General features: G+C 55.3%; 49 protein-coding genes and 1 pseudogene (1 of these 50 only partly in view). 18 read left to right on the top strand and 32 right to left on the bottom strand.

Translation table 11 applies throughout. The annotated features are described in order from the left end of the window. Positions 1-11 precede the first annotated feature (11 nt). On the bottom strand, positions 12-1808 hold the full coding sequence (gene infB / locus PFER_RS09885; protein ID WP_048151669.1) for a translation initiation factor IF-2: 1797 nt from the start codon (positions 1806-1808) through the stop codon (positions 12-14). A 110-nt stretch (positions 1809-1918) separates the two neighbouring features. On the opposite strand from infB, the gene PFER_RS09880 reads away from it, so the two are divergent. Then, complete coding sequence (locus PFER_RS09880; protein ID WP_048151666.1) at positions 1919-2386, top strand: hypothetical protein; 468 nt, start codon at positions 1919-1921, stop codon at positions 2384-2386. Positions 2387-2423: 37 nt separating this feature from the next. After that, positions 2424-2747, top strand: a complete 324-nt coding sequence (locus PFER_RS09875; protein ID WP_157255204.1) for a hypothetical protein — start codon at positions 2424-2426, stop codon at positions 2745-2747. Here the strand turns inward: PFER_RS09875 and ndk are convergent. Next, positions 2744-3268, bottom strand: a complete 525-nt coding sequence (ndk, locus tag PFER_RS09870) for a nucleoside-diphosphate kinase (protein ID WP_048151660.1) — start codon at positions 3266-3268, stop codon at positions 2744-2746. The two genes, PFER_RS09875 and ndk, sit on opposite strands and share 4 nt — an antisense overlap. Positions 3269-3314: 46 nt before the next feature. Then, positions 3315-3842, bottom strand: coding sequence for a cob(I)yrinic acid a,c-diamide adenosyltransferase (gene cobO, locus PFER_RS09865; protein ID WP_048151658.1), 528 nt, complete (start codon positions 3840-3842; stop codon positions 3315-3317). A 112-nt stretch (positions 3843-3954) separates the two neighbouring features. Here cobO and PFER_RS09860 point away from each other — a divergent pair, with 112 nt between their 5' ends. Continuing rightward, positions 3955-4911, top strand: a complete 957-nt coding sequence (locus PFER_RS09860; RefSeq protein ID WP_048151655.1) for a DNA methyltransferase — start codon at positions 3955-3957, stop codon at positions 4909-4911. On the opposite strand, the gene PFER_RS09855 is transcribed toward PFER_RS09860, so the two are convergent. From PFER_RS09855 to rpl7ae, 6 genes are all read right to left on the bottom strand, one after another. Next, entirely contained in the window at positions 4908-5531 is a 624-nt protein-coding gene (locus tag PFER_RS09855) for a hypothetical protein (protein WP_157255202.1), read from the bottom strand. The genes PFER_RS09860 and PFER_RS09855 overlap by 4 nt on opposite strands. A 26-nt stretch (positions 5532-5557) precedes the next feature. Further along, a complete protein-coding gene (locus PFER_RS09850) occupies positions 5558-6508 on the bottom strand; it encodes a DNA adenine methylase (RefSeq protein ID WP_084593955.1) in 951 nt (316 codons plus the stop codon). A 99-nt stretch (positions 6509-6607) separates the two neighbouring features. Continuing rightward, positions 6608-7054 carry a plasmid mobilization protein gene (locus tag PFER_RS09845; protein ID WP_048151650.1) on the bottom strand — a complete coding sequence of 149 codons (447 nt, stop codon included), beginning with the start codon at positions 7052-7054 and terminating at the stop codon, positions 6608-6610. Positions 7055-7196: 142 nt separating this feature from the next. Next, positions 7197-7400, bottom strand: coding sequence for a 50S ribosomal protein L24e (locus tag PFER_RS09840; RefSeq protein ID WP_048151647.1), 204 nt, complete (start codon positions 7398-7400; stop codon positions 7197-7199). A 2-nt stretch (positions 7401-7402) separates the two neighbouring features. Then, a complete protein-coding gene (locus PFER_RS09835) occupies positions 7403-7612 on the bottom strand; it encodes a 30S ribosomal protein S28e (protein ID WP_048151644.1) in 210 nt (69 codons plus the stop codon). A 58-nt stretch (positions 7613-7670) separates the two neighbouring features. After that, positions 7671-8042 (bottom strand): 50S ribosomal protein L7Ae, encoded by a 372-nt coding sequence (rpl7ae, locus tag PFER_RS09830; protein ID WP_048151641.1) that lies wholly within the window; start codon positions 8040-8042, stop codon positions 7671-7673. A gap of 108 nt (positions 8043-8150) precedes the next feature. Between rpl7ae and PFER_RS09825 the strand changes: the two genes are divergently transcribed. After that, a complete protein-coding gene (locus tag PFER_RS09825; RefSeq protein ID WP_048151640.1) occupies positions 8151-8690 on the top strand; it encodes a Maf family nucleotide pyrophosphatase in 540 nt (179 codons plus the stop codon). Here PFER_RS09825 and PFER_RS09820 read toward each other — a convergent pair. The 6 genes and pseudogenes from PFER_RS09820 to PFER_RS09795 form a co-directional block, all read right to left on the bottom strand. Beyond that, complete coding sequence (locus PFER_RS09820) at positions 8687-10198, bottom strand: AMP phosphorylase (RefSeq protein ID WP_048151637.1); 1512 nt, start codon at positions 10196-10198, stop codon at positions 8687-8689. The genes PFER_RS09825 and PFER_RS09820 overlap by 4 nt on opposite strands. Positions 10199-10294: 96 nt before the next feature. Then, positions 10295-10534: a hypothetical protein gene (locus PFER_RS09815; RefSeq protein ID WP_048151634.1), complete on the bottom strand. Its 240-nt coding sequence runs from the start codon at positions 10532-10534 to the stop codon at positions 10295-10297. Positions 10535-10619: 85 nt separating this feature from the next. Then, positions 10620-10871, bottom strand: a complete 252-nt coding sequence (locus PFER_RS09810; RefSeq protein WP_048151631.1) for a hypothetical protein — start codon at positions 10869-10871, stop codon at positions 10620-10622. Then, positions 10871-11650 carry a cell division ATPase MinD gene (gene minD / locus PFER_RS09805; RefSeq protein WP_048151627.1) on the bottom strand — a complete coding sequence of 260 codons (780 nt, stop codon included), beginning with the start codon at positions 11648-11650 and terminating at the stop codon, positions 10871-10873. The genes PFER_RS09810 and minD overlap by 1 nt, the downstream gene beginning before the upstream one ends. A gap of 284 nt (positions 11651-11934) precedes the next feature. Beyond that, positions 11935-12744, bottom strand: a complete 810-nt coding sequence (locus PFER_RS09800) for a slipin family protein (RefSeq protein WP_048151624.1) — start codon at positions 12742-12744, stop codon at positions 11935-11937. Position 12745: 1 nt separating this feature from the next. After that, a pseudogene (locus PFER_RS09795) lies at positions 12746-14066 on the bottom strand (NfeD family protein). Positions 14067-14191: 125 nt separating this feature from the next. On the opposite strand from PFER_RS09795, the gene PFER_RS09790 reads away from it, so the two are divergent. Genes PFER_RS09790 through PFER_RS09765 form a run of 6 tightly spaced genes read left to right on the top strand, consistent with a single transcriptional unit; the run spans position 14192 to position 17062 of the window. After that, positions 14192-14479, top strand: a complete 288-nt coding sequence (locus PFER_RS09790) for a hypothetical protein (RefSeq protein ID WP_048151621.1) — start codon at positions 14192-14194, stop codon at positions 14477-14479. Further along, positions 14476-15315: a DNA-3-methyladenine glycosylase family protein gene (locus tag PFER_RS09785; protein ID WP_048151617.1), complete on the top strand. Its 840-nt coding sequence runs from the start codon at positions 14476-14478 to the stop codon at positions 15313-15315. Before PFER_RS09790 ends, PFER_RS09785 begins: the two co-directional genes overlap by 4 nt. Beyond that, positions 15312-15647: a hypothetical protein gene (locus tag PFER_RS09780; RefSeq protein WP_048151614.1), complete on the top strand. Its 336-nt coding sequence runs from the start codon at positions 15312-15314 to the stop codon at positions 15645-15647. The genes PFER_RS09785 and PFER_RS09780 overlap by 4 nt, the downstream gene beginning before the upstream one ends. A 59-nt stretch (positions 15648-15706) precedes the next feature. After that, positions 15707-16315, top strand: a complete 609-nt coding sequence (locus PFER_RS09775; RefSeq protein ID WP_048151613.1) for a nucleotidyltransferase domain-containing protein — start codon at positions 15707-15709, stop codon at positions 16313-16315. Continuing rightward, a complete protein-coding gene (locus PFER_RS09770; protein WP_245612534.1) occupies positions 16233-16670 on the top strand; it encodes a HEPN domain-containing protein in 438 nt (145 codons plus the stop codon). Before PFER_RS09775 ends, PFER_RS09770 begins: the two co-directional genes overlap by 83 nt. Further along, entirely contained in the window at positions 16667-17062 is a 396-nt protein-coding gene (locus PFER_RS09765; protein ID WP_048151612.1) for a hypothetical protein, read from the top strand. Before PFER_RS09770 ends, PFER_RS09765 begins: the two co-directional genes overlap by 4 nt. Positions 17063-17114: 52 nt before the next feature. Here the strand turns inward: PFER_RS09765 and PFER_RS09760 are convergent, their stop codons facing one another. Then, positions 17115-17606, bottom strand: coding sequence for a type II toxin-antitoxin system VapC family toxin (locus PFER_RS09760; protein ID WP_048151610.1), 492 nt, complete (start codon positions 17604-17606; stop codon positions 17115-17117). Between the two features lie 24 nt (positions 17607-17630). Continuing rightward, positions 17631-18860: a phosphoglycerate kinase gene (locus PFER_RS09755; RefSeq protein WP_048151607.1), complete on the bottom strand. Its 1230-nt coding sequence runs from the start codon at positions 18858-18860 to the stop codon at positions 17631-17633. A 222-nt stretch (positions 18861-19082) separates the two neighbouring features. On the opposite strand from PFER_RS09755, the gene PFER_RS09750 reads away from it, so the two are divergent. Further along, positions 19083-21236 (top strand): restriction endonuclease, encoded by a 2154-nt coding sequence (locus PFER_RS09750; protein WP_048151605.1) that lies wholly within the window; start codon positions 19083-19085, stop codon positions 21234-21236. Here PFER_RS09750 and PFER_RS09745 read toward each other — a convergent pair whose 3' ends face one another. Continuing rightward, positions 21237-21848, bottom strand: coding sequence for a hypothetical protein (locus PFER_RS09745; protein WP_048151601.1), 612 nt, complete (start codon positions 21846-21848; stop codon positions 21237-21239). It lies immediately after the preceding gene. 63 nt (positions 21849-21911) lie between these two features. On the opposite strand from PFER_RS09745, the gene PFER_RS09740 reads away from it, so the two are divergent. Both PFER_RS09740 and PFER_RS09735 read left to right on the top strand, forming a co-directional pair. Continuing rightward, positions 21912-22481 carry a CAP domain-containing protein gene (locus tag PFER_RS09740; RefSeq protein ID WP_052696226.1) on the top strand — a complete coding sequence of 190 codons (570 nt, stop codon included), beginning with the start codon at positions 21912-21914 and terminating at the stop codon, positions 22479-22481. Between the two features lie 240 nt (positions 22482-22721). Continuing rightward, on the top strand, positions 22722-24107 hold the full coding sequence (locus tag PFER_RS09735; RefSeq protein WP_084593954.1) for an ATP-binding protein: 1386 nt from the start codon (positions 22722-22724) through the stop codon (positions 24105-24107). Here the strand turns inward: PFER_RS09735 and PFER_RS09730 are convergent. Both PFER_RS09730 and PFER_RS09725 read right to left on the bottom strand, forming a co-directional pair. Then, entirely contained in the window at positions 24089-25630 is a 1542-nt protein-coding gene (locus tag PFER_RS09730; RefSeq protein ID WP_048151595.1) for a dihydropteroate synthase-like protein, read from the bottom strand. The two genes, PFER_RS09735 and PFER_RS09730, sit on opposite strands and share 19 nt — an antisense overlap. A 68-nt stretch (positions 25631-25698) precedes the next feature. Beyond that, complete coding sequence (locus tag PFER_RS09725) at positions 25699-38172, bottom strand: right-handed parallel beta-helix repeat-containing protein (RefSeq protein WP_048151593.1); 12474 nt, start codon at positions 38170-38172, stop codon at positions 25699-25701. A 372-nt stretch (positions 38173-38544) separates the two neighbouring features. Here PFER_RS09725 and PFER_RS09720 point away from each other — a divergent pair, with 372 nt between their 5' ends. From PFER_RS09720 to PFER_RS09710, 3 genes are all read left to right on the top strand, one after another. Beyond that, on the top strand, positions 38545-39288 hold the full coding sequence (locus PFER_RS09720; protein ID WP_048151591.1) for an ATP/GTP-binding protein: 744 nt from the start codon (positions 38545-38547) through the stop codon (positions 39286-39288). A 118-nt stretch (positions 39289-39406) separates the two neighbouring features. Further along, positions 39407-40555, top strand: a complete 1149-nt coding sequence (locus PFER_RS09715; protein WP_048151590.1) for an inositol-3-phosphate synthase — start codon at positions 39407-39409, stop codon at positions 40553-40555. Positions 40556-40651: 96 nt separating this feature from the next. Further along, the gene (locus PFER_RS09710) at positions 40652-40903 is read left to right on the top strand and encodes a UPF0147 family protein (RefSeq protein WP_048151589.1); all 252 of its coding nucleotides are present in this window, start codon (positions 40652-40654) and stop codon (positions 40901-40903) included. Positions 40904-40912: 9 nt separating this feature from the next. Here PFER_RS09710 and PFER_RS09705 read toward each other — a convergent pair whose 3' ends face one another. Genes PFER_RS09705 through PFER_RS09690 form a run of 4 tightly spaced genes read right to left on the bottom strand, consistent with a single transcriptional unit; the run spans position 40913 to position 43454 of the window. After that, complete coding sequence (locus tag PFER_RS09705) at positions 40913-41467, bottom strand: aldolase (RefSeq protein WP_048151588.1); 555 nt, start codon at positions 41465-41467, stop codon at positions 40913-40915. After that, positions 41464-42048, bottom strand: a complete 585-nt coding sequence (locus tag PFER_RS09700) for a membrane protein (RefSeq protein WP_048151586.1) — start codon at positions 42046-42048, stop codon at positions 41464-41466. Before PFER_RS09700 ends, PFER_RS09705 begins: the two co-directional genes overlap by 4 nt. Positions 42049-42087: 39 nt before the next feature. Next, positions 42088-42612, bottom strand: coding sequence for a FumA C-terminus/TtdB family hydratase beta subunit (locus PFER_RS09695; protein WP_048151585.1), 525 nt, complete (start codon positions 42610-42612; stop codon positions 42088-42090). Further along, positions 42603-43454 carry a fumarate hydratase gene (locus PFER_RS09690; RefSeq protein ID WP_048151580.1) on the bottom strand — a complete coding sequence of 284 codons (852 nt, stop codon included), beginning with the start codon at positions 43452-43454 and terminating at the stop codon, positions 42603-42605. The genes PFER_RS09695 and PFER_RS09690 overlap by 10 nt, the downstream gene beginning before the upstream one ends. A gap of 196 nt (positions 43455-43650) precedes the next feature. Between PFER_RS09690 and PFER_RS09685 the strand changes: the two genes are divergently transcribed. Both PFER_RS09685 and PFER_RS09680 read left to right on the top strand, forming a co-directional pair. After that, positions 43651-45069: an acetate--CoA ligase family protein gene (locus PFER_RS09685; RefSeq protein WP_048151578.1), complete on the top strand. Its 1419-nt coding sequence runs from the start codon at positions 43651-43653 to the stop codon at positions 45067-45069. A gap of 18 nt (positions 45070-45087) precedes the next feature. Then, positions 45088-45795, top strand: coding sequence for an acetate--CoA ligase family protein (locus PFER_RS09680; protein WP_048151575.1), 708 nt, complete (start codon positions 45088-45090; stop codon positions 45793-45795). Positions 45796-45804: 9 nt separating this feature from the next. Here the strand turns inward: PFER_RS09680 and PFER_RS09675 are convergent, their stop codons facing one another. From PFER_RS09675 to PFER_RS09640, 8 genes are all read right to left on the bottom strand, one after another. After that, positions 45805-46191, bottom strand: a complete 387-nt coding sequence (locus PFER_RS09675; RefSeq protein WP_048151573.1) for a hypothetical protein — start codon at positions 46189-46191, stop codon at positions 45805-45807. Continuing rightward, positions 46181-47296 carry an MFS transporter gene (locus PFER_RS09670; protein WP_048151570.1) on the bottom strand — a complete coding sequence of 372 codons (1116 nt, stop codon included), beginning with the start codon at positions 47294-47296 and terminating at the stop codon, positions 46181-46183. Before PFER_RS09670 ends, PFER_RS09675 begins: the two co-directional genes overlap by 11 nt. After that, entirely contained in the window at positions 47280-47603 is a 324-nt protein-coding gene (locus PFER_RS09665; protein ID WP_048151569.1) for a hypothetical protein, read from the bottom strand. Before PFER_RS09665 ends, PFER_RS09670 begins: the two co-directional genes overlap by 17 nt. Continuing rightward, positions 47600-48415 carry a cysteine synthase family protein gene (locus PFER_RS09660; RefSeq protein ID WP_048151567.1) on the bottom strand — a complete coding sequence of 272 codons (816 nt, stop codon included), beginning with the start codon at positions 48413-48415 and terminating at the stop codon, positions 47600-47602. The genes PFER_RS09665 and PFER_RS09660 overlap by 4 nt, the downstream gene beginning before the upstream one ends. A 158-nt stretch (positions 48416-48573) precedes the next feature. Then, the gene (locus PFER_RS09655) at positions 48574-48894 is read right to left on the bottom strand and encodes a hypothetical protein (protein WP_048151565.1); all 321 of its coding nucleotides are present in this window, start codon (positions 48892-48894) and stop codon (positions 48574-48576) included. Continuing rightward, a complete protein-coding gene (locus tag PFER_RS09650; RefSeq protein ID WP_048151563.1) occupies positions 48884-50083 on the bottom strand; it encodes an MFS transporter in 1200 nt (399 codons plus the stop codon). Before PFER_RS09650 ends, PFER_RS09655 begins: the two co-directional genes overlap by 11 nt. A gap of 9 nt (positions 50084-50092) precedes the next feature. Further along, complete coding sequence (locus PFER_RS09645; protein WP_048151561.1) at positions 50093-50356, bottom strand: TMEM165/GDT1 family protein; 264 nt, start codon at positions 50354-50356, stop codon at positions 50093-50095. A gap of 24 nt (positions 50357-50380) precedes the next feature. After that, positions 50381-51141 carry the 3' portion of an aminotransferase class I/II-fold pyridoxal phosphate-dependent enzyme gene (locus PFER_RS09640; protein WP_048151559.1) on the bottom strand. 415 nt of this gene lie beyond the right edge of the window, so 761 of the gene's 1176 nt are visible here — the last part of the coding sequence; its start codon lies off the right edge, out of view; it ends in the stop codon at positions 50381-50383.

The following is a 51141-nucleotide window of genomic DNA, read 5'->3' as shown; positions in this document are numbered from 1 at the left end:
GGGACCACCCGTCAGCCGAGGGAGGCCCAGAACGGGTCCTTGACCTTTTTGACCCTCGCTATCTCCCTGAGGGCCCTTATGTCCGTCTCGTCAAGCTCGTTCTTGAGCTCCTTCACGAGCCTTATCGCGTCGTCCCTGCTGAGGTCAACGTAGAGGGTCTCCCCGGGGTGTATGTGCCTTCCAACAGTCGGCCCCTCTATGGCCACCGCGACGGCGTCCCCCTTCTTTGCCTCGTTGATGAAGTCGTCCTTGTTCTTGATGGACTTTATGACGCCTATCTTTTCACCGTTCTGCTTCATGAGCGGATAGCCCGGCCTTATCCTGCCCTCGATGACCTCTATACCGACTATCGCGGGGTTGCGCCTCCTGAAGACGTAGCGCTCATCTGGATAGAGCCTTATGACTCCGGGGAAGCGAGTCTGGGCGAGGATCTCCCTCTTCTTGGCCTCTTCCTTCTCCTTCCGCCAGGCCTCGTAGTCCTCTATGAGCTTGTAGATGATGTTGCCCGAGAATATCGGAATCCCCTTGGTCTTGGCTATCTCCCCCGCTTCCTCGAGCACCTTGACGTTGAAGCCGAATATGACGCCGAGGTACTCGTCCTCATCCCTTATACTCAGCGCCTCCATGACGTCCATCTTGGTTATGTCCCCAACGTCGGCCTTCCTTATGGGGATGTCCTTCTCCTGGAGCTCCTTACTGAGGGCCTCAAGAGAACCAAGTGTGTCAGCCTTGACTATGACACCGATTTCACCGCTCTCTATCTTTATGCGCTCGATCTGGCTCAGTATCTCCTCCTTGGCCCTCTCAATCTCCTCGGGCGTGTTGGCGGCGAGAACTGGGGAGCCGGCGAGGGCCTCGTCAAGCCCCGGAGCGGCTATCTTTATACCCGCGGCGGCGCTAACCTCGTCCACCTGGTCGAAGCGGAAGCGGGGATCCCTTATTTCATCCAGGGGCTTGGGCTTGAGGAGGGCGCGGATTTTGGTCACTATGGCCCTGTCCTTGCCGCCAACGACTATGGTGTCGTCCTTCCTGAGCGTTCCGTCGTAGACTATGACGTCTATGGTTGTGCCGAGACCGAGCTCCTCCCTCACCTCGAGGATCGTCCCCCTGGCGGGTCCTTCCACCTCTATCTTGAGCTTCTCCTCCAGGTACTTCTGGGAGAGACCGGCTATGAGGACGAGGAGTTCCGCCACGCCTATGCCGTGCTTGGCCGAGATGGGCACTATAGCGAGCTCCTTCGTGAAGTCCTTGACGCGATCGAAGCGGTTGGCCTGGAAGCCGAGCTCGTAGAACTTGCCTATGACCTCCCAGAGCTTCGTTTCAAGCTCGCCCTGCGCCCTCTGGTCCTGCTTCTTGAAGTTAACGAGGAAGGGCTCGTTCTCCACCACCTTCCATCCCTTTATGCGGTCTATCTTGTTGGCAGCCACTATGAAGGGCGTCCTGTACTTCTTGAGTATCTCTATGCTCTCAAGGGTCTGGGGCTGGAAGCCCTCGTTTATGTCTATGATGAGTATCGCCAGGTCGGCAAGACTTCCTCCCCTCGCACGAAGACTTGTGAAGGCCTCATGACCCGGAGTATCGATGAAGAGCAGACCCGGAAGCTTAATCTCACCCTTCCACAGGCTGAGAAGGGGGCCCGCTATCTCCCTCACGACCTCTATGGGCACCTCGGTGGCGCCTATGTGCTGGGTTATTCCTCCCGCTTCCTTTCCGGCCACGTTCGTGTGCCTTATCCTGTCAAGCAAAGTGGTTTTGCCGTGATCAACGTGGCCGAGAACCGCTATGATTGGCTGACGAATCCTCTTCATGAGCATCACCCTCTTACATTTTCTCAAGCTGGAACACCCTCTCAGGATGGGCTTTTAAGGGTTCCGCGCAAGGATTAAAAAGCATCATGGTAATTTTCATCGGTGGTGGCATGATAGAATTTGCACTCGGGACGGTTATTGGAATCGCCTCCGCTCTCGCCCTCGGGAGGTGGAAGGGGAAGGTGGTGGAACTGCAATCGGCTTTACTCATAATCCCCACAGTCACTTATTCCCTAACAAACACATGGGCGGTGGAGCTTGAGGAGAAGGGCTACGCGATCAGCGTAGAGGTCTTCTCACCGAGCTTCTTCTTTGGCCTTGAGCTCTTCGCGGCGTTCCTCATAGCGATTGCCTACGTGGAGCTCCGTTCGCGAAAGGGCCTGACGATAGACGAGTTCGTCCAGAGCGGCATCGTGCTCCTGCCAACACAGGCGTTTGCCCTCGCCCTCGCGGTGCAGTTCTCACCCCTTCTGTTGATTCCGGGGCTACTCGTGACTCCTGGAGCTGGCGCTCTCGCTCAAAAACCCCTTCAGGAACCTCAAGGCAAGGCCCTTCGAGGGGTTAAACTGGGACGGTGAGTGCCTGACGGATGATGAAAGCAGGATGGTGGCGCGGGTGGGGGAGGTTATCCTCGTTGGCGGTTTCACGAGGAAGAACTTTCCCAGGCTGGGAGAGCTCATGGAGTGCCTGAAGAACTCAAAGCCACCGGGAAAAGGAAGGAGAGCGCTTGCAACGCTTATTGGACTGTTTCCCCTCACCACTGCCCTCGCACCAACGGGCGTACCCACCATAGCCCTAGGAGGCATCCTCGCGTTCCTCTCAACCATCCTCTCGGCGATGGCGCTCACAATAAGGAGACCGGGATGCGGGGAGGTGGAGAGGGAGTTCAGGGAGTTCCTAAGGAAGAACAAAAGGGATAAGCTGGAGATTCACGTTTAGCGCTTAAGGCAGTCCATGCTGTCGAGGTACTCCTTCTTTCCCTTTGCGTGGGTGTGGTAGAACCAGTCGGCGGCCTTGCAGTACTCGAAGAGCTCTTCCGGCTTGAAGTAGAGGTTTATCTCTCTCTCCGCGCTCTCCGGGCTGTCGGAGGCGTGGACTATGTTGTAGATCGAGTCGCCTATATCGAGGCCGTAGTCGCCCCTTATGCTTCCCGGTTCGGCGTCCTTCGGGTCTGTGGCTCCAGCCATCTTCCTGACGACGCTTATGGCGTATCTCCCCTCAACGACCATGACGACGCTCGGGGCCTTGGTGATGTAATCAACCAGCGGCTCGAAGAAGGGCTTTCCCCTGTGCTCCTCGTAGTGTTTCTCGGCGAGCTCCCTATCAATCCATATCATCTTCATCCCGATGATTTTGAGGCCCCTCTTCTCGAAACGGCTGATGATTTCGCCCATGAGGCCCCTAACGACGGCATCGGGCTTAAGTATAACGAGTGTTCTTTCTATCTTCCTCTCGGCCATCGGCAACACCTGCGGGAATAGGGAAAGGATGTAAAAAAGGTTTGCCCTAATACTCCACGCCCCTCCTGGCCATGATGCCCTTCTGGTAGGGGTGCTTCACCTCGCGCATCTCAGTCACGTAGTCGGCGACCTCAAAAAGCTCCTCCGGACAGTAGCGACCCGTTAAAACCAGCTCCGTATGGGGGGCTTTGGCCTCTATGAGCTCCTTAACCTCCCCAACGTCAAGCATCCCGAAGCCGAGGGCGACGCAGATTTCGTCGAGGATAACCAGATCCCACTCGCCGCTTGAGACGACTTCTTTGGCCCTCCGGAGCGCCTTTCGGGCGGCCTCAATGTCATCCGGTTCTGGTTTCCCATGGACGAACTTCGGAAGACCAAGGGATTCTATTAGGGCTCCACACTTCTCTATCTGTATCTGCTCGCCGTAGACCCTGGGCGACTTCATGAACTGGATTATCATCACCCTCCCGCCCGAGCCGAGCATCCTCACAGCGAGGCCGAAAGCGGCGGTGGTCTTTCCCTTCCCGTTGCCCGTGTAGATGTGCACCAATCCGAGCTTCTCCTTCCATGCCATAGGGTTCACCCGCTGGATATTATTGCCAGGGTTTTTAAGGGGTTCGGGAAGAAAGTTAAAGTTATTAGTAAGAAGAATCGTTAAGAAAACTATAGTCAGGGGGAGATCTTTAATGAGAGAGGTTTTGTTTGAAGAATACCTAAAATTCATAAAAAAGCATGATCACGTCGTTATCGAAGACCAAAAGATTGAAATCGGCAAACCCCTTCCCATTAGAACATTCCATCCTCAGAACTTCAAATTAGAAACAACAACAGTATGGAGCTTCCCCGAGAGGGGGAAATGGGCCACACACTATGCAAATGCAAAATATCGAGGCAACTGGGCACCTCAGGTTCCTAGGAACTTGATCCTTCAATACACAAAACCCGGAGATGTTGTTCTAGACGCATTCCTTGGAAGCGGGACAACCTTGATCGAATGCAAGCTACTTGGAAGACATGGAATAGGTGTGGACATAAACTACGAAGCGCTTATGGTGGCATGGGATCGGTTAAACTTTGAGTATAACCCCTTTTCTGACAAAGCATCCACTTTGGGTCCTTATTTGGGATTAAAGGAAGAGATAACATGGGTTGAGCCAGAAATACGCCTCTACCAAGGAGACGCACGGAATTTGGATAAAATTGAAGATGAAAGTATAGACCTGATAGCAACTCACCCCCCTTATGCAAACATTATTGGATACACAAAAAAGGCTCGGTCTTCCGTGGAAGGGGATTTATCTAAGGTGAGGTCTATAGATGAGTTCATCCAAGAGATGAAAAAAGTTGCCGAGGAGTTTTACAGGGTACTTAAACCTGGAAAATATGCTGCAATTTTAATGGGGGACACTAGGAGACACAGACACTATGTTCCAATAGCATTCAGAGTTATGAAAGCGTTCTTAGAAGCAGGGTTCATAGTAAAGGAGGACATAATCAAAGTTCAGCACCACATGAGAGGTACCGAACCATGGAAGACTCGGAAAAGGGACTTCTACTTGATAGCACATGAGCACTTGTTTGTGTTTAGGAAACCCAGCAGTGAGGAAAACGTAAAAAGATTCAAAGAGAGTATGAAAGTTTAGTCCTTCCAGATCTCGAACATAGACTTTCCGTACTTTGCTGGTGCCGGTCTGTTTCGGACTGCCGTCGTTATTATTCTGTCTATATCACCATACTCACACTGAGCAAGCCAGCGGATAAATCGCATCAAGAATTCCCTAGGAGGATCAAGTTTGCTTTCTCTACAACCCCGTGGTCCGTAGTTCCAATCTTGCTCCGCCATTAATAATGATCCATAAAACACGGTTACATCTGCTGGATCCAGCTCCATTTCAAATGCTAAACCGCTCAAAGAGCTAACGACTTTGCTAATGTCTTCGCCATTGTTTATTCTTTCGAATGCAAGGAATACCTTCTTTGCCAACTCTTCGTTGCTGATCCGCTTTAGATAAAGGTCAAAGAACAGCCGAACATGAGTTGGGGCGAACTCCTTCTGGTTTTTTGGTTTCAAGACTACCTTAAAGTCTCCGGGGCATAATTTATCTGTTCTAACAATAATGACCTCAGTACCATTGGACCCGTGGTATAGAACTGTTCTTCCACCTTCTTTGGCCACTTTCCTTGTTTTTTGAGTTTCTTTGATCTCTGCTGGTTCCAACTTCTCAACTATTTTGAAGATGTCCCCTAACTCCACAGGCTTCACCAATTTAGAAAAACAGAGAGAATGTTTTAAATCGATCGTTCCGCAACGGGCACAAAATTGAGTATTGACTTAATGTTGCCAGAAGCTTTGTTTTTCCCATTATATACTAGCAACCGTACTTTATTCCTCCCTACTCGAAGTTCTTTGGGGACATTAGTAACCAGCATCTCCGGAACCGCCCCTCTGCGGTCGGCTTTTGAGTTTATAGCCCTCTTTGCGTAGATTTTGAACACCTCGATCCCATCAATCCCCTCGTACAATTCGCGAATTGGTTCTACATACGAATTGCTCAAAATAAAGTAAACCCCCTTTTCGTGAAGCTTAAGGCAAACATCACGGAGGCGCTCTTGATCTCCCCTACTGAAATCCTCCTTGGAGTAGCTAGTAAAACTGGCAGTCTCGGAAACGGGGTGATAGGGCGGATCGAAATAGACCAGATCACCGGGTTCAGCAACTTTTAGTATATATGTAAAATCCTCATTGTGGATCTCCAGCTTTTTGAGAACTTCGCTGGCTTTTCTAAGGCGCTCTTCGTCAACTATTTTTGGATTTTTATATCTTCCAAAGGGGACGTTAAACTCGCCTTTTCTATTTTCGCGATATAATCCGTTAAATGCAGTTTTATTGAGGTACAAAAGGAGGCTAGCAAGCCGGATATTTGGTATCTCAAACCCGCTTCTGACTATCTCATTGAACTCGGAACGGGCCTTGTAGAAGTACTCCTTCTCGTTTTTATGTTTCTTCGCATCCTCAATAAGCTCATCAACGTGGTCTCTGACTACAACATAGAAATTCATCAGCTTGGGGTTTATGTCATTTATAGTCCCTCTCTCTGGTTCCATCCAGAAAGTTACGGCACCTCCACCAAAAAAGGGTTCATGGAATGTTCTATTTCTGAAGTCTTTAGGCATTAAAGTGACAATTTCGTGTAATATCTGCCGTTTTCCCCCAGCCCATTTTAGGATAGGTTCTGCCATAATTATATCCTCCTATGAAGTCTTTGTGGGATACCTTAATAAGGCATTCGACAAAATTATGTGCAACATGATTATAAAATTTTTGGTGCAACATAATATTCACGGCTTGTACTCCAATCCCAGTTTTTTTCGGATATAGTTCGATAAATCTAGCCCCTCCTGTTGGGCTTGTTTAACAACTAACTCATACTCCCCCTCTGTGACTCGAATTGACAACCATTTATTTCTCCTGTTCTGAACGGCCAGTGTCCTAGCCTCCGCCTCCCATATTTCTCTGAGAGCTCTGACTTTTTTCTTAATTAACCTCCGGTCCCTCAATCCAGAGAGTTCCCTAAGTAGGATTTCTCTAAACTTGGAAACCAATTGGTGGTCTCCTCTAGAATATTTAGCAAACTCACTCACCGCGAGATCAACCACATTCCCTTCCAAAATTTTTTCAGAGTCTAAAATTGCATCAAATGCTTTAGTGCCCGCCAATGGGATTTTAAGCTTACGGGTTGCTGGAGCATGTAGCTCTAAAAGCCTCTTTATAATCTCTTCAAACATTGCTCCCACCGGATAACATGTTCACGCAAAACATTATAAATTTTTAAAGCATTATCTTTAACCTCTGAGGCAGATAACATACCCAGAGAGACACTAGAATAGGCATTTATTGAATCCCAAAACAAAATTAATGAAAAGGGAGTCACTTCCTCTTGGCCCTCTGCTGGCGGGCCTCGAGGAAAGCCTTCGTCCACTTGAGCTTCCTGGGGTTCCTGCCCATGAGGAAGTACTTCTCGCACTTGCTGGAGCAGAAGAAGAACACCCTGCCGTCGTTCCTGACGTACATCTTGCCAGTTCCCGGCTCGAACTCCTTTCCGCAGTAGGAGCAGACGTTCCACCTCGCCATTTTCATCTCCTCCTAATCTCCCTTGCTTCCCTCTCTGTCTCCCTGAGTATCACTATGTCCCCGACGCGAACGGGGCCCTTGATGTTTCTCCTTATGACCCTTCCCTTGTCAGGGCCTTCGAGAACCCTGACCTTCACTTGGGTGACGCCACCCGTAACACCGGCCCTGCCGATGATTTCGATAACCTCGGACGGGAATCCATCGTCTGCCATTTCTCACACCTCTCATAAATTGAATCTCGCCCTCAACATGATAGTGAGGGGAAGGAGCTCACTTGGCGAGCTCCTTAACCTTCGCGGCGATATCCTCGACAAGCTCCCTACCCTTGCCGGGCTCAACTATGGCAACGCTTGCGGATGAGACCTCGAGACCAGCGGCAGCACCGAGCTCCTTCTTGCTCGGCACGTAGATGTAGGGTATCTCCTTCTCCTCACACAGGGGCGGAAGGTGAGCAACAATCTCCTCAGGGTCAACGTCCTCGGCGATGACCACGAGCTTGGCGATGCCCCTTTCAATAGCCTTGGTCGTCTCGTTGGTACCCTTCCTTATCCTACCGGTGTCGCGAGCAAGCTCGACGGCCTCGAGAGCCTTGTTAGCGAGCTCAGCTGGAACCTCAAACTTGACGTAGCTTGGCTTAGCCATCTACCATCCCTCCATTTCTTTCATCGTTCATCTGGAGCTCAAGCTCCAATGGGGCAAAGGCCGAAAGCATATTTAAAGTTTTCCGTCAACACCGTGGAGGGTGGTAGAATGATAGTGCTGGCCTCGAAGAGCCCGAGGAGACGGGAGATACTCGGCAGGTTTTTCGAGGAGTTTGAGGTGGTTCCAAGCAACGCCGACGAGAGCAGCGAGCTTCCCCCAAGGGAGCACGTCGTTGAGGTGGCAAGGAGAAAGGCGTGGGAAGTCTACAGAAAAACCGGGGGAGTGGTCATAGGGGCCGACACGGTGGTGGTGCTCGAGGGGAGGATACTCGGAAAGCCCGGGGATGCGGACGAAGCGAGGGAGATGCTCCGCTCTCTGAGCGCGAGGGTTCACAGGGTCATAACGGGCTACTGCATAGTGAAGGACGGGAAGGAAGTTAAAGGGGCCGTCGAGACGGAGGTTGAGTTCTACGAGCTGAGCGATGAGGATATAGAGTGGTATGTCTCCACCGGGGAGCCAATGGACAAGGCCGGCGCCTACGGGATTCAGGGAAAGGGAGGCCTCTTCGTGAAGGGAATCAGGGGTGACTACTACAACGTGGTCGGGCTTCCGATAGAGGTAATAAGAAAAGTGAGGGAAATGCTTTAGATGTTCCCGACCCTCTGGAGCACCATTCCCTCTATCCTTATGGGGTCCATCCTCCTGGCGAGCACTATGGCCTGATCAAGCCTCGCTTCGCTCTCCGCGTGGATGGTGAAGAGCGGATCGCCTTCCTTGACCTTCTCGCCCACCTTGACGTAGAGCCTCAGGCCGGCCCCCTTGTCCTCCGGCGCCCCTGCCTGCCTCGCTATGGCAGTTATGGCGCGGTTGTTGATTCCGGTGACGTAGCCGCTCGCTGGGGCGTGGAAGGTGTAGGTCTTGTCGCCTATGGGGATGTCCTCGGGTTTGACCTCGGGGTTTCCTCCCTGGGCCTCTATTATCTCCTTCATCTTCTCGTAGGCCCTTCCGCTCTCGAGGATTTCGCGCGCCATCTTCTTGCCCATTCCGGCCGGTGCAACGCCGCCCATCTCGAGGAGGATTCCAGCTAAGCCGGTGGCCTTCTCCACGAGGCTACCCGGACCTTTGCCGCTTATGAGAGTCTCCATGAGCTCCCTTGCCTCAAGGGCCGGGCCGACAGTGTGGCCGACCGGCTGACCGCCGTAGGTTATCGCCACCTCCACGTACTGGCCGAGCCTCTTTCCGAGCTCTATGAAGGACTTCGCAAGGAACCTCGCCTCCTCCATGGTCTCGACCTTAACACCCTTGCCCGTGGGGATGTCAATGAGCACGTACTGGGCCCCCATAGCGTACTTCTTGGACATTATGCTCGCGAGCATCAGCCCCGTGGGGTCAACGCTGAGGGCCCTCTCCACGTGGATCGTGAGGTCGTCCGCGGGAGCTAAATTCAGGGCCCCTCCCCACACGAGGCAGCCCCCGACCTTCTCCACTATGCGCTTTATCTCGTCGAGGGAGAAGCTGACGTTGGCGAGGACTTCCATAACGTCCGCCGTTCCGGCGGCACTGGTTATTGCCCTCGAGCTAGTCTTGGGAATGGTTAACCCGGCGGCGGCAACTATTGGGACGACTATCATGTTGGTCTTGTTGCCCGGGACGCCGCCAATGCTGTGGACGTCCATGATGGGCTTCCTGTCAATGTCGAGCATATCACCCGTTTCCGCCATCGCCATGGTTAGGGAGGCGGTCTCATCCATATCCAGGTCGTGAATCTCAAGTGCCGTTACGAAGGCGCTTATCTCAACGTCCCTGAGCTTTCTGTCAACGATGTCCTTAATTATGCTCTCTATCTCCACCTTCTTGAGCTTCTCGCCGTGCATCTTCTTCTTGATGTAGCGCACGCTCTCGGGGGTTGGCGCGGGGAGTACCTCAATGAGCTCGCCCTGCGAGAGGTTTGTCCCGTAGAACTCCCTGCTCAGGCCAACCTCCCCGGGCTGGACGTTGATGCTGTCTATCGCGGCCTCACCGTAGAGAACCCTCTTACCTATCTCGAGCTTGACAAGGTCGGTCGGGTGTATTTTCGCCTTTTCGGCATCCTCCGGATTCACAAAAACGAGCCTCTTCCCGGGGCTAACGTCAAGTATCTTCCCCTTAAGCTTCATACTTCCACCTCCTCTCTGACACTCCGTTAACTATGCTACTACTAAAAACTGGTACTTAAAACTTTTGGAGAAAAGGGCGTTGAGAGGGGAACGGAGTTACGCGGCCCGTATGCCGTGCGGTGCCGTGTAGTATCCCCTTCCCATATTAAGATGGTCGAGCACGCTCACGATATCGCGGGCCTTTCGTTTTATGGGCTCGGGAAGGATGCTGTCCCTCCCCTCCACGTAGGCCCTGATCTCGCTGAGGGATGCCCTGAAGAGACGTCCACAGAAGGTGTACACTTCCTCACCGTTCACCTCAACGAGGCAATCGGGATACGCCAACTTAAGCCTCATACCCCGATCACCCCGTTAGCATTATGGTAAAAGAGATTTTTAAGTTTAACGCTCTATAAAAGTTTAGTAACAAGAGGATGGAAAATTAAAGGTCCCTTATCTCCTCCTCTATGGACTCCTCGAGGGTCTTCTCCCATTCTGTAACGTCGAACTCGTTGAGCTCTGACTCAAGGTCCTCCTTGAGGTTGAGCACACGTCTCTTGAGTGCGCTCTTGGTTTCCTCGTCGTAGACCACGTAGTACGGCGTCCTCCTGGCGGAGAGGTACAGCAAGAGGAGGATTATGTTGAGCACCACCAGGATTAAAAGCACCATAATGATTACAGTCCCCGCGGCCATCACCTCTTCCCTCCGAAGAGTGCTTTGAAGACCCTCTTGATCGGGCTCTCCGGCTCGGGCGGGGTGTACTTGATTCCCGCAAGCTTCGCGGCCAGCTGCTTGATGGCTATTGCCGCCGGGCTGGTGGGGTTCTTGATAACGAGCGGAACACCGTAGGCCGAAGCGCGCTTGACCTCCGGGTCCTCGGGGACCATTCCAAGGACCGGCACCTCAAGTATGGCCTCTATCTCATCCTTCGTGAGCTCCGTCTTCTCGTTGGTCACCCTGTTGAGGATAACCCCAAGCGGGAGGGTTCCGAGCTTCTCAGCGACGAGCTTGGTCTTAAGGGAGTCGGTGATTGCCGAGATTTCCGGGTTGGTGACCACTATGAGCTCCTTTCCAATGAGGAGGGCCGTAACGGAGGTAAGTTCAAGACCCGCCGGGGCGTCAATGAGTATGAAATCACCCATCTGGCCGATTTCCCTGATTAAATCCCTTAGTCTCTCCGGCTTGGCCTTCTTTATCTTCTCGAGGCTGAGGCCACCGGGAATAACCTTAACACCCGCAGGCCCCTCGTATATGGCGTCCCTGATGTCTGCCTCCCTCGCAAGGACGTCGTGGAGCGTCACCGGGATGTCCTCCATGCCGAGTATGAGGCTCAGGTTTGCCATGGTGATATCGGCATCTATCAAAATGACCTCCTTGCCAAACTGCGCTAAAGCAACGCCAAGGTTGGCAACGGTTGTGGTTTTACCCGTACCACCCTTACCGGATGCAAAAACAATTGACCTTCCTTCCAAGGGGCACACCTCCATCTTCAGCTGATGTTTTTAGTACTTCATGTGTTAAAACACTTTCCCTGATCACACTGATACACTGCTGTGTATATTTTCGCACATCGTTGTATTTATAAGTCACAGCTTCTGATGTTCGAATGAAATATATTAATTTAACGGTTGTGCAGGGGTGGCATTAAATTTCCTGCCATAAAAGAACAGTCTCGAAAGAAAAGCTGGATGTAAGTACACAACATATTTCTAATTCTTTCCAAGAATCCACAGAAAATGTAAAAATAGGAAAAAGCTCACTCACCCTCCTCCTTCTCCAGCTTCCTCTTCGCTTCGCCCGCGAGTTCGGCGAAGCCCTTGAAGAGCTTCAGCATCTCCATGGGGAGCGGGAGGATTATGGTGTTGCTCTTGTCGTTGGCCACGTCGCTTATGGTCTGAAGCGTCCTGAGCTGGAGGGCCATTGGATCCTGGGAGATTATGCGCGCCGCCTCGGCGAGCTTTTCAGCGGCTTGCCTCTCGGCCTCGGCAAGGGTAATCCTCGCCCTCCTCTCACGCTCAGCCTCTGCCTGCCTCGCCATTGCCCTCTGCATTCCAGACGGGAGCTCAACGTCCTTAATCTCCACCGTTGAGACCTTTATACCCCAGGGGTCGGTTGCCTCGTCAATTATCTTCTGGAGCTCCATGTTTAGCTTGTCCCTTGCGCTGAGGAGCTCATCGAGGTGTGCCTGTCCTATGACGCTCCTCAGGGTTGTCTGCGATATCTGGGAGGTTGCCATTATGTAGTTCTTGACCTGCGTAACGGCCTTAACTGGGTCTATAACGCGGAAGTAGACCACCGCGTTGACCCTAACCGGCACGTTGTCCTTGGTGATGGTCTCCTGCACAGGCACATCGAGCACCTGCGTTCTGAGGTCAACGATGTAGGCCTTTTCGAATATTGGAATTATGAAGAACAGTCCGGGCCCTCTGGCTCCCACAACCCTTCCAAGCCTGAATATCACTGCCCTCTCGTACTCCTTCACTATCTTAATCGCCGAGGCCAGAAATATCAAAACAAAGAGTACAACGATGGCCCCGGCAATTCCACCGAAACCCAACAACGCCATCTCATTCACCACCCTTCTCCTTTTCTTCAACCCGGGTATCCCTAAGGCGAACAACTATGAGCTTAAGCCCCTCGGTCTTCACAACCCTGACTTTCTCCCCCACGCCTATATCGTCGCCGTACTTGCTCTCCGCCTTCCAGAGCTCCCCGCGCACCTTTATGAGGCCCTCGGGGGTTAGAGGCTCGACGACAGTACCCACCTGGTTCACCATCTCCTCCTTGCCCGTCTGGGCCCTCCGCCCTGTGTGCCCTGATCACCGCCGCCATTCCGAAGGCAAAGAACACCGCTAGGAGAAGGCCGACGGTAACTATGATAACCCTAAGCTGCTCGTAGGTAGATCTGCTTACCAGATAGTCCACTCCACCACCCCCGCTGAAGAGCAGTATGCTACCAAGGACAAACGTTATGAAGCCCGCGACCGTGAAGAGGCCGAACGTCGGGGTCAAAGCCTCCGCGATGAAGAAGACCACCGCCAGGAGGATGAGCAGAAGCCCCGCACTCCTGTAGCCAAAGTAACCGAGGCCGATTACTGCGAGCACGAGCATTATGGCCCCCACCGTTTCAGGAACGTGCCACCCGGGGCTGAGGAAGCCCAGAATGAGCGCCCATATTCCAAGCGTGAGGAGGATGTAGCTCACATTTGGGTCGGTTATGTATGAGATGAGTTCGTCCTTGAAAGTCGGCTCCAGGTAGCGTATCTCCGCCCCCCTGAGGCTCAGGGTAACGTTTTTCCCGTTCACGGGCCTCTTGGTCGTCATGCCATCCGCCTTGCTGAGCAGGTCTTCAACATCGTACGCTATCACATCGGCCATGCCGTACTTCACGGCCTCCTCGGGGGTTAAGCTAAGGTCCTCCGTAACGAAGCGCTCTGCGATGGTGGCGTTTCTACCGCTAGACTCGGCCAGGGAACGCATGTAAGCGATGTAAAAGTTCCGCACCTTTTCGGGGGCTCTTATTATGCTCCCGTTCTGAGAGTAGCCGAGTATGGGCTCGGCGGCACCTATGCTCGTCCCAGGCGCCATGGCTATGAGATGCGACCCAAGGGCTATGTACGTCCCCGCGGAGGCCGCTATGGCACCCTGCGGATAAACGTATATTATCACGGGGACTTTAGCGCTGTTTATCCTCTGGATAATCTCCTGCATGGCATCGCCTCTTCCACCGGGGGTGTCGAGCTCTATCACTATCGCCTCCGCCCCGGCCCGCTCCGCCTCGCTTATGTACCTGTCAAACTGGTCATAGGTGTAGGGAGTTATCGTCCCCGTGACCTGTGCCACGTAAACGGTTTTAGCCTGTGCGAGCGCCGGCGTAAGGAGGAGCATGAGCCCCAGGACGAGAAGGAGCTTTTTCACAATCACCACCACAAATAATAATCGCTTTAACCTTAATTAAGGTTTTCGGAGGAGTCCCAAACATTAATAAGAGCCAAAGCCGGAAGTTAAAGCGTATGAAGGGGGCCATAAAGAGGTTTAAGCTTGCCCGCGGCGACGAGAGGGTTAGGTACGCTTGGGAAGTCGTGAGGGAAGTTTCCCGCCACTCCCTCAACGAGCCCTTCTGGAAAACTCTTAAGGACACCTTCGGGGTCAGAGAGGGGGACGTTAAGGAAATCATGCGCTTTCTGGAGGAGAGAAACGAGCTCCAAATCCTCCGCTCATCGGACGGAAAGAGGCTCTACGTCTCGACGCTCAAAAAGATACGGAACGCACCAAAAACGCTCGACGAGTGGTTGAAATGATGGACCTCCGAAAGACCTCGCACGAGATGATAAGGAACGGCACGTGGAAGTTCGAGGGAGGGGTTTTCTACCAGGCACTCCGTCTTCCGGATGGAAAGGCGGTAGTGGGGGGCTACGATGGAGGGGACTTCATCCTGCCAGAGGGACTATCGTCCGCGGAGAGGAAGTTCGTAAAGGAGAAGCTCTCGTTCATCCTCGGCCTCGATACGGACTTGGACTCATTCTACGCGGAGATAAGTGACTCCCCCTTCGCTTTCCTTGCCGAAGAGTTCCAGGGCCTCACGGTTCCCGCCGCGCCAAGCTCCTACCAGGCCCTCGTGGAGGTAATAGCGCAGCAGCAGGTTAATTTTGACTTCGCCCAGAGGACTATAGCGAACCTCGTGAGACTCGCGGGGAAGCGTGTAAACGACCTCTACGCCTTCCCCACTGCCGAAGAGATAGCGGGACTTGGAGATGAGAGGTTAAAGGAGGCGAAGCTCGGCTACCGCGCCGGCTACATAAAGTCGCTCACGGAGCTTTATCTTAGAGGTGAGCTGAACCTCGAACTCCGGGAATGGGACGTTAATGAAGCGATAAAATACCTCACGAAGTTCCGGGGAGTTGGAAAGTGGACGGCGGAGCTGTTCCTCGCCTACGGCCTGAGGAAGAACGTCTATCCCGCGGGAGACCTCGGGCTGAGGAGGGGAATATCGAAGATTTTCGGTAAGAGCGTGAAGGAAGTGGGGGAGAGGGACGTGAGGGATGTAATCGAGCCCTACGGGAAGTGGAAGGGACTGCTGGCCTTCTACATCACCTGCTACGACAGGAAGACCGAGCTGGAGAGGAAGAGGAGATGAGCGAGATACGAATAGTAATTCCAAAGGAGAGATTCAGGGTCCTGAAGGGGCGGGATGTAAGCGAACTGCTCAGGGCGAACCTTCCCACGGTAGAGGAGACCCTCAAAGCCGAGCGCGAAGAGTTCCTCCGAGAGAAGGCGGAGAAACTGAAGGAAAAGCTCGGGGAGATGGAGGAGGAGCTTGAGAGGCTCAGGGGGTTCTACGAGAAGGCCCTGAGGGATAAGGAGCTGATGACGGCCGAGAGGGACAGGCTCAGGGAGGAAAACGCCGAGTTGAGGGAGAGGTTTGAGGAGAAGAGACGCGAGCTTGAGAGAAAAGTTCACGAATCGTGAACGACTTGTTCACGGAGTGTGAACGAAAAGTTCATAAATCATGAACGAAAGTGAATACCATGCACGAGCTGCTGTCCACAGAAGAGAGGATCAAGATTCTCAGACACGTACTGGAGCAACCCTTAGTGGGTGTGGAGGAGACGGCAAAAGCTACGGGAGTCAGTAAGGGACTGGTATCAAAGACCCTCTCTCTTCTCGTAAAGTATGGAATTGCGGAAAAGAGGGGAAGGAAGTTTAGAATTCTAAACAATCCCAAGAAGAGGGAGCTGAAACGGTTCCTGAACTTTACATACCTATATCCGAAGCTCGAGGGGTTACGGGAGGGGTGGACGCTGGGTCTTGGGGTGTATGGAAGCTTCGCCAGGGGGGAGAACACCCCAGAAAGCGACCTTGACGTGTGGGTTCTCACAGAGAGGCCGAGCATCCAAAAGTCAGCTTCGCTGAAGCGCAAGATTGAAGCCGTGGTAGGGAGAGAGGTAAACCTCCTCGTGCTGACGCCGGGAAGGCTCAGGAACCTGAGGGAGAACGACCCGGTTTTCTACTATTCGCTCGTCTACGGCTCAATGCTCGTATGGGGTGAGGCGCTTGACAGGGTTTCAGACCTGCGTGGAGAGGGGACTGCTGCGAAGGGTAGTTCCCTCAAGGGAGAAAGGACTGTTAAGCATTAAGCGGGCTGAGGAGTGGCTTTCCGAGGCAAGGAAGACCCTCGAATTTGGCTCTTACAGAAGCTCCCTGATAGCATCCTACATGGCTATGTTCCACGCCGCCAGGGCCCTCCTCTTTAAGGACGGCTGGAGGGAGAAGAGTCACTACTGCATAGCGCGCTACCTTGAGGAACTCTACGTCAAAACAGGGAAACTCGACGGGAAGTGGGTCGAACTCCTCGATAGAATGCGCGAGCTCAGGCATGAGGACCAGTACGATGTGGTTTACACACCCGAAAGAGAGGAGGCCGAGGAAGCCCTCAAAATAGCGGAGGAGTTCACCGGGATTATGAAGGCACTGCTGGAGGAAGGTCCATGAAGCTCATCATAAAACCGGAGAGGGGGTTTGGAAAGGTCGAGGTCGAGCTCGATGACGAGCTTGTAAGCGAGATAAACCTGTTGAGCGAGCGCTACGGCGTTCCCGTGGAGAGGATAGTCGAGATGGCACTTACGGGCGAGTTTAAGGAGAGCTCCGGCGAACTCGAGGGGCTGGAGAGAAGGGTAAGGGAGCTGGAGGAAAAGGTCTGGAGGCTGGAGATGGAGTACGCATCCCTCCGCTTCAAGGCCTACGGGGTGAGCGAGGACAACAAGCTCCTCGCCATCGAATTATCTGGCCTCATAGCGGAGAACAGCCAGCTGAGAAGGTTCTTAAGGATGAGGGTTGAGAGGAAGCCGGAGATTATGGAGCTCGTCTCCTACTACATGCGGTGAACAAGCGGGCCATGACGAGAGCGTAATCCCTGAGCGTGGGTAATGATGAGCCCTATGAGCGCCGAGCCCGTCTTTTTTTCCCCCTTTTCTTCGGAAGCAGCCTTACCGGGCTTCCACAGTCGGGACATGTCCCACCGGAGAGTTCTTCCTCAAACCTCCTGCCGCAGCCAACACACACGTAGCGCCACTTCAGAACCCTCGAGATTCCCCTCTTGAGCGTTTTGAACTCTATTCCCAGTGTCCTGGCAATGTTCTGGAGGTTGTAGTCGTCCGTGAAGAGAACCCCTTTGAGCTCGTAGGCCAGCGCGAGAACCTCAACGTCTACCTCACTCAGCTCCCCAAGCTCGCCCGTTGCCTTCGCCGCCTTTTTAACGGCTTCAATGCTTTCTCGGGAGGGGAGGAGCACCTTAACCTTGCCGGCGCTTATGAGGCTCTCCAGAAAAAGCCTGGATTCCGGGTCCCTCACCTCATCAACGACGCCGGGAGTGGTAACCCCCTCGACGTCAACCCCCTGTATGAATATGGCTGCGTCTATAACGAACATGGAAGGGGGTAGGGGTGAGGAGATTTAAGCTTTGCCTCCGAAGTGCTCCGCACTCACCTCGAAGGCCCTGAGGAGCGGAAGCTCCTTTCCGGCAAAGAACTCAAGCATCGCCCCTCCACCCGTGCTTATGTGGCTTATCCCCTCGATGCCGTAGAGGTAGATTCCAGCGATGCTGTGGCCACCGCCGACGATGCTGAAGGCCCTGCTCTCCCCGATGGCCCTGAAAACGCCGATGGTTCCAAGGGCGAACTCCTCCCTCTCGAAGACCCCCATGGGGCCGTTCGCCACTATTATGCTGGCATTACCGAGTATCTCCGCGTACTTCTCAACCGTCCTCGAGCCTATGTCGAGGATTGGGTACCTGTCAAAGAGGGCCTTCTCGTCGCTGAGGAGGTCAACCTCCACCCTTTCCCCATCCAGTTCAACGGCAAAATCCACGGGAGTTCTGACGTAGGGGTAGAACTCGTCCAGAATCTTCTCGGCGTGGTCAACGAGCTCTATGAGTCCCCTCTTTGAGAGGAACTCTATGTTCGCATCGCCCAGGTCGTAGCCCTTGGCGAGCGTGAACACATGGCCAACGAGGCCGCCCGTGAGTATCACGTCCGCCCTTCCGCTTTTAAGCACGTTCTCCGCGACCCTGAGGGAGTCGTCAACCTTCGCCCCCCCGAGCACGTAGACCCTCGGTTTTTCGGTACTCTCGTATGCTTTCTTGAGCGCCCCTATCTCCCTGCCCATCAAAAAGCCGGGTATGAGAGGCTTCACCCTCGCGAAACCCACCAGGGAAGCCGCCGACCTGTGGGCGGTTGCGAAGGCGTCGTTTACCACGAGGTCAATGACCTCCGCCAGCTTTCTGACAAGGAATGAGCGCTCCGACTTCTCAAGGGGGACGTACTTCACCTCCTCTGAGGCAAAGCGGAGGTTCTCGAGCATAAGCACCTCTCCGGGTTCCATCGCCCTTATCCTCTCCCTCGCGTACTTGCCGAATATGTCCTCAACGTACTCCACTTCCCTGCCTATGAGCTCTCCGAGAACCCTTGCGTGCTCCTCCGTCGTCGAAAAATCGCCCGAGTAGGGCCTCCCCTGATGGGTTGCCACCACAACCTTGGCGCCGTGCTCAAGGAGGTACTCAAGCGTGGGGAGAATTGCCCGAAAGCGGGCATCGCTGGTTATGCGCCCGTTTTCCATGGGGGAGTTAAGGTCGGCCCTGAAAAGAACAGTTTTTCCATGATAGTCAAAATCGGTGAGCTTCAGCATCCCATCACCATGAGAGCATCAAAAATGATGAATTAAAAGTTTATTTTATACACCCCCGGTGATAACGGTAAAAATGCGCGTTAATCCCCGTAACGCTGTTGCGGAATTTCTAACGCGTCCACGCCGATTTTGGAGTTTTTGGAGAAACACTCCCTGCAAAACAAATTTATATCATGATTACCAAGTAGTGCATAGGTTTATCCTCAACGGCTGGTGAGAGTTATGAAGTGGACCCCGGAGCTTGTTCGTAGGGTTGATCACGATTATCTTGTTGAGCAGGCACTGGAACTCCTGAAACGGGCAGGGTTCAGGGAGGCGGAGAAGGTCGCCAACAGGGAGCTTGAGGGAATTGATATCGTTGCCACGAGGGACGACCCTATAAGCGGTTTTGAGAAGTACCTGATAAGCGTAAAAACCGGTGCCCTCGTTTCTTCGGATGATGTTAAGCGGTTTATTGAGTACCTGGACAGGTTTAAAGCTGACAGGGGGATAATAGTAACCAACGTTGACTTCACCAAAGACGCGAAGCTCCTTGTCCAGCGTGAGCAGAGGGGTAGAATCATCCTGTGGGGCGGGGAGCGCGTGGCCGGGATGCTCAACGAGTACGGCATAGAGCCGCCGAAGGAGCTCCTCAAGGAGATAGAGTCAAAGAGGGAAGAGGAGCGGAAGAGGAGGGACGTATTCAGGATCATGAAGCTAGATTCACCGCTGCTATTTGATTTCAACCACGAGAAGACCATCGAGGCGGTGATTAAGAAGCTCTCCAGCGAATACTCCATAAGGCGCTCCCTCATAGAGGTGGAGCACCTCTCGGTCTCCCTCACTCCGGCGTACATAGTCACGTGGTCGGCGAAGGTGGAGGAGGAGACAGAGAGGAACAGGGCCGTTGTGTTCAGCGACGGAAGCATCGTTGTGAAGGGGGAGGAGGATCCAGAGCTCAAGGTTCCGCTCTCCAAGGCGGTTCTCAACGACTCGTCCATCCTCAAGGCGACGGAGGTCGAGGTGAAGGAGGGAATCCAGCCCAGTGAGGCAACCCTCATAGCCAAGTCCGGGATAGGGAGAGAGCTCGGGGTTCCACAGTCCCACGTTGAGATAGTGGACAAGAAAATGGTCTACGTTCCAGTGGAGGCCCATCTGAGGCTGAAGCTCCTCAACAACAGTGCAACAGCGACGGTTGACCTGCGGAGGAAGGCGATTGAGATTTCGATAGAGCCCCTCGATAGGGAAAAGCTCCTGGACTACGTTAGGGAGGCCTGCGCCTCCGCGGTTGGGGAAGAACCTCTCAAGATGGCTCCGGAGGAGAAGAAGGACCGGCTCGTGGTCAAGGGCGAAACCGAGCGCTTCGTCTTCATCATGGAGGTCGCGAGGTACACGGGCGAGATAACCTCGAGGAAGATCAAGATGAAGAAGGCCGCCATGGAGAACCTGATAAGGGAGCTCTACCCCAGAGGAGAGATAATCAACCTCGACGAGACGGAAGGGGAGGCCATAGCTGACATACTCCTGAAGGGCGAGGATAAAATCGTCGTCCTCTCCATAAAACTGCATAACGGCAGGTACGCAGTGGTCAGGGAGCTCCACGGACCGGGTGAAGTTTTCAGGGCCGCAAAGGAGCTCATAGAGAAGAACTTCCCAATAGCAAACCTCGAGGCGAGGAGCTTCAGGCTGACCCAGCACAGGGTGTTCGAGGTCTCCCTCGAGAGCCCCGATGGAAAGACAACCGTCAAGGTGGACGGCTCCAACCTCGATATAATTGACTACACGGTCGAGATAAGCAGGGAGAAGGCCGAGAGCCTCGTACTCGAGAAGTACAGCGGCTGGAACGTGGAGTCCGTTGAGGAGACGGAGGATTCGTTTGTCTTCAAAATCAGTAATCCAGAGTACGTTGTGGAGGTGGCGGTGAGCAAGGACGGGAAGGCTATAGAGGAGAAGGACAGGGTGCTCAGGGAGGACGTGGCCACCAGGAAGGCTGAGGAGTACCTCAAGGGGGAGGGAATCGAGGCCAGGGTTAAGGAGGCTCGCCTTGAGGGCCACTGGGTCGTGGAGTTCCTCGGGGAGGAGAAGTTCGGGACGCTGAAGCTCGACAGGGGAAGCGGCAAACTCTTGGAAAAGGAAATCTACTACACGGAGCGGGCCCTTGAAAACCTCTTCCATGAGCATGTCAAGAGTAAATACGGCGAGAAGGAGCTGAACACAGAGAAGATGGTTCACTACAGGGACAGGGGCTACCTCATAATAAAGGCCTCATCCGGCAACAGGCTCTACTACGCCAAGATTGACGTCAAGGACGGTAAGATACTGGAAGAGGACGCCCTCGTGGATAAAGGCATAACCGCAAAATTGAAGAAGATGCAGCTGGAGAGCAAATACAAGTGATCAGACCATCAGGAGGTTCTCTATTATCTTTATTGCCTCCACAATTTTGTTCTCCGGCTTCTCGTCGTCCTCTGGAATCTCAATGTTTATAACGAGCCTCTCCTGGGGCTCCTCCTCAAACTCGTAGGTCTCGAGCTCCTCGACGTCAACCTCCTCGAAGAGCGTCTCTATCTCGGGCGTTATGACCTTCTTCTCGCCGCCGTATATCTCCATCCTGACCCCGCTCGTCCTTGTGGAGACCATAACAACGAGCTCGTACTTGCCGACCTTTTTCGAGAACTTCAGGTAGCTGCCGTAGTCCACGACCTCCTCCCTGAAACCAAGGCTGTGGAGTATCCCCCTCAGCTTCTCCACGCGGGAGCGCATCCTGTTTATTATCCTCTCCCTCAGCTTGTGGGACTCCTCGAGGGCGCGCATTATTCCCTCGCCGGCCTTCTCAATCTCGCCTTCCCATATCCCTATGAGCTTCAGTCCGGATGACGTGGGCTTAATCTCGACCTTTATGGTATCAACGTCAAAATCACGGAGGTCTTCAATTTTAATCTCGCCAAGGGTCAGTATCTCAAACTCAATTCTCGCCGTATTTCCAAAAGTCTTTCCCCTGAATTTCAAGGGCATCACCTATTGGTGAGAGTGAGTGAAGGGTTTAAAAGCTTTCCCAACGAGGTGGTACATATGAAAGCACCGAAAGTTATTGTACTCCTCATCCTCCTTGTCATGGCGACCGGCTGCGTTTCCGAGAGGGAAAGTAGGGGGATGGTTGAGCAGGATTCCACTGTTCTCGACCTTAAGGGAATAGGAAGCGAGATATTTGAGAGGGTCAACGAGGTTAGAGAATCCCACGGACTGCCTCCTCTCTCATGGGACGAGCGCCTGACCGAGGCAGCGCAGATGCACGCGGAGGACATGGCAAGGAGGAACTACTTCTCCCACGAGAGCCCCGAGGGCGAAACCTTCCGCGACCGCTTCGCCAAGGTGGGCTACACTCCAAGGAGCGTTTCGGACGGAAAGAGCGAGACCATAGTGTGGGGAGGAGAGAACCTGTTCCTCTACGCGGGCCCGCCAGAGGAGTCGGCAATCGTGGAGGAGGCGATAGCTGGATGGATGAACTCCCCGGGCCACAGGGAGAACATTCTCCGCAGGGAGTTCGCCCTGACGGGGGTTGGGGTGGCCTACGCCCCCACGTGCACCTACGAGAACATGACGCTCGAAAACTGCGTCTACATCGTTCAGACGTTTGGTTAGACCCGATGGCAAGTGATCAGAAGAAAAAGCGGGAATTGGGGCATTGATATTTAGCATTTTAATCACAGGTATTTCGCCCATTTTGGTCTCGATCCGCGCGGGGGAGTCTTTAAAGGAGTTGCCAAGGAGTTCCTCTTGAGGTTGAACAGGGCTGGACCTGGTGTGGGATTTGAGGGACATGCTGGAGGTGGCCCGGTGAGAGGCCCCGCAGGGAAAGGCTTAAATAGTTCACACTAGATTATGATAATCATGAGTGAACAATTTGTTGATAGAGTTGGAGAGCTGAAAGCCCTCAGAGGGGCCTATGAGAGCAGCCGGAAAGAGATGATAATAGTTTACGGGAGGAGAAGGGTTGGAAAGACCGCACTCGTTAAGAAGTCGGTGGAAAACGTTCCCCACATCTACTTCTTCGCGGAGGAGACCCTCGAGAGCGAGAACCTCAGGACGTTCAAGAGCTTAGTCGCAAAGGTCCTCGGAAACCCGCTTGTTGAGAGGGCCGAGCTCTCATGGGAGGAGCTTTTCGAGCTCCTCGACGGTTCTGGAGTTGTCGTGATAATAGACGAGTTTCCGAACCTTTTGAAGGCCAACAGGGGGCTGGTTTCGAAGTTCCAGAAGATCTGGGATTCTGCCGATAAGCTCAAGCTCGTCCTGACGGGTTCGGCCATCAGCGTGATGGAGAGCCACGTCCTCGGCTACAAAAGCCCCCTCTACGGCAGGAGGACGCTCTCCATAATGCTTAAGCCCCTGAGCTTTCTCCACCTGAAGGAGTTCTTCCCGGAGAAAAGCTGGGAGGAGCTCGTGAGGATATACGGAATAACCGACGGTATTCCCGCCTACATCAGGGAAGTCCAGTTCAGGCTGAATGCTGGGGAGAGCCTCGAAGAGGTCTTCCAGCCCAACAAGCCGCTCTTCGACGAGGCCGAGTTCCTCCTCAGGAGCGAACTGAGGGAACCTGCGAGGTACTTTGCGATACTTAAGGCCATAGCCTTTGGAAAGACGAAGTTCGGGGAGATAGTGAGCTTCACGGGGCTTCCGGGCTCAACCGTCTCAAAGTACCTCAGCAACCTGCAGACTCTCCACATAGTCGAAGAGAGGCATCCTGTGGGCGAGCCAGAAAGGAATAGGAACGCGCGCTACTACCTAAGCGACCTCTACTTCAACTTCTGGTTCCGCTTCGTTTACCCCAACCGTTCTCAGCTCCTCGACTTTGGCTACATTGAGAACTTTGAGGAGGAGTACAACCACTATCTCGGCTTCGTCTTTGAAAAGGCCAGCGCGGACTTCCTCAGGGAGGTGAACAAGGCCGAAAAGCTTCCCTTCAGGTTCACCAAGATTGGAAAGTGGTGGCGTAAGGGCGAGGAGATTGATTTAGTAGCTCTGAACGAGCGCGAGAGGAAGGCGCTCTTCGTCGAGGTCAAGTGGAAGAACTTAAGCGAGAGGGAGGCGAGGGGAATTCTGAAGGACTTGGGGAGAAAATCGGAACTTGTCGGACTAGGCGAATGGGAGAAAGAATACGGGTTGATTGCCAAAAGGCTTGAAGAGAAAGAAAATCTCAGAAAAGAAGGCTTTTTGGTCTGGGATTTGAGAGACTTCGAGGAGGTAAAAACCTATCTCCCGCCCCAGTAGAACTCCCCGAAGAGCTCAATCTCCTGAACGTAGCCCCTCCTCAGCTTTAGGGCCGTGTAGGCTCTCTCAAGCTCCCTGCCGAGGTAGAAAGCGTGCCTGGGGCTTATCTTGAAGCGTTCAATAATTGTGTCAATTATCGCATTTGGATCATCGCCCACTATCGTGAGAACCGCTTCAGTTCCCCTGTGGGCGTTCACCCATATCCTCCCGCCTTTCAGCCAGATGCGGAAATAGAGCGGCTCAAGCTCGACGGGCCTTTCTCGCGCCTCAACAACCTCCCCGGCTGGTTCGAAGCTCCACTCGGTCTTCCTTTTCTCCTTGAGGAGGAGCAGGTCGAAGCCAAGGTCTTTGGGAGTATCAAAGAGGTTCATGTCAACGGCCCTTCTCAACTCTCTCACCGAACCCTTCGCCTTCGCGCTGACCTCCGTTGTCAGGAGGAGGTTTATTGAAAGCTCCTTCGCGATTCCGGCGAGGAGGGCGTTCATACCGACGCTGTCCGCATCGTAAAGCTCCACCACGTTCCCGACTCCAGCAAGAAGGACGTCGTCTGGATTTCTCTCGCGGTAGAGCTGGAAGGCCGTTATCGAACGCGCCAGGTGGGGAACGTGCTCAAGGATAAGGTCTGGAATTATCGTTTTGTATCCAAGGTCGAGGGCCCTCTCCTTGAGCGTTTCAAGGAACTCGACTCTCTCAACGGGCTTAGTGGGGAAATACCCCTCCTTCTGGTTGGTGGGGATTAAAACGACGGGCTTTTCCGTTACAAGGACCTCAAGGTTGCCAGCATCGACGCTGAGGAAGAGGTCGGCGTAATTCAGTCCGGCCCCAATCTCGCGCTCGTTCAGGGAGTCAAAGCTGACAGGGGCTTCAAAGCCAGCCTCTCCAATCCGCTCGCGTATCTCTGGGATTTCCTCCACGAAGTCGAGGTTCGTCTCACCCGCCACCATGCCGATGTCGATTATATCCGCCCCCTCGCGGAGGTAGTAGATGGCCTTCTCAACGGTTTTCTCAACCCCGAGCTTCGGAGCGTCCACGACCTCGCCGAGAATCCTTGCAGGAAAGTCCCTTCCAGCTGGCAGGTTGCCGATGAGGACGTTCCAGGGCTTTTTCAGAGCCTCCTCAATGTAGTTCCTGTTCCTCGTCCTGTTCCTGATGTCCTCAACCCTCTTGAGTGCGTCGAAGGAGAAGAGATTATCTGCAGGAACGTCCTTGCTGAGCTTGAAACCTTCCCGAAAAGCCTTCAAGACCCGCGGTAAATCCATCGCGTTCCTCGGTCCTTTGAAGGTGGGAATCCCGAGCTCGTCCTCTATGAGCTGGGCCGAACCCCTCACCAATCCGGGAATGAGGATCAGGTCATAATCCTCGCTCTTTACCCCGGCCTTTTTCAAATACTGCACAATAAGTTCGGGGGTGAGAAATGCCGCAACGCTGACGGGAGTTACAAAGACGTCACAGCCTTCACCGTACTTCCGCACGAGGGGTTCCGCAAGTTTTCCTGTAACCAGAAGGATTCTGCATGGGCTCATGGTTTGGAGTAGCCCTAAGGGTATTTAGACTTTTGCCGCACCCCACAAAAAAGGGGAAAAGAAAAACCTCACCGCCTCCGGTAGAGGTAGAGTCCTATGAGTATCAGCACCGCTATCCCGAGCGCGTAGTAGGGCAGGTTGCTCCCGCCCTCCGTGCTTGGCGGCAATGGAGAGCTCGACGGAGTCTCCGTTGGGCTGGGGGTGGTGGTTGTTTCCGTTTCGGTCGTCTCGTTGGTTCCAGGCGAGGGCGGGGTGGGAACCCCAACCTTCTCCGCCACAGCGAAGAGAGACAATCCCGGAACCTTGACTCTGTAGTAGGCGTACCTGAGATCCTCGTACTCAAACTTCGGCCGGTACTCAACCCATTTACCTTCCCAGCGGAGGAGGAGAACCCCATCGGCGCTCACGTTGTTCTCGCTCATCCACTCCTTGGAGACACGGAAGCGGAGCGTGACGTTCCTCAGAGACCAGCTCTCAGGGTGGGTAACGTTGAAGAGGGCGTAGGTCACGTAGGCGTATCCCTTCGGGGCCTCTGCCCTCCCCGGAAGCTGATACACCGCCACGGTGCCGTTGATGGGCCCATTGGGGATGAAGTAGATGCGGTAGATGTCAGTGCCCGTTATAACCCTGACCCACTCGCTTCCCTCCGAGGAGATGCTGGCACCGTCAGCTTTTCTCTCAACTGTTGGCCTCTTGAGGAGCCCTATGGGGAACTCCTTATTTTCGGTGAGGTTCCCGTAGGTGCAGGTCACGCTCAGCGTGTAGTTGCCCGGTTTGAGACCCTCGGTCGTGACGAGGGCTCCCTCTCCCGTGAGCTCTCCGAGCGTCCAGTTCACGAGGCACGGCTCTGAGGTCGCTATCCCAACCGTTCCGCCTGCGTAGAGCTCGGTCGGGTTCACCACTATCTCAGGAGGCTCCACCGTTCCGTTCCCAGGAGATGCAACGATTATCGTTCCGTTCCCTGCAGTGCCCTCCGAGAGGGTGGCGTTCCCGCCGAAGGAGGTCTCTACCTTCGAGGGGTCTATTCCAAAGGCCGGCTTCAGCTCAACGACCCTATAGTGGCCCTTCCTTACGATGGTGGCGTTGGTGAGAATCCTCCCGACGTTCAGGGTTATGTGCACTTCCTTGTCCTCCGGAAGCGAAGCCAGCTCGCCCTCCGCGCTGAGGAAGAGGGTGTTGTTCTCTATGCTCACGTTGAAGGACTCAATCCTCGTCATGTATGCACCGGCGAAGGCCTTCGCGAAGGCATCGTTCCTGAATAGGGCGAAGACCACCGAGGCGTTCCGGGCGTCAGGCCTTATCTCCATCCTGACCTCTCCAAGCATCTGGCCCTCTCTCCTCCCGTCTACCTCTACCCTCATGCTCTCAAGGGTGCCGTTGAAGAGCGGGCCGACCTTGGTGGCTAGAGTCGGCACTATGTACTCAGCGCGGTAAACGTCCGGGTTCCCGAAGGTGAGGCTCACATTGCCCCAGCCGTCGAGGTTTCCAGCCTCACCGCCGAGGAGAACTACCCTGTCCATCTTCTCCGCCTCGACCGTGTAGTTGGCCGGCGGGTCTAGAACCTGTATCTGCATCGGGGAGGGCTTCGTCATCACGGCGTAGATGTTGTAGAAGGCCCATTCGCCCATCTTCTCAAAGGTTTCTATCGCGGCGGCGATGCTCTTTCCGCTCTTTTTGAGGGCCTTTTTCTGCTCCTTGGGATCAAGCTCCTGGAAGGACTTCTGCTTCTTTATCTCCTCCTTGAGGTACTCCACGAGCATCGCGTTTATATCATCCTTCATGTCGTTGAGGTTCTCCTCCACCTCGTCCCCGGGATCTGGAGGCTCCTTCATCTCCTGCACGTTCTTGTAAACCTCGTTGAGGACGTCATTATCCACAACCTCGAGCACCGTCTCTATGAAGACCGTCTGTAGCTCCTCGTCCGTGACTATGGCCTTGGCGAGGGTCGTCAGCACGTTAACCTTCGCATCTAGCGGGATCTCCGAGAGGTGGGTGAGGTTGTAGTAGTAGCCCTGATCCATGCCATAGTCGTCCTCCCAGCGCACGAAGTCGTTCAGCGTCAGGGGGACGATGGTGGTGTTGTCTGCTGAGAGCATCGCGTTTACCTGGACGGCCGAGCTGCTCTGCGAGTACTCCTCTATCGTCTGGTTATTGGGGAAGTCTATGTTCTCGACGATGTTCCCTATCTTCAGCCCCGACTTGGCTATGGCCATCACTATGGTCTCGACGGGAACGTCTATGTCGTAGACCTTGAGGGCCCCCTCGGTGGCTATGGCCGCGAGCTGGAGCTCGTTGAACAGGAGGGAGTAGTCAACGCCTGCATTAACCCTGTAGTGCGGAATGACCGTTCCCGGTTCCTTGCTCTGATCCGCTATCGCCTTGAACTCGAAGCCGGGCGGTATGACGTGGTACCACACGTAGCCTTCTGGGTTCATGTCGTAGGCTCCCTCGACGTAGTAGCTGTAGTAGATGTTCTCGTCCGTGTTCCTGAGCCTCATGTATGTCTTGTTCCCGTTGATGCCGAGCACGTCTATCTGGACCGGTCCGAGGGACTCGCTGAAGGGTACGAAGGTCTTGTTGAGCGCCTTAACGGGGGTCTTCTCGTAGTTTATTGAATAGGTTGTGTAGACCCAGTCTGAGGGCTGGCCGTTCTCGTAGGGGACGTAGTTGACGGCCACTGAGGTCATGTAGTCCCCGGAGAAGTTGACGGGAGGTATCCACTTCGGCGGATCGTCGTGCCACCAGGGCATCCATGCCCCGTATATCCACTTCAGCTTCCCGGGGGGAGCGAGGCCTGTTAAGTTCGCTGACTCAACGTCGAGGGTGTAGACGCTGCTCTCCTCCTCTATGGGTACGGACATCATCCTGAGGAACTTGTAGTGGGCGTTTGGATCACGCTCGGGTATCTGGTCTCTCACATTCACCAGCTTTATGTATGCAGTCATGTCTCCGACGTTCCTTATGTCGAGGTCGAAGTGGTGGCTCTCCGCCGCCTCGAGGTCGCCGTCCCCGTCGCCGTCGTAGGTGTACGTCGTTCCGTCCGAGAACTCCTTCACGTGGCACTTGTCCGGCTCGTTCTGGCACCACTGGCGTGTGTAGGGATAGGCCGAGTAGGACTCTATCCTGAACACCGGGCCGAGGTCGAAGCCTATTTCCCTGGAGACCTCGTCCCTCACGATGCCGTCCAGGTCGTAGAGCCTAACCTCCATCGGTATCCCGTGATCTGAGGGCAGTTCATCCGGTAGCGGGTCCCATTTCAGCGTTATCGGGTCATAGGCAGTTATCGGAATCAGCGCGTGGAACTCGCCGCTCATTCCCCCCGGAACGGCAACCAAGAGGTTCACCCTGCCGGTGTGGCGCTCTATGTACTCCGGAAGGACGAGCTCGACCTTAGCAACCCCCATGAGGCTCCCGGTGTTGCGGAGGGTAACCGTGACGTTGGCAAAGCGCTCGTCGTAGGGCATGCTGGTATCTCTGTCCCCCTCGTGGTAGCGGCGGTAGGCGTAGACGGCCCTCGGATGGTTTACGAAGACCGAGACTATATCTATGTGGGCGTTCCCGAAGTACACCCTCCTAACCGCGCTCACGCTCGTTCCATCCGAGGCTTTTGCCGTGAACTTGAGGTAACCAAGCCCAGTGAGGTTCCTCGCGAGGGAATCGAAGGTGACGTAATCGTGGTATTCGTAGGAGTTCGGCGTCGCTTCCTCTATCAGCTCCTCCGTGCCGTTCCACACGAGGGTGTAGTTCACCTTGGCTATTCCGCTCCTCGAGCTGGCGCTCCCCGCGAGGGTTACGACGCCCTTAACCTCGTCCCCGTCCATCGGGTAGACGGAGAGGAAAGCGCCGAGGAGACTTGAGCCCCAGCCGCTTCCGGTCTCAACCGTGTCGACGAGGGTTAGCGTTCCTTCATCGACGAGAATGTCGTAGTTCTCGCTCTCCTCGCCGTCTGCGGTGTACATGGTTCCGCCGGTGTAGTTCTTGACGAGAAGGGGCTCGTGGCCGCCCCAGTCCGTCCTCTTCAATACTGTGTAAGCAGAGTTCCTGACGATGTGAACCCCACGGGTGTTGACGATGGAGTTGTTCATAGTTATTATTGACGCGCTGCCGTTAACGAGGAGGCCGAGGTCGTTGTTCTGGATGATGCTGTTCGTTACCACGACGCTCTCGCCGTTTCCGTCCTTCACCGAGAGACCCACGTCGTTGCCCACCACGGTATCGTGATCAACGAGGAGCCCCCCACCGACGTAGGGATGGACGAGTATTCCAACACCGTTGTCGGAGATCAGGCTGTCCTTTACCCTCCCCCCGACGTAGCTGAGATCAATTCCTTCGCCGTTGTGCATGATGTAGCTGCTCCTCACCGTCATGTTGATACCGCGAGCATAGACTCCAACGCCGTTCCCGCTTATTCTGCTCGAGTAGATACCGAGGGTCGAGGTTCCCCTTCTTCCGGGATGCGCGTAGATTCCTTGGGAGAAGCCCCTCACGGTGCTCTCGTTGACGAGTACGTTAAACACCTGCCCCGCATTTATTCCTCTGCCTCTTCCGCTTCCTATTAACTCGCTCCGGAGGAGCTCGAGACTGCCCTCTGCACCGATGCCCCCGCGGAGCGTTGAATCGCTTATCCTAACTCTGGAGTAGTAGCTCAGCGTGATGTTCGAGTCCACCTCGTCTCTCGCCACGATGAGCCTCGCCGCCACTCCCGTGACGGGGGCCTTCACCACGCTGTCAGTTAATCCGGCCATCCCCTCGACCACGTGGAGCGTCGCCTTGAAGGCACCGAGCTGGAGGTATGGGTAACTGTCCGGGCTCCTCACGTGCACCGCTATCACGTTCTCGCCGCGCCTGAGGTAGCCGCCCACGTCAATGACGTCCATGAGCGGGTGCGCTGTTATAATCGCCCCTCCCCAGCCGTAGGCGTAGGAGAGCTGGGCCCTGTGGTCGAGCTCATCAACGACCTTCCTGCCGTTGATGTATACCTCCACGCCGCTTATCGCGTAGTAGTTCAGCCAGGCCTGGGCAGGGAGCGTATCGAGCGTAACGACCTTCTTGAGGTAGAGGTCGGTGAACTCCCCCACCTCGGTTCCGCCGGTAAAGTGGGAGCTGTAGGAATCCGCGTAGAAGGGCTCATCGCTCGCTTCCATCCCCGCTGTGGAGGTCGTGTAGACCCAGTCCTCAGCCGGCATCGAGGTGGAGTAGAACCACTCCGAGTCCTCCCCAATGACCTCACTCAGCGTTTCAGTATCCTCCGGGTTCCAGAAGAAGTTCGTGTTGAAGGCAAGGCTTCCTCCCTCAATGTGGCAGCCCCTGACGAGAACCTCCTTCGAGTAGCTCTCAACGGTGGTGTCTTCGAGCTTCGAATTCAGAAGGATTAGCGTTGATTCCTCGCTCCCTGCTTCTCCCTTTACCGTCATCTTCCTGAGCACGCTCGCATCCCTGTCGAGCGGGTTCGTTGCCGGAATCCCGTCGGTGTCCTCGACGCGGAGGGTTCCTCCCGGGTGAACGGTAATCTTGCCGTCCTGGAGGTGGTAGCTCTTGACGAGGAGTTCGCCGTCAACGTAGGCGTAGAAATTGCCCGCGTCCCCGTTCTTAAAGCCCGCCTTCTTGCCACCGCTCACGTGGACGATGAAATAGCCCGGATACGGGGAGACGCTTCCGCTCACGTTGGTGTCCCACATCTCTATACCGCCCGTGTTCCTGGCGAGGAAGGCATACCTGCTCCCGGTTACGTTTGAACCCACCACGTAGAGCCAGTTCGTTCCGAGGTCGAGGTCGAAGTTTGCCTCATCGTTTGACTCCACAACCGAGTTCTCAAACCTCAGCCGGGCGTTCTTGATGCAGACCCCCTTCCCGTTGTTCCTTACCACGGCCCCCTTTACCGTCTGGGTGGCGTAGGAGTAGCTCGGGTCCTCAAAGTGGAGGCCGCAGCCCCGGTTGTTCTCTATCTCCAAGTCCCTAAGGGTCCAGTGCCAGTCGGAGAGGTCCCCTACGACCTCGATTCCCCTATCGCCATCAACGAAGGTGCTGTTGACCACGCTCAGGTTCTCTCCGGGGAGGCCGTTCCTGAGGTATCTGAGCCCCGCTCCACTGTGGAAGGTGCTGTCCTTCACGGTTAAGCTCCCGCTGACGGTTGCCCCTCCCTCAATCTCGCTCCCATCAAGGATAACCTCCGAAAAGGGGAAGGCGAAGTTACCGATGAGGTGAGAATTGAGGGCGGAGACGGTTCCAGTAAACTCGCCATTCTCGAAGCCCCTGAGTGTGGAATACTCGACGTCGAGCGTCCCTCCCCTTCCGGTCAGGCTCAGGGAGGGGCCGTCCACTAGCGAGCCCCCGAGGACGCGGAAGGTGCCGTTGACATCCATCCCCTTACCGAGGACGTGAGCTTTGCAGTTCCTCAGCGTGAGCGAGCCGTTTTCCGTTATCAAAATGCTCCCGTTCACGGTGTACTCCCTGCCGTAGCAGGCCTGGCTCTCGTTCACCACCCAGTCACCCCGGACTGGAGGCCCGGAAACCTCGACCTTGAGTGTTTCGACGGTCTCTGCCCCACAGAGGTCGGCGGCCTTTATCGCCACCGCGTTCGTTGCGTACCGCGTCAGATTTTCCGATATGTCCGTTCCCGCGGTGTAGCTAACGTAGGGCCCTCCGTTTATGGAGATGTAGAGGCCTTCGAGGTTTCCGTCCGGGTCCTCAACCTTTATCCCCGGAACGACGCTTTCACCCGGTCTGTAGTGGGTGTGGAGGTCCACCTTCATCTCCGGCGGCCTATTGCCCTTACAGAGGGTGAAGGCGGTTTCTCCCGTTACCTTCCCTCCGCACCTTCCCTCCGCTGTTATGGTGAGTCCCAGGGGCTCCCCGGACTCAAGGAGCTTTCCAAGCTTTTCGATGAGGGGCCTCATATCGAAGACGTAGCTTCCGTTGACCTTCAGTTCATCCCCCACCCACGTGTAGCTGATGTTGGGGAGGAAGTTCTCTTTGTACTCGAGCCCCTCTATTGTTAGGGTATAACCCTCCGGCAGGGCGTTTCCCACCATTGTGAAGTTAATGGGAACGAGCAGGCTCATGACGTTGCTCCCATCTCCAGGAGACGTTACCTCCAGACGGCAGTCCTCGAAGCACGGCCACTGAACGTTTATGTGGCGAACCTCAAGGGTTCTGCTGTTCCCGTAGCCGTCGTAAACGAGGGCGTAGAAGTAGTGCTCTCCGTTGAGATGGCCGGAGAAGCTTTTCACGCAGGTGTAGACGAGCTTCGAGTGCATCTTTCCCCTCTCGTCAATGTACGTAACCCATTCCGTCGTGGCGGGGATTCCATAGCTCGCTCCGTCCCATACCATCGTGCACGCGGCCATCCTCTCGTCGGATGACACTTTCACCGTGACATATGTGATGTTGGAGGATAGTTCACTCCCGTTCTCCGGTGTCGGCGGGACGTAGGAGGCCTTGCCCAGGTCCGGGTAGGGGATGGTGACGACCCTCCACATCGGAACTCCCCTGTTGCCGTACCTGTCAACTGGCACCACGGAGATGTTGTACGTGCCGCCGGGCGTGAGGGAAACCGCCTGCTCCATACTACTTCCGGGCTCGCCGGTGAAGTTGCCCACAAGGCTCTCGTTCACCCACAGCTCCGTGTGGTCAAAGTCCTCATCGTTCGGATTGATCCAGCTCACAATCGCACCGCCGACGTACGTGCTGAGGTCAAAGTACCCCATGCCCCCAGGCGGCGTCGTGTCCTCAACGGTAAGGTAGATGTACTTCTCGTAACCTATGTTCCCCGCGGCGTCGGCGACGTGGATGTGGTACACCACGTATTCCTCTTCGCTCGTGTTGAAGGGAATGAAGAAGGGCTCCCCACTCTCGTATGAGCCCGTCTCCAGCCGGTACCACCCTTCCTGGGGCGTGTTGGCATCGGGATTGAAATCGACGGTGTAGATGCCCGGATGTGCATCGGTCACGTTGAGAATTACCCCCGCTGCGCTCTTCCTCTCCGCCTTTGCGTGGATTACATCCCCCATGGAGGATGTGACCGTGAGGTTCACAAGATCCTGATTCACACTCGGCATGGTGGTGTCCACCTCAAAAACGCAGAGCTCGCTGATGCCGAGATTCCCTGCACGGTCCGTTCCGTAAACCCTGAACCGGTGGGAGCCATCATTGAGGGTATACATCCACCCGGACTCCCAATGCATCCCTGAGCCGAAGAGGGTGACGTTCACACCGTCCAGCTCGAGCACCGCGGAGGTGAGGTTCTCGCTCGCGTTCACAGCGAACTTGTAGACGTGCGCTCCGAGGAGTGAGCCGTTTTCAGGAGTTGGTGGAACGAAGGAAAGGGACGGTGGTGTGAGGTCAACGGTAAAGCTCCTCTCTTCCGTCTCGTTGGCGTTTCCGGACATGTCAACGGCCTCGGCGTGGAATATGTGAACCCCCTTCGGCAGGCTGAGCTCAAGCGTCCACTCTGTTCCTCCGCCGGTCATTGGATGGTTATCCCCATCGAGCACCAGAACCGCCGATGAAAGGCTCTCGTTCGAGAGGAGCCTGAAGGTTACCTCCCCACTGTTTATGAAGCTTCCATTGGAAGGCGTCGGCTTCACGAACCAGAGCGCCGGTGGAGTCGTGTCGGCTTCCTCAACGCGCATGAGCCACCAGTGAGAGACCTCCCCGTTCTCGTTGCTGGCAGTGACGCTCACGTTCCAGAGGCCAACTAGGAGCGTCGAGTTAGTGTATGTTGAAGAATCCCCCTCCCCGCTCAGGACTTCCGTTCCGTTGATGGACCACGTGACGTTGGCTATCTGGTTAAGCTCTATGGAGAAAGCAGCGCTCCCGCTGGGAGGATAGGTGACCTCTTCGGCTTCAGGAGAGAAAGAGGTTATCTCCAATCTTTCCTCAACGGAGAAGCACAGCTCGTCACTCTGCTCCTCGTTGCCGAAGGTGTCGTTCGCGACCATGTGCCAGCAGAAGGTTTTTCCCGCCATGTCCTCGGTGATGCTCACCGTCCAGTTGCTCCAGCCATCGACGACCTCAAGTGGCCTTGAGTCCCACACAAAGCCCCCGTCGCCAGGGGTGGTGTTGCTCCACAGTACCACAGTATCGAGATGGGGATCGCTCCACTCTGCGAAAAGGGCAATGTTCTCCCCAATCCTAAGAAGGTCTGCGCTCTGTCCGCTCTCCAAAAGCTCCGGTGGCGTTGCGTCAACCTCAATCCTCCTCTCCTCTGTCCAGTTAACTATCCCGTCAGCCGAACCGTAGACCCTGAAGATATAACTCCCGTCCGACAGGTTCCCCTTGTTCAGCCACCAGCTCATTCCAGAACCGCTCATGCTCTCGTTTACGCCGTTCCACTCGAGGGTGGCGTTGTCGAGGTCCACCGAAGACGTGACGTTTATCGTAACGCTCCTCACGCTCAGCATCGCGCCCTCTTTGGGGGTCGGGTCAACGAAAGAGATAACAACTCCCGGCCTTGGATAGACGTACCAGACCCACGAGACGCTGTCACTCCCATTTGCGTTCTCCACAACGGCGTAGACGCTGTATTCGCCTTCCCCTGCCGTGGAGTTGGTGTAGCTCGATGTTTCGACGTTCTCCTCGCGCTTAACCTCGCCCTCACCGACGTACCAGGTAACGTTCACGACCTGGTTGGCCGTCACCGTGAAGGTGACGGGCTCCCCAACGTAGCTTTCCACTGGGCTCTCTGGCGAATAGGATACTATCTCCGGCGGGGAGTAGACCTCGAAGCAGTAAACCGGCGTCTCGTTCGAGTGCTCAAGTTCGTCAATGCCCTTTATGTACCAGCAGTAGGAACCCGGCTCGTCCATGCTTATCGAGAAGTTGCTCCATCCATAGGTTCCCTCAAAGAAGACCTCATCAAAGGCGTCCCACGAGCCTGTGATGTTGGTGTACAGGACTGCCTCGCTGAGGTGCGGGTCGCTCCAGAGGGCATGTATATTGACGGTTCCACCGGGAGGAATGCCCTCTCTGTCCTGTCCGGCGTTCGAGTAGGTTGGTGCCTTAGTATCGACCTCAAAGCTCCTCTCCTCGCTCGTCCCGTTGTTCCCGGCTAAGTCCTGCCCGTAAACCCTAAAGGAGTGTGGACCATCGGGAACGCTCAGCGTGTAGCTCCACTCCCTCCCGCTCCCGCCCATCGTATGGTTTACCCCGTCGAACTCGAGAAGGGCCGAGGTGAGGTTCTCGCTGGCCGTAACGTTGATTGTCACGGCTGGATTCCCGAGGAGGGAGCCGTTGGCTGGCGTTGGCGGGACGAATGTGAGAACCGGCGGTGTCGTGTCCATCTGAAACCGTGCCAGAGGGGCAAAGATGCTGAACTGCGTTAGGTTCGCCCCCACGGTGTTCCCTGCCGTGTCGAGGCTCTGGTCGCTGACCCCGTCGAGCGTCCAGCCCTCGCTGAAGCGCCATATCCCAAGAGAATCCTCGTTGAGGCCTTCGAGGGCGGAATCACCGTAGTGGAAGGTGAGGTAGAGCCAGGAATCCGCGCTCGCCTCAAGGAACTCGTCTATGTCGGAGTAGCCCTCGGGCGGGGTCGGTCTCTCGCTTTCTTCTATGCTCCTGATCATGCAGTCCCCGGGGCATACAATATCCACGGGGAGGTCGTTTACAGTGTTTCCACTGAGCGTACCGCTGAACTCCCCAATAACGCCTATAGCCCATGCGTTCGCCTCGTTCAATGAAGTGACAACGTCGTTGTCGTCAACGCTGGAGTCGCCTGCACCGTAAAGGTAGAGCGCGTAGCCGGGGGTTCCTCCGACCCCCGAAATCTGAACTGAATTGCCGTGAACGTCTGCGGAGGTGTAGAAGACGAGTATCCCATCCGCGCTGTCTCCGGTAATGGTTACGGTGTTGTTGTAAACGTCGCTTCTCCCCTCTTCCTCGTAGACGTAAATCCCGACCCCCTGGAAGCCGGAGACGCTGACCTTGTTGTTTCTAACCGTGTTGCCCCCGCCGTAGCTTAGATAAATCCCATAGCGCACGTCCTCACCGGGCTCGGTTACGGTTATGTTGCTCCCCTCAACGATTGAGTTCCAGACACCGTCGAGCCATATTCCTATATTTGATATAGACGTGACGACCGTTAAGTCCCTCACCGTCACGTTGTCCGAGCCCACGTAAACGACGGGCTTCATCCCAATGTCCCACTCGGAGCCGTCGCCCGTGATTACCGCTCCATGTCCCTCAATCGTGAGGGGTGTATACACCTCAACACTCTCGCCGTAGGTTCCGGGGAGGACGACGACGGTCCCGCCGGGAACGCAGGCGTCAATGCCATCCCCGAGCGGGGTCTCGCTCGGGTTAAATGCCCCTCCCTCGTACCACCAGCCGCTCTCTTTGACGTAGACGGTCTCCGAGGGGACGAGGGTGGTTGCCGTGTCGTTCACCCACGTCGTGTTCACGTTCCCGGAGGTATCGTTCGTGAGGATGCCTATGGTATGGGTCTCCCCAGGGGAAAGGCCGTCGAGGAGCCACTCGCCGTTGGCGGTTCCGCCCTCGAACGTTCCATCGATGTAAACGAGGGCCTCGTCGAAGTCCTTGTCGTCCGGATTCTCCCACGTCCAGAGGATGTAGTCGCTCCCGACCTCGTGCGTCAGGTTCTTCACGGTTCCCGGCGGCGTCGTGTCTTTCGTGAGGTTCACGTAGAAGCTCACCTGAGCCATGGCACTCTCATCGCCCGCTAAGGCGTAGACTTTAAGGGAGTTGTCGCCTTCCTGGGCGGTTATGGTGGTGTTCGGTGTGAACGTGACGTTCTTCCCCCCGTTCAGGGAGTAGTGCCACTCGTCAACTGGCTTGTTTGCGGTGACGTTGAGGTCTATCGTGGTCGTGTTGTAAATTCCCTCCTCAGGGGAGACTATCGTGATGCTCAGCGGGTTCTCCGGTGGAGTTCCCGGGGTGTACTCGACCGCTATGTCGTCGAAGTACATGTGAGAGTAATAGGCCGAGTAGTCCCAGCCGCCGATAACGACCTGGAAGTCCGTTACACTGGCCATACTCGTTGTGTAAATCGTCTTAACGAGCGCTCCACCCTCCCAGTACTCGAAGCGGTCTTTGTAGATGACCACCTTAAAGGGAACGTAGTCCCTAGGTATAGTTCTGTCTTCGGTGACGCTGTTGCTGTAGTAGCGGTAGGAGACCTGCTCGCTCGGCCAGCTTACGTAGTGAACCCCCACGAAGTTGCTGGAGTTTAAATCCTCTACCCTCACGAGCATCTCGGCCGTTCCCGGGTCGGTAAACTTCCACCTTCCGGAGAGGGTTATCGAGCTCCAGTTGTTCAGATGTATGCTCCTGCTCCTCAGAAGGGCGTGCCCGGAGTCCCACCCATAGTGGCCAAAGACGACGAACTCCGCCTCACCGTTGGCCTCGGTGTAAGAGTTCCCGCCCCCAACGACATCCTCCGTCCACTTGGAGGTATCGAGGCTGTTATCGTTGAAGTCGTCGGAAAAAACAACGTTTCCCCCCGCACTCACGGGTGCAAACCCAACAAAACCCACGTTTAGGTACGAGGCCAGAAGAAGGTACACCAGCATAATAGTAGCCTTTCGCATAGCTACACCCCCAACGCAAGAAGAGTCCCCAGCCGTGGCATTCGAACAGCCACAGAATAAAAAAGGACAGGGGCCCCTCACGCGTTACACATTTATGATTAATATAATGCCCCCAAAGTATATAGGCTTTTGGTTGGTTCTTAAAATGTTCAAAAATATCCCACAAGCCGCTGGAAAAGGGAGCACCCGGGCCGAAGAGCGGGCACGATAAACGCTGTATTCTCGTAAACCAATACGTTACCATTCCCACCACGGGTTCCCCATTTTTGAGCCGGGAACGCACCGTGTTTCTCCAGGGGGTGCGCTATTGGAACCACGGCCCACTGCGGAAAAGTTCATAAGCGGCCCTGTGTAGAGTGGTGTGGGGGGAACATGGCGATATTCTTCACCGGAACCGCAGGGAGTGGTAAGACAACGACCACCGCAGCTTTCGGGCGCTACCTCGAAGGAGAAGGTTACACCGTGGGATACGTTAACCTGGACACGGGGGTTAAGAGGCTCCCGTACCGGGCCGATATAGATGTCAGGGAGTTTATAACTGTGGAGGACCTTATGAAAGAGGGTTACGGGCCAAACGGTGCGATAGTGGAGAGCTACGAGCGCCTCCGCCCGCGGGTTTCGGAGCTTGCCGGAAAAATAGGAGAGCTCGAAGGAGAGAGGGACTACGTGCTCGTTGACACACCCGGCCAGATGGAGAGCTTCCTCTTCCACGAATTTGGTGTTGAGCTCGTGGGAAACCTCCACGAACCCCTCGTGTTCTACTTATTCTCGCCCGAGATACTCAAAAGGCCTCAGGACTTCTGCTTCGTCCGCTTTTTCGCGCTCATGATGGAGATGCGCCTCGGGGCCACCACAGTTCCCGTCCTCAACAAGCTGGACACCGTGGGGGACATCGAGCACTACCGGCGTTTTCTCGAGGATATGAACTACCTAACGGCCCGTCTGAAGTTTGAGCCCCCCATGGGAGCATACACCGCATACAGACTCTGCTCATTCCTTCCGGAGGTTTCCGCCCCCGTTCGCGTCCTTTTTATCTCGGCTCGGAATGGGGAAGGCTTCGAGGAGATTCTGGATGTGGCCCACGAGTACAGGTGCGCCTGCGGCGACCTGACATAAAGTATATCACCGAAAGTGTTATATATGATTCACGGACCAAAAAGCTTATCAGGTGCAAAATATTATTGCACCGAAAACTATTTAATAAATGTAAAATAGTTGAAGACAGGTGATGAATATGGTGAAGGTTGTCATACTCGGACAGGGCTACGTCGCCAGCATCTTTGCGAGCGGCCTTGAGAAGATAAAAAAAGGTGAGCTCGGCTACTACGGAGTTCCCCTCGCCAACGAGCTCCCCATAAAGGTTGAGGACGTTGAAATCGTCGGTTCATACGATGTTGATTCCAACAAGATAGGGAAGAGCCTCTACGAGGTCGTTAAGCTCTACGATGATAACGCGCCCGAGAGCCTCAAAGGCATCGTCGTGAGAAAGGGCATCCACCTCGGGAGCCTCAGGAACCTGCCCCTCAAGGCGGAGGGACTTGAGGACAAAATGACGCTCAGGGAAGCTATAGACCACCTCGTGGAAGAGTGGAAGGAGCTCAAGCCCGATGTGTTCATAAACGTCTGCACCACGGAGGCCTTCGTCCCCTTCGAGAGCAGGGAGGAGCTTGAGAGGGCCCTCGACGAGAACAGGAAGGAGCGCTTCACGGCAACCCAGGTTTACGTTTATGCAGCGGCCAAATACGCGAAGGAGGTCGGCGGGGCGGCCTTCGTGAACGCCATACCCACCCTCATAGCCAACGACCCCGTGTTTGCCGAGCTCGCGAAGGAGAGCAGGCTAGCGGTTTTCGGTGACGACGGAGCGACGGGCGCCACGCCGCTCACCGCCGACGTTCTCGCCCACCTCGCCCAGAGGAACCGCTACGTCAAGGACGTTGCCCAGTTCAACATCGGAGGAAACAACGACTTTCTGGCTCTAACCGATAAGGAGAGGAACAAGAGCAAGGAGTTCACCAAGAGCTCCATCGTTATGGATCTCCTCGGTTACGATGCCCCACACTACATCAAGCCCACGGGCTTCCTCGAGCCCCTCGGCGACAGGAAGTTCATAGCCATGCACATCGAATACGTAAGCTTCAACGGAGCGATTGACGAGCTGATCATAAACGGGAGGATAAACGACAGCCCTGCTTTAGCCGGTCTCCTCGTTGACCTTGCCAGACTCGGAAAGATCGCTATTGAAAAAGGTCAGTTCGGTCCAATCTACGAGGTCAACGCCTTCTATATGAAGAACCCGGGACCAAAGGACATGCCGAACATACCGAGGATCATAGCCTACGAGAAGATGAGGATGTGGGCTGGACTGGAGCCAAGATGGCTCTGAACCTTTTCCTTTTCACCGAAACCTTTTTAGCTACCAGGGTTCAATTTAAAGTGGGAACACTTTAGTAACTAATTCTTACTAAAAGGGGGTGATAGAATGAGCGAGCTGATAGGGCAGATTGTGCAGGTTCTCAAGGAACAGGTTGTCCAGGACACCGTCGTTCCCAGGAACATAAGAAGGGCCGCCGAACAGGCCATAGAGCGCCTCCTCGACGAGAGCGTCGAGCCCAAGGTCAGGGCCGCCGACGCGATAGCCATCCTCGAGGAGATAAGCGAGGACCCCAACATGCCCCTTCACACGAGAACAATCATCTGGGAAGTTCTCGGGGCCCTCGAGCAGGTTGAGTGATTTGTTTTTTCAATGCTTTTCTCTTAAATACCAGAGCTTCGCGCTCTCCTCCACGAGCTCCGCCTTGTAGAAGGCCTCGCGGAGGGTTCTTCCGACTGTAACAATCCCGTGGTTCTCCATTATCGCCGCATCGTACTCCTCCATGACTTTGGCAATCTCCTCGGCCAGCTCCTCACTTCCCGCGGGCCGGAAAGGAACCACGGGGATTCTCCTGAGGTAGAGCTCCGCCTCTGGGGTTATTATGGGGAGCCGTTCCCCAATGTTTGAAACCGCTATGGAGTACGAGGGGTGAAGGTGGGCTATGGCCCTCACATCCTCCCTCGCCCTGTAGATAGCAAGGTGGAGGCGCCACTCCGATGACGGCCTCACACCGCCCACCTGCTTTCCATCGAGTGTCATCACAGCCACCTGGGCCCCGCTCATGTCGTCCATGACTGCGCCGGTGGCCTTCACGAATATCTTCCCATTGAAGAGCACGCTGAGGTTTCCCCCGAAGGCGGCCGTTAATCCGCGCTCGTGGGCGAGGCGGGAATACTTCACAAGCTGGAATACTGGGGAGTTCATTTCCTCACCACCTCAAACCCGAAGCCGCAGGAGGGGCAGAAAGCTTTCTCCCCCTTCCAAGCTACCCCTTCAGCGCCGCATATCGGGCATGTATGGAGCTTTTCACTAGCTTTCCAGTTGGAGTAGGCCTCCTCATCCAGTATCAGGTATATGCCGTCATCCCTCTCCTCAAAGTGGCCGAAGACGGGGTAGCTTTCCATCTCAAAGCTCTCCGCGTCAATTATCGCGGGCTCAAGCCCAACGTTGCCCTCAAACGTCACTTCGCTGGCGGGAACGATTTCCACATAGTAGGCGTTGACCTCCTTGTCGTGATAGGCTATTACCTCGAGGGCATCGCTGAGCTCGCCGCTGGAGGAGATGACGTCAACCACCGCGTGCTCCGTTCCGGGCAGGATTATCGCCAGCACAAAGGGGTTCCTGTAAACGGCCATTCCCCTGTCAAGGCACGATTCCTCGAGGCCAAACTCCTTCAAAAACACCCTGAGCTCGTCTCCCTCCGGAAGTCTCCTCTCCCTCGCGATGAACTCCGTTATCCGGCGCGCAAGGGGCATGGCCAGCATTATGGGTTCATACGTTATCATGAGCACCACCAACGGGAGTCCTCGTGGAGGTTTAAATTTTTACCCTTTGTACAGCGAGTTCCCCTCGGCATCCACCGCCACGAGGAGCGGGAACTCCTCCACCTCGAGAACCCACAGGGCCTCGGGGACACCGAGCTCCTCCAACCAGAGAACGTCAACGACGCGCTTTATGCTTTCGGCCGCGAGGGAACCCGCGCCGCCTGTAAATGCAAAGTAGACAGCGCGGTCTTTGAAGGGCTCAGCGTTCATCCCGCCCTTTCCTATTACACCCCTGACACCGAGCGACAGGATTCCCTCGAGGTAGGCGTTCATCCTTGAACTTGTGGTGGGGCCCGCGGAGACTATCTCGTAGCCCTCGGAGGTTTTCCGCACCACCGGACCGCAGTGGTATAAAACAGCTCCTTCTAGATCAAACGGGAGTTCTCCAAGTTCCGCGAGCGAGAGTATCTTCCTGTGGGTGGCATCTCGCGCCGTCAGAATTCTCCCCGAGAGGTACACAACGTCTCCCGCCCTGAGTCTCACCACGTCCTCCCGTTGAAGCGGTGTGTGGAGCCTTACTGCCATATTCTCACCGTCCCATCCGCGCTTATCTCCATAAAGGCCCTCCTGTTGGCCCAGCACTGTACGATTAGCCCGACGGGGAAGCTCGCAGGATGCCGGTGGGCGACCTCGATTTTAACGTCGAGCGCGGTTGTGTTCCCACCCATGCCCATTGGGCCTATTCCGAGGGCGTTCACCTCCCTCAGAATCTCCTCCTCAAGTTCCGCGATTTTTGGTTCGGGGTTCTTCTCGCCTACCGGCCGGAGGAGAGCCTTTTTTGCAAGCTTTAGCGAGAGGTCAGCACTCCCTCCAATTCCCACCCCGAGGATAACGGGCGGGCAGGGCTTTCCGCCGCATTCTCTAACCCTCTCCAGGACGAAGCGCTTAACCCCCTCCCATCCCTCAGCAGGAGTCAGCATGGCCAGGGCGGAGCAGTTCTCACTCCCTCCTCCTTTCGGAAGAACGGCGATTTTTATGGAGTCTCCCCCCGCGAGCTCCCAGTGGATGATGGGGACGTTCTTTCCTGTGTTGTCACCGGAGTTTCTGTGGGTTACGACGTCTATTGCGTTCGGGCGGAGGGGAACTTCCAGAGTGGCGCGTTTTACAGCGTTCACGAGCCACCCCCGCACTTCGCGGAGGTAGGGGCTCTCAAGACCTGCCTCAACGAAGAAGGTTATCGTTCCGGTGTCCTGGCACACGGGTATAGAGCGGTTTCTTCCAATCTCTATGGCCTTCAGGATGTTTCCGAGGTTGAACCTTGCTATCCTGTCCTCCTCACGCTCGTATGCCTCCCGCAGGGCCCCAACGGTGTCCGCGGGAATGCGGGAGACAGCGAGTTTTATGGCTTCAATTACTTTCTCCTCCATGCTTTCCCATTACCTCCAATTTGATATAAAGCTTGCCCCATTGGGGGAATTATGGTTCACTGATGGGCTTTTTAAGACATGAGAGGCCATATTTTACGTGCATAAAACTTTTATAGGTGCAAACAGAGAATTTCCAAATGGAATATCCCACTTTCGAAAAAAATTCACTCAAAGTTCTTAACAAAAGGTGATAGAGATGGAGAAGCCGAAAATAGTTGAGGAACTCAAGCCCTTTTTTGAGCCCAAGGCGGTCGCCATCATAGGCGCCACGGACAAGAAGGGTAAGGTTGGAAACGTTATCTTCGAGAACTTCAAAATGAACAAAGAGCGCGGGATTTTCAAGGGCAACATTTATCCGGTCAACCCCAAGCTCGACGAGATAGAAGGCTACAAGGTCTACAAGAGCGTTGAGGAGCTCCCCGAGGATACCGACTTAGCGGTTATCTCGATTCCGGCAAAGTTCGTGCCGGCCACGATGAAGGACATTGCCAAAAAGGGGATAAAGAGCGTCGTTATCATCACGGGCGGCTTCGGTGAGCTCGGTGAGGAAGGCAAAAGGATGGAGCAGGAGATACTCGAGATAGCGAGGGAGAACGGCATAAGGGTTATTGGTCCCAACTGTGTCGGCGTTTACGTTCCAGACACCGGCGTTGACACCGTGTTTCTCCCCGAGAGCAAGATGGACAGGCCCAAGAGCGGCGAGATAGCCTTCGTCAGCCAGAGCGGTGCCTTCGCCGCTGCCATGCTCGACTGGGCCGCGATGGCGGGAATAGGCATAAGCAAGATGGTGAGCTACGGCAACAAGCTCGACGTTGACGACGCCGATTTGATGGACTACTTCATCCACGATGATGCTACAAAGGTCGTTACCTTCTACATCGAGGGCGTCAAGGACGGAAGGAAGTTCATTGAGAGCGCGAAGAGGATAAGCCAGGTCAAGCCCGTCATAGCCCTCAAGAGCGGAAGGACGGAGTACGGGGCCAAGGCGGCATCATCACACACCGGCTCGCTCGCGGGAGCGGACACGATTTACGATGCCGTCTTCAAGCAGACGGGTGTTTTAAGGGCGGAGGACTTCGAGCACATGTTTGATGTCGCAAAGGCCTTTGCCAAGTGCAAGCTCCCCAAGGGCGACCGCGTTGGCATCATCACGGACGGCGGTGGCGCTGGAGTCATGGCGAGCGACGCCGTGGCAAAGTTCGGCCTCAGGATGGCCGACCTCAGCGAGGAGAGCCTCAGGTACCTCAAGGAGAAGTTTCCGCCGCACGCGGTAGCGGGCAACCCAACGGATGTCGTCGGAGACACCGACGCCCAGAGATACAAGTACGCCATAGAGGCCTTTGTGAACGACCCCAACGTTGATGCGATAGTGGTTATAGTCCTCTTCCAGGTGCCCCTCCTCGACGAGATGGAGATTATTGACATCCTCGCCGAGTACAAGGAGAAGAGCGACAAGCCGATAGTTGCTGTCGCGATGGGTGGTAAGAAGACGGAGCACTACGCAAAGATACTCGAGGAGAAGGGCGTTCCCGTTTATCCAACCCCCGAGAGGGGAGTTAGGGCCATCGCTGGCCTTGTTCACTACGCCAAGTATCTTGAAAGGGTTAAGGGCTGATACCGTGGGGTGATGGGTATGAAGGAAGAAGCTCTGAAGGTTATAGAGGCCGTTAAGGTCTCAGGAAGGAACTCCCTCGTTGAATACGAGGCCAAGCAGGTGCTGAAGGCTTACGGCCTTCCCGTGCCGGAGGAGAAGCTTGCAAAGACCCTTGACGAGGCACTCCGCTATGCTGAGGAGCTCGGCTACCCCGTTGCGATGAAGCTCATGTCCCCGCAGATACTCCACAAGAGCGACGCGAAAGTGGTCCTCCTCAACATAAAAACCCCTGAAGAACTTAAGGAGAAGTGGGAGGTCATCCACGAGAACGCGCGCAAATACCGCCCCAACGCTGAGATACTCGGCGTCCTCATAGCCCCGATGCTCAAGGTCGGCAGGGAGGTCATCATAGGTGTCACGGAAGACCCGCAGTTCGGCCACGCACTCATGTTCGGTCTCGGTGGAATATTCGTCGAGGTTCTCAAGGATGTCACCTTCCGCATTATTCCAATAGAGGAGAAGGACGCCTGGGCAATGATAAAGAGCATAAAGAGCTACCCGATTCTGGCGGGAGCGCGCGGTGAGAAGCCGGCCGACATGAAGGCAATCGTTGACCTCATGCTCAAGGTCTCCCGGCTGGTGGACGACCTCAGGGACTACATCAAGGAGATGGACCTCAACCCGGTCTTCGTCTACAACGAGGGCGAGGGAGCGGTCATAGTTGACGCAAGGATTATCCTGAAGTGATTTCCCTTTTTATTTCTCCTCTCCCTTAGGGGAGCACATGGAAAGCGTTTCTCTCATCTCACTCCAGTTTGAGGGCTCTATAGAGAGAACCCTCAGAGTTTCCCTGTCCAGGGTTACCATGTAAACAGAGCCGCCCCTGGGTTCGTAGCCATTCCACACCTGCACGAGCGTGTAGTTGACCCTCAGGAAGGCAATGGAAGCCCCGTTTTTGTATTCGAGACAGCCTGCGATTACGCCGCACGTTACGTTGGGGAAGTACTGACTACAAAGCCCATTCATGGTGTGGATAAAGCTGTGCTCCCCCAACCTTTCATCAGGGCGCTTAATATGGGGATACGCCCCCAGAATGAGGAGGAGAACCAAAACAGAGAGCCAGAAAACCTGTTTACCCCTCATCACCAACCCTCCCCCGCCCCATTAGAAAAGCACCAATGGATAGTATACCAAAGACCCCAACGAAGAGGAAGCCCATTCTAATGCCGAGGAAGCCTATGAGGACCGGTCCTGCCGCCTGCCCGATGTCCTTTATGCTCTCCAGGAAGCCGAGGGCGGTTCCGCGAAGCCTCGATATTTCTGTGGCGAGGGGTTTGGTGGAGGCCTCGCTCACCGACGCCCCGATCGAGAAGATTATTGCTCCGGCCACGATTGCCCAGAGGGAACTGGCAAAGGCGAAAGCGAAGGCCGCCAGGCCAACCATAGCCATTCCTATTATTATCGGCTTTCTCCTCCCGATTCTGTCGCTGAGGTAGCCCGCGTAGGGCTTCACGACGGCCATTATCGAGATTTCAAGTGTGAGGATTAACCCGGAGAGCCACGCCCTGCCCTGAAGGTAGTAGAAGAGCGGCAGGAACGTCTCTATTCCCTGGTATGCCATGTAGACGGACGCATCGAGCAGGCCGATGATGAGGAGGTCTTTACTGAAAGTGAGCTCGAACTTCTCCAGCTCCCTTCCGGTATCCGGAAACCTGAAGGAGAGCAGGAAGACCACCATGCCAGTGATGGAGCAGAGGAGGAAGACAACCGGGAAGCCGAGGAAGTATATTATGCTCCCCGCCAGAAGGGGCGCCAGCGCCCTGCCGGCCAGCGTTGCTGAACTCAGAAAGCCCATGAACGTCCCCTTTCTGTCCGGATAGAGGTCGCTTACGAGGGCGAACGAAACCGGAACGAATATCGCGGTGGCGACGCCGTAGTAAACCCTGACGAGGGCGAGGGTGAGCGCGTCGTCCGCGAGGAAGTAGAGCAGAGGCGCGCTTAGGAAGACGAAGCCTCCAGCGATCAGAAGCTTTCTCCTCCCGTAGAGATCGCTGAGAAGGCCGGAGGAGAAGTTCACGAGGATTCCGGTCACGGTGGACGCCGCCGCCACGAGGCCTATATCACTTCTGCCCAGCCCGAGGCTCTCGGCGTAGAGGGGGAGCGTCGGGGACTTGCTCATCGTCGAGCCGAGGATGGCGAGAAAGCCGGCAAGGAGGAGAAAGTGGACACCACTAATCCGCTTCCCCATCCTCCATCTCTCCCTCCCGTCCCTGGAACATCTCCGAGCCGAGTATGTCGTGGATGATCACTATGTCCAGCAGTGCGTTGACCCCCTGAAGAACCACGCCCGTCATGAGCATCAGTATCGCCAGGAAGAGGTCGAGCCCCTTGTAGAGCAGGGCCGCTTTCGCTATTCGCTTCGAGCGCCTCACGAGCCCGACGGCGAGGACAAGGTTCAGGAGTCCAAAGACAAGATACGCGTAGAAGAAGGTCTTCTGAAAGTAGTAAAGGGAGAAAAAACCCTGAAGGGCGAGCAGATAAACGGCTATCCTCACGTCTTCGCACCCAGATAGCTCTCAAAGACCTCCACGTATTTAAACCCATCGTCCGGGAAGATGAGGACGTGGGTGCCATCGAGCTCCTCCGAAACCCTCTCGTAGGCTTTGACCACCGCTCCGGAGCTGAGGCCAATTAGAAGGCCGTCCCTTCGGGCAACGCTTATGGACCCTTCGATGGCTTCCTTTCTCGTTACCTCCACAATACGGTCCACCATCGAGCGGGAATACCACTTCTGGCCGTTTATCCTCTTGATGCCCGGAATCTTCTCCCCCTCCGCGGGGATAACTCCAATGACCTCCGTGCCGTGGCGCTCCTTGAGGTACTTCGCGAGCCCCGCTATGTGGCCCGAGGTTCCGATGCCAGCTATCAGAACGTCCGGTTTCTTCCCTACGCTCCTCAGCTGTTCCTCAATCTCCCTCGCCGTGACTCGGTAGTGAACATCGAAGTTGTCGTCGTTCTCGAACTGGTTGAGGTTCGCCGCACCTGCCTTTCTGGCCTCCTCCTTTACAAACTCGACCATCTCAGGGCTTATGGTCTCGAAGTCCGTGACGACCACTTCCGCCCCAAGAACCTTCAGGAGAACCTGTGTTGCCTTCGGCGTTGGCTTCGGCAGGTAAGCCCTGAACTCTATCCCCAGGACGTTGCTGAGCGCGGCGAGGGAGACGCTGGTGTTGCCGGAGCTCGCCTCAAAAAGGGCCGCGCTGTTTATGTTCCCGCGTTCAAGGGCACGTGAAAGCATGTTAAAAGCAGTTCTGTCCTTTATGCTCCTGCTGAAGGGGTTAAAGAACTCCAGCTTGGCAAAAGACATCCCCCCTCTCCGCTGAGAGCCTGACCAGGGGGGTGGGCTTGTACTTCTCGTATAGATCCATGGTGTTGTTAAACACGTTCATTCCCCATCACCGTGGGCCCCTCGGGGAAACGCTTAATAAATGTTTCGTTAGAGGCAATATTACCCATCAATGAGTATTAATACATCTCCTTCCTGAGCTCGTCGCTCGTCACGAGGACGAGGGCAAGGGCGGAGACGAACATTATCACGAGGGCGGTCCTCTCACCTATGAGCGTCCAGAGCAGGCCGAATAGGAAGTCGAGAAGCAGGAAGTACGAGCCAAGCTGGCGGAGCGCGTTGCTGTTCCGAAGTATCCCAACTCCCACCGCCAGGTGCATGAGCGCCACCACAATATAGCCGGCGAACGTAAAGCGCTCCCCGTAGCTCAGGACGCCTATGCCGAGAAAGTAAATCGAAAGGAGGAGAAAAACGGAGAAAACAACGGGTTTAAGCCTCATCCCCCAGCTCCTCCACGGGAAGCCTCATCCTTGAAACGATAACGAGCGTCAGGATGCCGAGGAGGGGCATCGCGGTGAGCTCACCGAGGGCAAGGCCCTCGCTTATGGAAGCCAAAGCCTCGGTGACGGAGGGTGCCACGGCGTTTGCTGAATTTGAGATGAGGCCCAGGGCGAAGGAAGCCCTCGGATAGATGCGCTTTGGATAGGTGGCGGGGGCACTCGTCCAGAAAGCCGGCCCCGTCCCCTGAAGGGCACCAACGAGCACAACACTCGCGAGGGCCATGCCGTAGTTCCCGGCCAGCATAGCCCTTGAGTAGATGGCCAATCCTATGAAGGCTATCCCGTAGGAGACTATCATGACCTGCACGATGGCCTTGAAGAGGCCCCTCGCGGTGGGGTTCTTCTTCGAGAGCTGGAATCCAACGAAGCCCATAACGATTGACCAGAGGGCCTTCGAGACGTTGAGGGTGGTGCTGAGGTTCGAGACGTGCTCCTTGGTCCAGCCAAGGTCGTAGCCAAGGCTCGCGGAGAAGCCGATTATGGTGAATATGACCCAGAGGGCCGGGAAGAAAGTCAGACCAAGCACCCAGGTGAAGGGCATCTTCCATATGTTGACCTTCTCGCTCCCCTTCTCGTGAACGACCTCGAAGTCCTCAACGAGGAGCCACCAGATGAGCAAGACGGCGTACATGACGAGGGAAGTTATCACAAACCCCATCTTCCAGCCAACCGCTTCCACGAGGTAGCGGGCGCTCATGCTCCCGAAGACGCCACCCCAGAAGATTCCGGAGAGGATTATGCCCTTGGCGAAGGGTCTCTCGGCCACAAAGAAGCGCGCTATCTGCGTGCTGAAGAGCGGGACGAGTGTAACGACGAAACCCTGGATGAAGCGGAGGGCGACAACAACGTACCAGTTGCCCACGTAGGGTATGATGAGCTGTGGGATCGCGGCCCAGCTGAGGGCTATCGCAACGCTCCTCTTGAAGCTCCCCTCGTAGAGCTTCGTGTGCCCGAGAAGGAAGGCGATGAAGAGACCGAAGACGTAGGCAACGTGCTGGAGATCATAGGCCGAGCCGCTTATTCCAAAGTGGCTGATTATGTCGGGTTTTGCAACGCCCATCATGCTCAGCGTCCCAAATCCGGCCGTCATAACGAGCGTGTCCAGGATGACGGTTTTCCAGCGCTTCATTTTCCCACCTCACATTTTTCCAAGCAGCATGAGTATTCCAAACACGATGAATATTACCCCCGCCCCTTTGTGGATCATCTCGAGGGGAAGGGCATCACCGATTCTGTCACCGATGAACGCCCCAATGAGGTTCACGAGGGCGAGTCCAACAACTGCCCCCACGAAGGCCTTGACCCAGCCGTACTTGGCCGCGAAGGCCATCGTGGCAAGCTGGGTCTTGTCCCCAAGTTCCGCAAGGAATATCGCCACGAGGACGTAGAGTACCTCCTGCATTCTGCATCCCTCAAAAGAAAAGGGTCAAAGGGACTCAAGAGCTTTTTTCATCCTCTCCATGGCCTCGATGAGGAGTTCCCTCTTGGTTGCGTAGCTTATCCTGACGTATCCCTCTCCCTGCTTTCCGAAGGCCGTTCCGGGGATGACCACTACCCCCGCTTCCTGGAGGAGCCACTTGGCGAACTCCTCGCTTTTCATTCCCGTATCCCTGATGTTGGCGAAGATGTAGAAGGCCCCCTTCGGCTCAAAGGCACTTATGTGGGGCATCTCCCTGAGGTGCTGGAGCACAAGGTTTCTCCTCTCCTCGTACGTCCTTCTCATCTTCTCGACGGCCTCCCAGCTCTCCTTGGCGCGGAGGGCCTCTATTCCAGCTATCTGGATGAAAGAGGTGACGTTTCCGAGTATGTAGGCGTGGAGCTTTATCATGTCCCTAATTATCTCCTCCGGTGCGATGGTGAAGCCGAGCCTCCACCCGGTCATGGCGAAGGTCTTGGAGAAGCTGTTGGCCAGAATAGTATTGTAGGGTGCGTACTTCACCATTGGCTGGTGTTTGGCACCGTCGTAGAGGAAGTGCTCGTAGGGCTCGTCGCTGAGGATGTAGATGTTGTAGTCCTCGGCTATGTCGGCAACGGCCCTTGCCACTTCCTCGTCGAGGGTCGCGCCGGTTGGGTTGTTGGGATAGTTCATGACGATGACCCTCGTCCTCTTGCTCACAAGCTCGAGGAGCTCGTCGGGATCCGGCTGAAAGCCGTTCTCCTCACGGAGGGGCAGCCTCACGGGTTTGG

Source organism: Palaeococcus ferrophilus DSM 13482, from assembly GCF_000966265.1.
In the GTDB taxonomy this organism is placed as follows: domain Archaea; phylum Methanobacteriota_B; class Thermococci; order Thermococcales; family Thermococcaceae; genus Palaeococcus; species Palaeococcus ferrophilus.
The sequence above is the reverse complement of the archived record's forward strand: the minus strand, read 5'-3'. Positions and strand labels throughout refer to the sequence as shown.

Excerpts from the sequence above, each read along its gene's own strand:
- PFER_RS09835 (WP_048151644.1), bottom strand. The coding sequence starts at position 7,612 with ATGGCAGACGATGGATTCCCGTCCGAGGTTATCGAAATCATCGGCAGG.
- PFER_RS09705 (WP_048151588.1), bottom strand. The coding sequence starts at position 41,467 with ATGAACTCCCCAGTATTCCAGCTTGTGAAGTATTCCCGCCTCGCCCAC.
- PFER_RS09785 (WP_048151617.1), top strand. The coding sequence starts at position 14,476 with ATGATGGACCTCCGAAAGACCTCGCACGAGATGATAAGGAACGGCACG.
- PFER_RS09675 (WP_048151573.1), bottom strand. The coding sequence starts at position 46,191 with ATGAGGGGTAAACAGGTTTTCTGGCTCTCTGTTTTGGTTCTCCTCCTC.
- PFER_RS09880 (WP_048151666.1), top strand. The coding sequence starts at position 1,919 with ATGATAGAATTTGCACTCGGGACGGTTATTGGAATCGCCTCCGCTCTC.
- PFER_RS09820 (WP_048151637.1), bottom strand. The coding sequence starts at position 10,198 with ATGAAGCTTAAGGGGAAGATACTTGACGTTAGCCCCGGGAAGAGGCTC.
- PFER_RS09800 (WP_048151624.1), bottom strand. The coding sequence starts at position 12,744 with ATGGCGTTGTTGGGTTTCGGTGGAATTGCCGGGGCCATCGTTGTACTC.
- PFER_RS09740 (WP_052696226.1), top strand. The coding sequence starts at position 21,912 with ATGAAAGCACCGAAAGTTATTGTACTCCTCATCCTCCTTGTCATGGCG.
- PFER_RS09685 (WP_048151578.1), top strand. The coding sequence starts at position 43,651 with ATGGAGAAGCCGAAAATAGTTGAGGAACTCAAGCCCTTTTTTGAGCCC.
- PFER_RS09780 (WP_048151614.1), top strand. The coding sequence starts at position 15,312 with ATGAGCGAGATACGAATAGTAATTCCAAAGGAGAGATTCAGGGTCCTG.
- PFER_RS09690 (WP_048151580.1), bottom strand. The coding sequence starts at position 43,454 with ATGGAGGAGAAAGTAATTGAAGCCATAAAACTCGCTGTCTCCCGCATT.
- PFER_RS09650 (WP_048151563.1), bottom strand. The coding sequence starts at position 50,083 with ATGAAGCGCTGGAAAACCGTCATCCTGGACACGCTCGTTATGACGGCC.
- rpl7ae (WP_048151641.1), bottom strand. The coding sequence starts at position 8,042 with ATGGCTAAGCCAAGCTACGTCAAGTTTGAGGTTCCAGCTGAGCTCGCT.
- PFER_RS09860 (WP_048151655.1), top strand. The coding sequence starts at position 3,955 with ATGAGAGAGGTTTTGTTTGAAGAATACCTAAAATTCATAAAAAAGCAT.
- PFER_RS09670 (WP_048151570.1), bottom strand. The coding sequence starts at position 47,296 with ATGGGGAAGCGGATTAGTGGTGTCCACTTTCTCCTCCTTGCCGGCTTT.
- PFER_RS09850 (WP_084593955.1), bottom strand. The coding sequence starts at position 6,508 with ATGGCAGAACCTATCCTAAAATGGGCTGGGGGAAAACGGCAGATATTA.
- ndk (WP_048151660.1), bottom strand. The coding sequence starts at position 3,268 with ATGGCCGAGAGGAAGATAGAAAGAACACTCGTTATACTTAAGCCCGAT.
- PFER_RS09775 (WP_048151613.1), top strand. The coding sequence starts at position 15,707 with ATGCACGAGCTGCTGTCCACAGAAGAGAGGATCAAGATTCTCAGACAC.
- PFER_RS09825 (WP_048151640.1), top strand. The coding sequence starts at position 8,151 with ATGATAGTGCTGGCCTCGAAGAGCCCGAGGAGACGGGAGATACTCGGC.
- cobO (WP_048151658.1), bottom strand. The coding sequence starts at position 3,842 with ATGGCATGGAAGGAGAAGCTCGGATTGGTGCACATCTACACGGGCAAC.
- PFER_RS09710 (WP_048151589.1), top strand. The coding sequence starts at position 40,652 with ATGAGCGAGCTGATAGGGCAGATTGTGCAGGTTCTCAAGGAACAGGTT.
- PFER_RS09755 (WP_048151607.1), bottom strand. The coding sequence starts at position 18,860 with ATGCTGAAGCTCACCGATTTTGACTATCATGGAAAAACTGTTCTTTTC.
- PFER_RS09730 (WP_048151595.1), bottom strand. The coding sequence starts at position 25,630 with ATGAGCCCATGCAGAATCCTTCTGGTTACAGGAAAACTTGCGGAACCC.
- PFER_RS09660 (WP_048151567.1), bottom strand. The coding sequence starts at position 48,415 with ATGTCTTTTGCCAAGCTGGAGTTCTTTAACCCCTTCAGCAGGAGCATA.
- PFER_RS09840 (WP_048151647.1), bottom strand. The coding sequence starts at position 7,400 with ATGGCGAGGTGGAACGTCTGCTCCTACTGCGGAAAGGAGTTCGAGCCG.
- infB (WP_048151669.1), bottom strand. The coding sequence starts at position 1,808 with ATGAAGAGGATTCGTCAGCCAATCATAGCGGTTCTCGGCCACGTTGAT.
- PFER_RS09655 (WP_048151565.1), bottom strand. The coding sequence starts at position 48,894 with ATGAGGCTTAAACCCGTTGTTTTCTCCGTTTTTCTCCTCCTTTCGATT.
- PFER_RS09700 (WP_048151586.1), bottom strand. The coding sequence starts at position 42,048 with ATGATAACGTATGAACCCATAATGCTGGCCATGCCCCTTGCGCGCCGG.
- PFER_RS09725 (WP_048151593.1), bottom strand. The coding sequence starts at position 38,172 with ATGCGAAAGGCTACTATTATGCTGGTGTACCTTCTTCTGGCCTCGTAC.
- PFER_RS09815 (WP_048151634.1), bottom strand. The coding sequence starts at position 10,534 with ATGAGGCTTAAGTTGGCGTATCCCGATTGCCTCGTTGAGGTGAACGGT.
- PFER_RS09715 (WP_048151590.1), top strand. The coding sequence starts at position 39,407 with ATGGTGAAGGTTGTCATACTCGGACAGGGCTACGTCGCCAGCATCTTT.
- PFER_RS09765 (WP_048151612.1), top strand. The coding sequence starts at position 16,667 with ATGAAGCTCATCATAAAACCGGAGAGGGGGTTTGGAAAGGTCGAGGTC.
- PFER_RS09735 (WP_084593954.1), top strand. The coding sequence starts at position 22,722 with ATGATAATCATGAGTGAACAATTTGTTGATAGAGTTGGAGAGCTGAAA.
- PFER_RS09845 (WP_048151650.1), bottom strand. The coding sequence starts at position 7,054 with ATGTTTGAAGAGATTATAAAGAGGCTTTTAGAGCTACATGCTCCAGCA.
- PFER_RS09750 (WP_048151605.1), top strand. The coding sequence starts at position 19,083 with ATGAAGTGGACCCCGGAGCTTGTTCGTAGGGTTGATCACGATTATCTT.
- PFER_RS09720 (WP_048151591.1), top strand. The coding sequence starts at position 38,545 with ATGGCGATATTCTTCACCGGAACCGCAGGGAGTGGTAAGACAACGACC.
- PFER_RS09760 (WP_048151610.1), bottom strand. The coding sequence starts at position 17,606 with ATGTTCGTTATAGACGCAGCCATATTCATACAGGGGGTTGACGTCGAG.
- PFER_RS09680 (WP_048151575.1), top strand. The coding sequence starts at position 45,088 with ATGAAGGAAGAAGCTCTGAAGGTTATAGAGGCCGTTAAGGTCTCAGGA.
- PFER_RS09645 (WP_048151561.1), bottom strand. The coding sequence starts at position 50,356 with ATGCAGGAGGTACTCTACGTCCTCGTGGCGATATTCCTTGCGGAACTT.
- PFER_RS09790 (WP_048151621.1), top strand. The coding sequence starts at position 14,192 with ATGAAGGGGGCCATAAAGAGGTTTAAGCTTGCCCGCGGCGACGAGAGG.
- PFER_RS09810 (WP_048151631.1), bottom strand. The coding sequence starts at position 10,871 with ATGGCCGCGGGGACTGTAATCATTATGGTGCTTTTAATCCTGGTGGTG.
- PFER_RS09695 (WP_048151585.1), bottom strand. The coding sequence starts at position 42,612 with ATGGCAGTAAGGCTCCACACACCGCTTCAACGGGAGGACGTGGTGAGA.